The following is a 57,671-nucleotide window of genomic DNA, read 5'->3' on the forward strand; positions in this document are numbered from 1 at the left end:
GGGCACCAGTGCCGCGCCGGCGCCCGCGGCGGCGAGCGCCGGCACGACGACCGTGGAGCCCGTCCGCTCGCTGCCGCCCGGCGCCACGCTGCGCAGCGCGGGAACGGGCGGCTACATCGTCTCGATGCCCACCGACACCTCCGACGAGCGGATCCTCCGCTGGATCCCGTACGCGGGCGGCACGCACCGCGACGACCACCGTTCCTTCGAGTGGCACACCCGTCCGTCCGGCGACCTGGTGGCCGCGACCCTGGAGGGGTACGACGGCGCGCTGACGGACCTGGCGACCGGGGAGTCCTTCCGCATGGAGGGCGTGCCCGGCTGGACGGACGCCGAGTTCGCGGGCACCGCGGGGCGGGCGATCGGCGTGCGGGCCTTCGGCCGGGTGTACCTGGACACGAAGGACGCGGCGCCCCGCGCGATCACGGGGCTGCCCGAGGGGAGCACGTACGGGGACCTGCGTCCGGGCACCGCCGCGGTCGGGCTGCTCGACCACAGGACCGCGACGGGCGAGCGGCGCGTGGGGCTCGTCGACCTGGCCACCGCCACCGTCACCGAGTCGTACGCGCGCGTGGAGGCCGTCTCGGCGACCCGGGTGGCCTGGACCGAACCGTCCGTCGGCACCACCCCGCGCCGGGTGGTGGTCCACGACCGGGCCTCCGGGGCACAGACCGAGGTCCCGGTGAGTTCCACGGTCTCCCCGCTCCCGATGGGCCTGCTCGGCGACTGGCTGCTGTACGGCACCTCGGCCACGCACCTGGGGACCGGCGAGACGGTCACGCTCTTCGACCGCGTCGAGACCCTGGTGCCCGCCCCGGACGGGACGGCGAGCGTCGTCCAGGGCAGCTCGGCCCGGGACGGCGCGGGCCTGCACCGCGTCGCGCTCGGCACGGACGGCAGGCCCACCACCCGGCTGCTGGCCCGGCAGGGCACCGCTTCCTCCTTCGTCCACGACATCGACGCCGACGGCTTCCCCGACCTCCTCGGCCGGGACTCCGCGGGCGCGCTGTGGCGGGACAGCGCCGGGGACGGCCGGAGCCGGGTCTCCGTAGGCACCGGCTGGAAGGGCTACGACAAGATCGAGGTCGTCGGCGAGGTGGAGAAGCACGCCCCCTCCCACGCCTTCACCGCCGACGTCGTCGCGCGCGACGCCTTCGGCGTCCTCTGGCTGCACCAGGGCGACGGCGCCGGCGGCTTCCGCCCCCGGGTGAAGATCGGCGGCGGCTGGCAGACCTACGACCGGATCACCGGCGGCTCCGACCTCACCGGCGACGGCACCGCCGACCTCGTCGCCGCCGACACCACCGGCGCCCTCTACCTCTACGCGGGCACCGGCACCAGCACCCGCCCCTACGCGCCCCGCGAGAAGATCGGCACCGGCTGGGGCGTCTACAACCAGCTCACCTCCGTCGGCGACATCGCCGGCGCCGCCGGCGGCGACCTCGTCGCCCGCGACAAGGACGGCGTCCTCTGGCTCTACCTCGGCAAGGGCGACGGCACCTACACCGCCCGGACGAGGATCGGCGGCGGCTGGCAGATCTACGGCCAGATCACCGGCGCCGGGGACGTGGACCACGACGGCAGGGCCGACCTCCTCGCCCACCACCCCAGCACCAAGAAGGTGTACCTCTACAGCGGCACCGGCGACCGGCTGAAGCCCTTCCGCGTCCGGGCCCTGTCGGACGTCCAGGCGGGATACACGTACAACCACCTCGCCTGACCGGGGGCCGGTGAACGGAGCGACACTGAACGAAAGTTCGGATCGTCCGTACAACCAGTCGATCTCCTCGTGAGTCTGACCGGGCACGGCACGCCCGTGCCCGGTCTTCCCGTGGGAGTTCACCTTGCAGTACCGCACCGCCGGCGCCCGCCTGGCCTCCGCCGTCACCGCCGTCCTCGCCGTCACGGCCCTCGGCGCGGGCACCCTCGCGACGGCGCCGGCGGCCTTCGCGGCGACCTCCGGAACCACCGCCGCCGGTGCCGCCGCCGCGCAGGAGGACGCCCTGCCCGCCTTCCCCGCGGGCGCCACGGTCGCGGGGGCGGGCGCCACCGGCTTCCTCACCTACGACTCCTACGCCTCCGAGAACTCCCCCGAGCTGCTCTGGACGCCGTACGGGGGCGGCGCGCCGACCCCGCTGACCCGCCCGGAGGGCGGCGCCTGGGCGACCTCGGGCGGCGACGTGGTCGCCCTGGGCGACGCCGGCTTCATCTCCGAGTTCCGCAAGCTCACCCTGCGGAACATGGCCGTGCCCGGCGCCCCCGGCGTGGACCTCGACCTCGGCTCCCTCGGCGGCAACTACGTGGCCGTCCTGGGCCCGTCGAGCGTGCTCGCCCAGATCACCGAGGCCGACGGCACGGCCGAGCTGCACGTCGTCACCCAGGGCGGGAGCGCCGCGCCGACGACGCGCAAGGTACCGGGGCTGCCCGCCGACGCCACCGACTTCTTCACCAGCGCGCCCGTCAAGGACGGCCTCGTCCTCGTCGGCTACGAGACGGGCCCCTCGGGCGCGCGCAAGGGCGGCCGCGCCCTGATCGACCTCACGCAGAACAAGGTCCTGGAGACCTACGCCTCCGCCGAGTCCGGCTACGGCTTCAGCCACCTCATGTTCTCGGACACCCACGTGGCCTGGCTCGACTGGGCCAGCGGCACCGGGCTGTACGTGACCTCCGTCGACCGTGCGACCCGCGCGACGAAGCAGACCGTGCTGGGCTCGCGCGGCGACGAGTGGTTCGTCGAGCTGACGGGTGACTGGCTGGTCCACGGGGCCAACGGCGAGGCCGTCACCGCCGTCTCCCTGACCGACGGCACGAAGCGCGCCGTCGCCGACAGCGTGACCGGCAGCGACAGCGCGGCCGACGGCAGCATGGTGCTGACCGGCAGCCGCGGCGCGGACGGCGACGGCCTGTTCCGGGTCACGGCCGCCGGAGGCGGCGACCCGACCGTCACCAAGACGGCGGACATGGTCGCGCCGAACCCGCCGGCCTTCGTGAAGGACGACGTCCCCGCGACGACGAACCTCGACGCGACCGGCGGCGAGGTGCGGCTCGGCTGGACGCTGTCCCACGCCGACGCCTACATGTTCGTCACGCTCACCCACCTGGCCACCGGCAGGCAGTACCAGCAGTACGTGCACTCCCCCACCGACGACGAGAACTTCTCCTTCGTCTGGGACGGGCACGTCGACGACGACGACGCGCCGAACGGCACGTACCGGGTGGACGCCGAGGCGCATGCGCTCAACGGGCTCGGCGAGCCCGCGCGCCGGACCGACCAGCTGGTCCTCACCCGCACCCCCAACCCCCACGACTACTCGAACAACGGCTCCACCGACGTCCTCGCGCGGGACGCCGCCGGCGTGCTGTGGCGCGACGAGCTGAGGGACCGGCCGCAGAACGGCGTGGTCGTGACGGCGGGCCGGACCAAGGTCGGCGCCGGGTGGAACACGTACAAGCAGATCGAGGCCGTCGGCAGCATCGCCGGCGCCGCGCACGGCGACCTGGTCGCGCTCGACGGGGCCGGCGTGCTGTGGCACTACCTCGGCAAGGGCGACGGCACCTTCACCGCCCGCACCAAGGTCGGCGGCGGCTGGCAGAACTACACCCGGCTGACCGGCGGTTCGGACCTCGACGCCGACGGGCGCTCCGACCTCCTGGCCACGGACGCGGCCGGCGCGCTCTGGTTCTACAAGGGCACCGGCTCCGCCACCAAGCCGTTCGCGACCCGCGTGAAGGTCGGCGGCGGCTGGCAGGTCTACAACCAGCTCACCGCCGTCGGGAACATCGCGGGCACCGCCGCCGGCGACCTCGTCGCCCGCGACAAGGACGGCGTCCTCTGGCTCTACCAGGGCAACGGCCGCGGCGGCTTCGGCGGGCGCGTCCAGATCGGCGGCGGCTGGGGGGCCTTCTCGCACCTCGTCGGCGCCGGCGACGTCGACAACGACGGCCGCCCCGACCTCGTCGCCCACGGCCGCAACGGCACCTACGTCTACAAGTCGACCGGCACGGCCAACCGGCCCTTCACCCGTCTGACCACCGACCTGTACGCGGGCGAGGGCAGCACGTTCGGCCAGGTCGTCTGATCCCCTCCGTCCTCCGAGGAGTCTCGTGAACCACCGCGTTTCCGGGCGCCGGCTCGCCGCCGCCCTCCTCACCCTCACCACGGTCACCGCCGTGACCGGCACCCTCGTCACGGCGCCGGCCGCCGTGGCCGCCGCCACCGCCGACGGGCGGTGCGTGCCGGCCGCCGCCGGGCTGCTGCCCGTCGGGGCGGAGATCGCCGCCACGGGCGCGTTCGGCTACGTGACGACCTGCACGGACGAGAACGGCGAGACGCGTGTCGAGCGGCACGCGCCGGACGGCACGGTCTCGGCCCTGAACGCGTCGGCGGTCCACGACTCGTCGTCCGACTGGCTGGTGACGAACGACAACGGCACCGTCACCGCCTGGAACCCGACGACCGGGACGTACACCCACCACACGCTGCGCGGCGACCTCGTCGGCGTCGCGTACAACGTCGCGTACGAGAGCCTGCCCGCGGAGTCCGGCGAGGGCCGCGAGCTGTGGCAGCTGCGCAACGACAACGGCGCCGTCAGCCGGACGAAGCTCACCGACTCCGTCGGCAACGCCTTCAACGACTACACCGAGACCGCGCACAAGGTCGTCGCCGCGGGCCGGGACGCCGACGGCCGGCCCACCGTGCTGATCCTCGGCAAGGGCTACCGCACGGTCCTGAACGACCGGCGTCCGTACACCTTCCAGGCCCGGCTCCCGATCCCCACCGGCGGGCCGATCACCCAGGGATCGCTGGGCGGCGGCGGTGACTGGAACGAGGCGACGACCGGGGCGGTCACCCCGAAGTACCGGGCGTCGATCACGGACACGGCGGACGGCGGTCACACCCTCAACCACCTGGCCGTCGGCAGCACTTCGGACCACGACATCCCGCTCACCGACATCGCCGGACAGCCGGTCCTGGCCGGGATCATCGGCGACACGGCCCTGTACGCGGCCCGGCGCGACCCGGGCGCCGGCCCCGAGGTGCTGACCCCGCTGTTCGCGCGGAACCTGGCGACGGGCGGAGCCCCGTACAAGGTCCTGGAGAACTTCTCGTCCGTCGCGCACGCGGCGGACGGCAGCCTGCTGGTGCGCGGGGCGAGCGCCGAGGCCGACGGGCTGTTCGCCCTTGGCCGGGACGGGACGGTGACGCCCGTCCTCGTCGCCGGCACCGGCCGGGTCGTGGCGCTCAGGGTGACCGGCTCGACCGTGCCGGCGTCGGTGAGCCTGGAGAAGCCCGGGACGAGCGTCCCGCTCTCCGTCCGGCTCTCGCGCGCGGACGCGACCGTGGACCTGACCCTCACCCACACCGCCACCGGCCGGAAGCTGACCAAGCGGCTCGTCCGGTCCGGCGACGAGCCCCTGTTCACCGGGGCCTGGGACGGCGTCCTGGGCGGGATCAGCGCCCCCAACGGCGGCTACACCTGGCAGGCCGCCGCCACCTCGCTGGACGGCGCCGCCCACGACACCGCCTCCGGCACCCTCGCCGTGACCCGTGCCGCCAACCCGCACGATCTCAACGCCAACGGCTCCACGGACCTCCTGGCCCGGGACGCGGCCGGGACGCTGTGGCGGGACGACCTCTTCGACTGGCCGGTCGGCGGGCAGGTGAGGCCGGCCGAGCGGACGAGGATCGGCACGGGCTGGAACACGTACCGGCAGATCGAGGCGGCCGGGAACATCGGCGGCGCGGGCCACGGCGACCTCGTCGCCGTCGACGGGTCGGGCTACCTCTGGCACTACCTCGGCAAGGGCGACGGCACCTTCACCGCCCGCACCAAGGTCGGCGGCGGCTGGCAGGGCTACACCCGGCTGGCCGGCGGCTCGGACCTCGCGGCGGACGGCAGGGCGGACCTCTTCGCCGTCGACACGGCCGGCTCCCTCTGGTTCTACCCGGGCACGGGCAGCGCCTCGCGGCCGTACGGGACGCGCGTCAGGATCGGCGGCGGCTGGCAGGGCTACACCCAGCTGACGGCGGTCGGCAACATCGTCGGCGACGCGGGCGGCGACCTCGTCGCCCGCGACAAGGACGGCGTGCTGTGGCTGTACGAGGGCAACGGCTACGGCTTCAAGGGCCGGGTCCGCGTCGGCGGCGGCTGGAACGCCTTCCGCGAGCTGGTGGGCGCGGGCGACGTGACCGGCGACGGCCGGCCGGACCTGATCGGGTACGGGGCGGGCGGCACGTACGTCTACCGCTCCAACGGCACGGTCCAGTCGCCCTTCACCCGCCAGTCGACCCCGCTCTACGTGGGCGAGGGCAGCACGTTCACCAGCGTCTCCTGACGGCGCCGGCGCGGCACCGGAGGCGGGAACGGGCGCGGGAACGAAGAACGTGTCTCGTGCCGTACAACCATATATACGGATCAAGAGTCCCCTAGGGCGGTACGCACCCGTGTGCGTACCGCCCGGTCTCGTTCCAGGCAGTACCTCCAGGGGGAACACCTTGACTTCCGTACGCTCCGCGCGAAGCCGCCGTCTCGGCGCGGCCGTCGCCACCGTCCTCGCCGCGACCCTCGGCGCCGGCGCCCTCACCACCGGCCCCGCGGCCGCCGCCGTGAGCGCCGCCCCGCAGGCCGCCCCCACCGCCGACGGACTCGGAGTGGTGCCCGCCTTCCACAAGCTGCTCGGCGGCGGGAAGCACGGCGCCTTCACGATGGACGGCAACCGGTACGACCACCAGGACCCCACCTACGGGCGGCTGACCTACACGCGGTACACCGACGGCACCACGATCGAACTCGACATGATCAGCGCGGAGGACCGCGTCGTGGCCACCGGCGACACCGGGGCCGTGATCAACCCGTTCGAGACGTCCGTCACCGTCTTCGACGGGGCGCGGGGAGGCTCCTACACCCTGCCGGTCGACGAGGACACCTACGACCTCCGGGAGATCGGGCTCGCGGGCGGCGGGCTGCTCGCCGTCTCCACCACCGGCCCGCAGCCCGTCCTGAAGCTGCACACCGTCGCGGAGGGCAGCCGGGTGATCGACGGCATGCCCGGCAAGGACGCGACCCCGACCCTGGCGTCCGCCACCGACGCGCACGCCCTGCTCCTCACCAAGGACGCGGGAGGCGCGGCCGTCTGGGCCGTCGTCGACCTGGCCACGGCGAAGGTCGTGGAGACCTACGCCGTCCCGGCCGCGGCGGACCCGTCCTCCGTCACCTTCTCCGACCGGCGGATCGCCTGGGTCGAGTACCCGGCGGACGCCGCCCCCCGGGCGGTCGTCCGCGACCGGACCGGCGGCGCGGACAGCACGGTGCCGCTCCCCCAGGCGCCCGACCGGGACTACGACCTCGGCCTGGTCGGCGACTGGCTGACGTACAGCCGGCCCGGCGGACTCACCGCCACCACGCCCTCCCCGGCACGCCCCCTGACGGCCCGCCACCTGACCGGCGGCGAGTCGTTCGAGCTGCTGGACCACACCGTCCGCTCCACCGACAGCCCCGCGGGCGGCCAGACCGTGTGGGGCGGCAGCGTCGCCGGCGGAGCGGACGGCGAGGGCGTCCACCAGATCACCGCCGGCCCGGACGGCGTGCCCCGGGCCGTGCAGGAGGCGACCACCGGCGAGTCCACCGCGCTGCGGCCCGCCTCCTCGGAACTCCCGCACGACGGGAAGTGGTTCCGGCCGGTGAACGGCGTCCTGGCCCCCCTCCGCTTCGACTTCGCCCTGAACCGGGGCAACGTGCGGGTCGACGCCGTCTTCCGGCACCAGGACGGCAGGAAGCTCACCCGCACCTGGACCGCCACGGACCGGAACGTGCGGTTCGACTGGAACCACTACATCGGCACCACGGAGAACGGCGAGCCCCGGTACTCCGGCGCACCCAGCGGCAGCTACCAGGTCTCCTTCACCTTCACCCCGCTGAACGGAATCGGCGAAGCGGTGCGGGTGGAGGGCCAGCTCGCCCTCGAACTCGGCATCCGGCCGCACGGCTTCGACTTCGACACCACCCCCGACCTCCTCGCCCGCGACGCCGACGGCGTCCTGTGGACCGACACCACGGTCCTGACCCCGGAGGGGGAGCTGGACGGGCGGCGGGCACGGGTCGGCGGCGGCTGGCAGGCGTACGACCGGATCGAGACCACCGGGGACATCGCCCTCGCCAACAGGTCCGACATCGTCGCCCGCGACCGGTCCGGCGTCCTGTGGTTCTACGAGAGCAACGGCTACGGGCGCTTCTTCGACCGGTCCCGCGTCGGCGGCGGCTGGCAGGTGTACGACCAGCTGTCCGGCGGCTCCGACTACACCGGCGACGGCCGCCCCGACCTCCTCGCCACCGACAAGACCGGCGTCCTGTGGCTCTACCGGTCCACCGGGAACGTCGACGCCCCCTTCGCCGCCCGCAAGAAGATCGGCTCCGGCTGGGGCGTCTACAACCAGCTCGTCGGCACCGGCAACATCGCCGGAGCCGCCGCGGGCGACCTCCTCGCCCGCGACAAGGACGGCGTCCTCTGGATGTACCTCGGCAAGGGCGACGGCACCTTCACCGGCCGCACCCGCATCGGCGGAGGCTGGAACGCCTACACGGAGCTGATCGGCGGCGGCGACGCCGACAACGACGGGAAGCCCGACCTGTTCGCGTACAGCGCCGCCGAGCGGAAGACGTACTTCTACGGCGGCACCGGCGACCGCACCAAGCCCCTCAAGGTCCGCCGGGCGAACACGGTCTTCGCCGGCGGCGCGTACAACCACGTCGCCTGACCACCGGTCCACGAGGGCGGCGCGCCCACCGGGCGCGCCGCCCGTCCCAGACAGGGGAACACCTCATGCCCGATCGCTCCGCCGGACGCCGCCCCGGCGCGTCCGTCGCCACCGTCCTCGCCGCGACCCTCGGCGCCGCCGCCCTCGCCGCCCCGCCGGCGGGTGCCGCCGACGCCCCCGCCCCCCTCCGGATCGAGCCGCAGGCGGCGGTCGTCGCCGCCGGGTCGACGGGCTTCCTCCTCGCGACGAACCGCTACCGCGGGGACGATCAGTACTGGGTGCGGTACGACACCGGGGAGCGCACCCCGATCGACGGAAACCAGTACATGTACCCGGGGGAGAACCTCGTCGTCGGCGACCACGTCCTGCTGTGCGGGTCCGGCACTCCCACGGTGCGGAACATGACCACGGGCACCACCGTCCTGACCATGCCCGAGGGGAGCGGCGAGCGGTGCGCCGGGCTCGCCGGCGGCGCGATCTTCCTCACGTTCTGGAACGGGACCGGCAAGCTGCGGATGTACGACGCCGAGCACGGCAGCCGCACCGTCACCGGCATCCCGGAGGGCTCCACGCGCGTGGAGGTGCGACAGGGCACCGCCACCCACGCGCTGCTCCGCTACCAGGGCGCCGACGGCGTCGCGCACCGGGGCACCATCGACCTCGCCGACGCCGCCGTGGCGGAGGACTACGCGGCGCCGCTCGCCTCCGAGTGGCACTTCGAAGCGGCCCTCTCCGACACCAGGATCGCGTGGAACGAGTACGACCCCGCGACCAAGAAGTCCACCGTCGTCGTGCACACCCGGGGCAAGGCCGAGAAGCAGGTCGTCGAGGCGGCCAAGGACGCCCACGTCGCCTTCCTCGGCGACCGGCTCGTCCACTCCGCCCCGGACGGCACCCAGGCACTCGCCCCGTCGCCGCTGAACCGGCTGAACGTCGTCGACCTGAAGACCGGCACCACGACCCGGCTGCTCGACCACGTGCGGACCGTCGCCGCCGCCCCCGACGGCGACCTGCTGGTCAGCGGCGGCCAGATCGGCACGGGCGACGGCATCTTCCGCGTCTCGGTCGGTGCGGACGGCACGCCCACCGCCGCGTTCCTCGCCGACGGCGGCTACCCGGCCGGGTTCGCGGAGGTCAGCGACCCCCACCTGCCGCCCGCGACGGTCGACTTCGACACGACCTACAGCGCCCCCTTCGAGCAGTTCTTCAACCACAAGGGCGTGAGGTTCCGCTACACCCTCACGCACGTGCGGACCGGCAAGACCTACTCGCGCGTCCAGAACGGCTACGTCAGCGCCGGGGACGACGCCTACTACCCCGACGGCATCCCCCTGGGCGGGGAATGGACAGGCACCCTCCGCGGGAACGCCGCCGGGCCGGACGAGGAGATGGCCGCCTACAACGGCGCCTACACCTGGAAGTCGGTCGCCGAGTCCGGCGGCGGCTTCGGCCCGCCGATCGGGCGGTCCGGCTCCTTCACCGTCACCCGCGCGCAGAAGCCGCACGACTTCGACGACAACGGCTCGCCGGACCTGCTCGGCCGCGACGCCTCCGGCGTGCTGCGGACGCACGACTCCGGGTACATCGGCGGCGGCTGGCAGATCTACGACCGGATCGAGGCCACCGGGAACATCGCCGGCACCGGCGTCGCCGACATCGTCGCCCGCGACAAGGCGGGCGTCCTCTGGCTGTACCAGGGCGACGGCCGCAACGGCTTCGCCGGCCGGGTGAAGGTCGGCGGCGGCTGGCAGACCTACGACCAGATCGCCGGCGGTTCGGACTTCACCGGCGACGGCCGCCCCGACCTGGTCGCCTCCGACAAGACCGGCGTCCTGTGGATGTACAAGTCCACCGGCGACACCACCAAGCCCTTCGACACCCGCAAGAGGATCGGCTCCGGCTGGGGCGTCTACAACCAGCTCGTCGGCACCGGCAACATCGCCGGAGCCGCCCACGGCGACCTCCTCGCCCGCGACAAGGACGGCGTCCTCTGGATGTACCTCGGCAAGGGCGACGGCACCTTCACCGGCCGCACCCGCATCGGCGGCGGCTTCGGCCGTTACAGCGAACTCGTCGGCGCCGGCGACTACAACCGTGACCGCTACCGGAGGAACGACCTGCTCGCGGTCGACCCGGTCACCAGGACCACCTACGTGTTCCGCGGCACGGGGCAGCGGTACACCCCGTTCGACCTGATCCGCTCGACCACGCCCCTCTTCCAGGGCCGTTCGTACAACCTTCTCGGCTGACCGGTTGTCCTACAGGCAGGTTCGCGCGGTTGTACGAACCTGCCTGTCTGCACCTGGAGGGGTCTTGCTTCCCGTACGCGTCACGCGACGCCGCACCGCCGCGGCCGTCGCCACCGTCCTCGCCGTCACCCTCGGCGCCGGAGCCCTGACCGTCCCGGCCGCCGTGGCGGCCCCCGTCACCGCCGCCGCGGCGACGGGGGCGCAGGAGACGGTGGCCCAGATGCCGCTGCACACCGTCGTCGACGCTCCCGGCGGCAGCGCCGGCTTCTTCGTCGACAACTGGTTCCGGGGCGACTCGGTCGCCTGGACCAGCTACAAGGACGGCAAGACCGTCCCGCTGGGCGACTACTCGGAGATCTACGGCGGCGACCTGTACGTCGACTACAAGGGCAACGTCGTCGACATGGCGACCGGAGCCCGCTACGAGCTGCCCGCGGAGAACGCGAACGCGGTGGGCGTCGCCGGCCCGTACGTCTTCACCGCCTTCACCTTCGACAACACCTCCGGCACCGGCGTCACCACCCTCTGGGCCCACACCGCCGAGGGCCAACGTCAGATCACCGGTCTGCCGGCCGGCGCCCAGGAGTTCTTCGTCCGCGGCGGCACCGGGAAGGTCGGCCTCGTCCGCTTCAAGGGCGCCAACGGCGACCGCTACGAGGGCCTCGTCGACCTGGCGACGGGGAAGGTCACCGAGATCTACGAGGTGCCGGGCAACGGCGCGTTCACCGCCTCGGACACCCGGGTCGCCTGGGTCGAGACCAACGCGTCCGGCGCGCGGCGGGCGGTCGTCGTCGACCGGAACACCGAGACGCGGAAGACCGTCGACCTCGGCCCGGTGAACGCGTCCCCCCGCATCGCCCTGATCGGCGACTGGCTGCTGGCCGGCGCGTACCCCGGGGCGTACGGGATCGACCCCGCGCTCGACTACCGGCTGCGCGCCTGGAACCTCGCCGACGCCTCCGCCGCACCGGTCAAGCTGCTCGACCGCGTCCAGTCGATCCAGCCGGACGCCGGGAACGGCCTGCTGATCAGCGGCGGTCTGGTCGGGACGGGCGACGGCACCTACCGCATCGACCTCGACGCGGACGGCAGGCCCGCCGCCACCTTCGTGGCGGCGAACGGCTCGCCGACCGAGACCGCGGAGCTGTCGCCCGCGAAGGTGCCGTCGGGCACGGTGGACCTGAACGGCAGCGACGACCTCTCCTTCCGGTGGAACCTGAACCACTCGGACACGCGGGTCACGGTGGAGCTCAAGCACGTCCGCACCGGCGTCACCTACCGCGCGGTCGAAGAGGGCTACGACGAGGCCGGCGGCTGGGACAGCAACTACGACGAGGGCTTCCCCATGGGCCCCAGCTGGTGGGGCCAGTTCACGAACGTCGACGGCACGAAGGCGCTCCGCTCCCCGTCCAACGGCGACTACACCTGGGAGATGACCGCCGAGTCGCTCGTCGGCGCCGGTCCCGCCCTGAAGAGGTCCGGCTCCTTCACCGTGACCCGCACGCCGAGGACGCACGACTTCGACGACAACGGCTCCGTCGACCTGCTCGCCCGCGACGCCTCCGGCGTCCTCCGCTCGGACAGCTCGCTGCGCCAGGGCCGCTACGGCGAGGCCGAGGTCCCGGAGACGACGATCGGCGGCGGCTGGCAGATCTACGACCGGATCGAGACCGTCGGCAACGTCGCCGGCTCCGTCCACGCCGACGTCATCGCCCGCGACAAGGCCGGCGTCCTCTGGCTCTACCAGGGCAACGGCAACGGCGGCTTCGCCGGACGCGTCCAGGTCGGCGGCGGCTGGCAGACCTACGACCAGATCAGCGGCGGCTCCGACTACACCGGCGACGGCCGCCCCGACCTGGTCGCCTCCGACAAGACCGGCGTCCTGTGGATGTACAAGTCCACCGGGAACGCCACCAAGCCCTTCGACACCCGCAAGAAGATCGGCTCCGGCTGGGGCGTCTACAACCAGCTCGTCGGCACCGGCAACATCGCCGGAGCCGCCCACGGCGACCTCCTCGCCCGCGACAAGGACGGCGTCCTCTGGATGTACCTCGGCAAGGGCGACGGCACCTTCACCGGCCGCACCCGCATCGGCGGCGGCTTCGGCCGCTACGGCGAACTGGTCGGCGCCGGCGACTACGACCGCGACGGCAAGAACGACCTCCTCGCGGTCGACCCGGCCGCCAAGAAGACGTACTACTTCGAGGGCACCGGCGAGCGGTACACCCCGTTCGACCTGGCCCGCGTGAGCACCACCCTTCACGCGAACGGTTCGTACAACCTTTTCTCCTGATCGATTGTCATACGGGTCGGTCCGCATGCTTTTGCGGACCGGCCCGTCTTCGTCTGGAGAGCCCGTGCTTCCTGTGCGTCTCACCCGCCGCGCCGCGGCGGCCGCTGCCACCGTCCTCGCCGTCACCCTCGGCGCCGGAGCCCTGACCGCGCCGGCCACCGCGGCGGACGCGGCGACCGGCGCGGCGACGCAGGAGGGCGTCACCCGGATGTCCCTGAACTACGTGGTCGACGAGGCCGGCAGCACCGGGTTCTTCGACAGCCTCTGGTTCAACGAGGGCGTCCGCGCGTGGACGAGCTACACGGACGGCCGGTCCTACAGCCTGAGCCGCTACGCGAAGTCGGTCTCGGTGGTGGGCGGCGACCAGTTCGTCGACAGCGAGACCGACACCGTGATCAACATGGCGACGGGTGCCCGCTACCAGCTCCCCACCAGCAACAACTGGGAGATCGGCATCGCCGGTCCGTACGTCTTCACCACGCTCTCCCCGGCCTCGGGCGTGACGCTGTGGGCCCACACCGCCCAGGGCAGCCGGCAGATCACCGGCCTGCCCGCCGGCGCCAAGAGCGTCTCGGTCCGTCCCGGCACCGCGCGGTACGCCGTCATCGCCTTCACCGACGCGGACGGCGGACGGCACCAGGGCCTGGTGGACCTCGCGGCGGGGAAGGTCACCGAGGTCTACGCGGTCCCGGCGTCGGCCTCCTCGTTCACCTTCTCGGACACCCGGGTCGCCTGGGCGGAGCGCGACGACGCGTCCGGCACGGCGCGGGCGGTCGTCCTCACCCGGGGGACGGACGAGCGGAAGACCGTCGACCTCGGCACCATGCCCCGCACCGCCGAGGTGCAGCTGGTGGGAGACTGGCTCCTCGACGGACTGCCCCTGCGGGAGGGCCGGGACCTGACGCCCGGCTACGGCCTGCGCGCCCGGAACCTCGCCGACGGCTCCGCGCCGGTCAAGCTGCTCGACTACTTCCAGACGATGACCCGCGACACCGGCGGCGGCGTCCTGGCCAGCGGCGGCCGGCTCGGGAAGGGCGAGGGCGTCCACCGGATCGAGCGCGGCGCGGACGGCCGGCCCACCGTCACCCTCGTCGCGAGCAACGGCTCGCCGGCCGAGACCGCGGAGATGCGGGAACCCCTGATGCGGAACCCGGTCGACCTGGACCGGGAATCGAGCGTCTCGTTCCACTGGTACGTGAACCACTGGGACACCAAGGCCACCGTGCGGCTGCGGCACGTCCGTACCGGCAAGACCTACGACTGGGCCTCGGACGGCTACGGCGGGGGCCGTCGCATGGACGGGAACAACAACGACTACGGCGACGGCTTCTCCATGGGCCCCGGCGACTGGGTGGGGACGTTCGGCACCCAGGACGAGAGCGCGCCCGGCACCACCATCGCCTACAACGGCGCCTACACCTGGGAGTTCACCGCGGAGTCCCTGGCCGGTCTCGGCCCCGCCGTGAAGAGGTCCGGCACCTTCACCGTCGTCCGCAGCCCCAAGCAGCACGACTTCGACGACAATGGCTCGCCCGACATCCTCGCGCGCGACGCCTCCGGCGTCCTGCGGTCGGACACCTCGGTCCGCTCCCGCCGATGGAGCGCCCTGACCGAGTTCGAGGTCCCGGAGACGACGATCGGCGGCGGCTGGCAGATCTACGACCGGATCGAGACCGTCGGGAACGTCGCCGGCTCCGTCCACGCCGACGTCATCGCCCGCGACAAGGCCGGCGTCCTCTGGCTCTACCAGGGCGACGGCAACGGCGGCTTCGCCGGCCGCGTCCAGGTCGGCGGCGGCTGGCAGACCTACGACAGGATCACCGGCGGCTCCGACTTCACCGGCGACGGCCGCGCCGACGTCGTGGCCGTCGACAAGGCGGGCGACCTGTGGCTGTACAAGGCCACCGGCAGTGCCACCAAGCCCTTCGACACCCGCAAGAAGGTCTCCTCCGGCTGGGGCGGCTACGACCAGCTCACCGCCACCGGGAACATCGCGGGCGCCGCCCACGGCGACCTCGTCACCCGTGACGCGAACGGCGTCATGTGGATGTTCCTCGGCAAGGGCGACGGCACCTTCACCGAGCCCACCCGCCTGCGCGAGGGCTTCGGCCGGTACAGCAAGTTCATCGGCGCGGGCGACTACGACGACGACGGCAGGAACGACCTGCTCGCCGTCGAGGCCGCCACCGGCAAGACGTACCTCTTCCAGGGCACGGGCGCCCGCACCACCCCGTTCGAGCGGGCCCGCATCGGCACCGCCCTCTTCTCCTCGGGGTCGTACGACCTGTTCGGCTGACAGCACCGTCCCTCCCTCCGAAAGGGCGAAGCAGATGAACCAGCGCCACTCCCCCCGCCGCCTGGCGACCCTGGTCCTCGCCCTCTCTGCCGTGACGGCGGTGACGGGGACCCTCGTCACCGCCGTCCCGGCGGCCGGGTCCACCGGGGCCGGGGCCCGCCCGGCCGCCGCCGACGCGGCGACCCTGCCCGTGGACGCCGAGGTCGTCGGCTCCGGGGCGACCGGATACCTGACCACCCGTGAGGACGCCGCCGGGAAGCCGGTGCTGGAGTGGCGGACCTTCGCGGACGGAGCGGTCACGGTCCTGCCCGGGGCGACCGTCGGATACGACAGCCGCTCCGACCACGCCGTGGTCAGCGGCCCGGACGGCGTGACCGTCCGGGACATGCGGCCGGGCGCCACCTGGTCGGCGACCTACGACCTGGCGGAGGAGTTCCGACCGGGCTCGCGGATGGCCGGCGCGGTCGGATCGCACCTGTTCGTCAACGTGCCGACGGACTCGGGCTTCTGGGACCTGTACGAGCTGTACGAGACGCCCGGCGGCGAGGTGCGCAAGACGCGGCTGACCTCGCGCCCGCGCGGGCTGGGCTCCACCGTGGCGGCCGCCTCCGGTGACAAGGCGCTGATCCTGGGCCTGAACCAGGTGACCGAGAACCTGCGCCCGGTGGCCCACTGGCGGGCCGTCGCGACCCTCGGCGGCGGCGCGGTCGTGGACGGGGAGGGCGCGCACGACCTGGGCGGGACGGGCACCTGGCCGTCCCCGGTGACGGGCGCGCTCACCCCCGCGTACCAGGCGTGGACCTGGTCCGAGGCGGGCGGCACCGGCATCGTCGTGGCCTCGGCGGACGGCGAGCGCCGGCTGCCGCCCTGGGTCTCGGGACCCCCGTACCTCGCGGGGATCGTCGGGGACACCGTCCTGTACGGCCCGGTGCGCACCGTCGAGTCGTCGCCGGACGACGAGTTCCCGCTGTACGGACGGGACCTGCGCGACGAGGAGAGCGCGCCCTACCGGCTCCTCGGGGAGTTCACGAGCGTGGCGCACGCGCCCGACGGGAGCCTGCTCGTGCGGGGCAGGTCCGCCGAGCACGACGGGCTGTTCCGGATCTCGGCGGGCGCCGGGCGTCCGGTGGCCTCGCTGGTGGCGGACACCGGGCGGGACGTGGCCCTGCGGATCGTCGCCTCGCACGTGCCGGCCGTGGTCGACATGCAGAAGCGGAACGGGCCCTACCGGATGGACTGGGTGCTCAACCAGGCGTGGGCCTACGTCGAGGTGACGCTCACCCATACAGCCACCGGCGCCACCCTGCGGACGTACGCGACCCGGACCGGCTACGCGGACTCCGACCCGTACGTCTTCGACTGGGACGGGCTCCTGGACGGGGCCGCCGCGCCGAACGGCGCCTACCGGTGGGAGGTGACGGCCCGGTCCTCCGACGGGATCGCCGCCCCGGCGACCGCCTCGGGCTCGTTCACGGTCCGCCGGGACCGCAACCCGCACGACTTCAACGACAACGGCTCGACGGACCTGCTGGCCCGGGACGCCTCGGGCGTGCTGTGGCGGGACGACCTCCTGGACTGGCCGCTGAACGGCCGGTTCGCCGCGGCCCGGCGGACGAAGGTGGGCGCCGGGTGGAACACGTACAAGCAGATCGAGGCCGTCGGGAACATCGCGGGCGCCGCGCACGGCGATCTGGTGGGGGTCGACGGGGCCGGCCTGCTGTGGCACTACCTCGGCAAGGGCGACGGCACCTTCACCGCCCGCCGCAAGGTCGGCGGCGGCTGGCAGGTCTACGACAAGATCACCGGCGGCTCGGACCTGAACGGCGACGGCCGCCCGGACCTCGTCGCGGCGGACCGGTCCGGCGGGCTGTGGTTCTACAAGGGCACCGGCGACGCGGCCCGGCCGTTCGCCGCCCGGGTGCGGGTCGGCGGCGGCTGGCAGGTCTACGACCAGCTCACCGCCGTCGGGAACATCGCGGGCACCGCCCCCGGAGACCTCGTCGCCCGCGACAAGGACGGCGTCCTCTGGCTCTACCAGGGCAACGGCCGCGGCGGCTTCGCCGGACGGGTCCGGGTCGGCGGCGGCTGGCAGGCGTTCTCGCACCTCGTCGGCGCGGGCGACATCAGCAACGACGGCCGCCCCGACCTCATCGCCTACGGCAGGAACGGCACCGCGCTGTACGAGGCGACCGGTTCGGTCACCCAGCCCTTCTGGCCCAGCGCCGTCGAGCTGTACCCGGGCGAGGGCGGCACGTTCGACCCGGTCCTCTGACCCCCGCCCGTCCCCTCATCCGTTCACCCCGGGGGTCCCGCGGGTGCCGCGCTCCCCGCGTCACCCGCACCCCCGGCCCCACACCCAGGAGGCCCCTTCCGTGTCGTCCGCCCGCATCCGCCGGCCCCGGCTGTCCGCCGCCGTCGCCGTCGCCCTCGCCGTCACGGGGACCCTCCTGGCCGCCCCGGCGGCCCTCGCCGCACCGGCCGCGCCGGTGAGCGCCGTCGGGGCGGCCGTCCAGGGCGTCGCCCCCTTCCCGGAGAACGGCACGGTGCTCAGCGCCGGCGAAACCGGCTTCCTCGCGAAGGCCGGCACCTCCCTCGCCCCGTACTTCTGGACGTCGTACGACGGCACCGTCACCGCCCTGCCCGGCGCCCGCCACCTCGGCGCCGACGGGTCCGACACGGTCGTGCAGGACTCCGGCGACGGCACGTACACCCTGCGGGACATGGGGTCGGACGCCGCGCCCGTCGTCATCACCACGCCCGGCAGGCTGGTCGCCGTCGTGGGCACGACGCTCGTGACGCAGGACGCGCAGGGATTCCACCTGGTGAGCCGGGACGGGGACCGGGTCGAGCGCCGCACCGTGACCGGCCTGCCGGGCGGCGAGGCGCGCCTGGGCAGCGCGGTGCCGGGGGCGCTGACGGTGCTGACGGACGGCGGCGCGGACCGCCTCTCCCTGGTGGACACCACGACGGCCTCCGTCGTCACGACCGTCACGGCCCGCAACAGCGTCCTGGGCTTCGAGAACGTCGCCGGGTCGCCGACGCACCTCACCTGGTACGACTACACACCGGCGGACGACGGCGGGTCGTTCCACCTCTACGACCGCGCGACCGGCCGCACCCAGGTCCTGGACCACGTGGGCGGCGGCCAGTCGGTGGCCCTCTCGGAGGACTGGCTGGCGGTCGCGGGCGGCGGGACGCTCGGGCAGGTGGGATGGCCGCTCCTGCTCCGGTCCCTGGCCGACGGCCGGGAGAAGGAGGTCCTCGACCGCGTCGACAACCTGCGGATCGGGGCCGACGGCGCGTTCCTCGTCCAGGGCGTCGACGCGCGCGAGAAGGGCGTCTACCGGATCACGGTCGGCGCGGACGGCGAACCCGCCGCGCGGCTCGTCGCGAGCTCCGGACGCCTGCCGGACCTCACCATGACGCTGGAGGACGTGCCGAAGGTCGTCGACTTCGACGACGAGGACGCCCGCGTGTACCTGTCCTGGGACTTCAACCTCAGCGTGGCGCCCAAGCTCACGCTGACCCACACCGCCACCGGGCGGCAGCGGACCCTCTCGTACGGCATCCACTCCCCCGGACCCAGGTACCGCTTCGTCTGGAACGGCGACGGTCCGTTCACCGGCACGGGTGACTACAGCGGCGAGTACACCTGGAAGATGACGGCCACGGAGACGTCCGACGTCGGCCCGAGCGTCGAGCGGACCGGCACCCTCACGCTCAACCGCCCCGCGACGCCGCGCGACTTCGACGCCAACGGCTTCCCGGACGTCCTCGCCAGGGACGCCTCCGGCGGGCTGTCCGCCTACGAGGCCAAGCAGTTGGGCGACAGGTACGCGGACACGCTGTCCCCGACGCCGCTGGGCACCGGCTGGAACACGTACACGCTGACGGCCTCGCCGTCGGACCGCACGCTCGTCGGCCGGGACCGCGACGGCGTGCTGTGGATGCACCGGAGCGAGGGTCAGAAGCTGCTGCCCCGCACGAAGGTCGGCGGCGGCTGGCAGGTCTACAACAAGATCGTCGGAGGCTCCGACCTCAACGGCGACGGCCGCGGCGACCTCCTCGCCACCGACACCTCCGGCGTCCTGTGGCTCTACACCTCCACCGGCAACACCGCCCGCCCCTTCCACACCCGGAAGAAGGTCGGCGGCGGCTGGCAGGTCTACAACCTCCTCACCGCGCCCGGGAACGTCGCCGGAGCCTCCGGCGGCGACCTCCTCGCCCGCGACAAGGACGGCGTCCTCTGGCTCTACCTCGGCAAGGGCGACGGCACCTTCACCGCCCGCCGCCAGATCGGCGGCGGCTGGCAGAAGTACACCCACCTCGTCCCGGTCGGGACGAACGACGCCGGCGCGGCCGACGTGTACGCGGTCGGCCCGACCGGCCTCGTCGCCTACACCGGCCTCAACAGCACGACCCGCCCCTTCGGCCCGGGCCGCACGCTCACCGCGGACCTCGACCCCACCCGCTTCACGGCCTTCTTCTGACGGGTGCGGGGCACCCGGCGGACGTCACCGACCTGACGTACTCCCCACGGTTTCCGAATAACCACAAACATCCCTACAACCCCACATACCGCTCATGAGTCGGACGGGGAGAGCGGCGTCTCCGCGCCGCTCTCCCCGTCCGACTCACGTGAAGGGCCTGCCCGTTGATGCGTACTTCCCGATCCCGGCGGCGGCTCGTGACGGCCGTCGCCGTCGCGTTCGCCGTGACCGCCGGCGCCGCCGCGGCCCCCGCCCTCGCCACCCCCGCGTCCGCTCCCGCCCTCGCCGTCGCGGCGCCCGCGGCAGCCGGAGAAGCGGAGCAGGACGCGATAGGCATCCGCGCGAGCCTCCTGCGCGGCAGCGGGCCGTCCGGTTTCCTGACCCGGTCGAAGACGACGGTCGACCAGTTCTTCTGGACGCGGTACGCGGACGGCGTCACCGTCACGCTGCCCCGCGGCGAGTACCACGGCTCCGCGCGGAGCGACGTGGTCGTGCGGCGGGCGGAGACGGACCGCTACGCGGTGTACGACATGTCCACGGGAGGCGCGCCCGTCGAGATCGACACCGCGTTCCTCGGCTCGTCCGCGCAGTTCCTCGGGCCCTCCGGGAGGACCCTCGTCTTCCGCACCTCGGACGCCTCGGGCAACGCCACCCTGCACCTGGTCTCCCAGGAGGAGGGCGCCGAGCCCGTCGACCGCACGGTCACCGGACTGCCCGCCGACACCAGGGTCGTCCGCCACAGCCTGTCCTCGCCCGGCGTCCTCGCCCTCCTCCACACCGGTTCGGTCGACGGGGTGTCCCAGACCCGTCTGGGCGTCGTCGACCTGACGTCCGGGAAGCTCGCGGACAGCCGCGTGGTGCCCGCCGGCACCGGCTCCATCAGCGCCTCCGACACCCACGTGGCCTGGGTGGACGGGGCGTACGTGGTGACGGCCCGCCGGGGCGCCACCACCACCGTCCGGACGTCCGTCGGCTGGGGGACCGGACTCCGCGTCGACCTGATGGGCGACTGGGTCACGTACAGCCTGCCCGGCGGGTCGACCGCCACCACGCCGTCCGACCTCCACGCCCTGACGGCCCGCTCCCTCACCGCCGGGAACGCGACCACCGTCAAGCTCCTGGACACCACGCTGACCGCGTACGCGGAGGCGGGCGGCAGCCTGCTGGTCCAGGGCGGGACCGTCGCCCAGGGCGAGGGCGTCTACCGAATCGCCCCGGGCGCCGACGGCAGGCCGGCGGCCACGCTCGTGGCGGACACCGGCGAGTCCACGGCACTGGCGGTGACGGACGAGAAGCTCCCCGGAACCATCGACCTCCGCCTCGACAACGGCGAGCCGCACCTGTCCTGGGGCCTCAACCAGCAGAAGGCGCAGGTGACCCTCAAGATCACCGAGACCGCGACCGGCGCCCACGGCCGGGTCCCGGTCAAGGACGACGACGGGGACGGGACCTACACCGTCTTCTGGAACGGCGAGCTGGACGGCGCGGGCGCCACCAACGGCGCGTACACGTGGACGATGACCGCCCAGCCCGCCAACCGCATCGGGCCCGACCTGATCCGGTCCGGCTCCTTCACCCTGGACAGCGGCCACGGCCCACACGCCTACTCCAACAGCTTCTCCCCCGACCTGCTGACGCGCACCGGCTCGGGCCGGCTCGTCTCCTACGACGTCCGCCGACTCACCGACAACGGCCATTCCGCGCCGGCGAAGGACCACGGCGGCGGCTGGCAGATCTACGACCGGGTGATCGCCACCGGCAACGTGGCGGGGACCACCCACGCCGACGTCCTGGGCCGCGACCGCGCCGGCGTCCTCTGGTTCTACCAGGGCACGGACACCGGCCTCGCCCGCCGGACCCAGGTCGGGGGCGGCTGGCAGGTGTACGACAAGCTCGCCGGAGGCACCGACGTGACGGGCGACGGCCGCGCCGACCTCCTCGCCGCCGACAGGTCCGGCGTCCTCTGGCTCTACCCGGCCACCGGCAACACCGCGCGCCCCTTCGCCACCCGGAAGAAGATCGGCGGCGGCTGGCAGGTCTACGACAAGCTCGTCAGCCTGAACAACGTCGGCGGCGACGGCGCCTCCAGGCTCTTCGCCCGGGACAAGAACGGCGTCCTCTGGGACTACTGGAGCCCGGGCGACGGCACGTTCAAGCCGCGTCGGCAGATCGGCGGCGGCTGGCAGCGGTACAAGGAGATCGTCGGCACCGGCAACGCGGACAGCGACGACCGCTTCGACCTGATCGGCCACGACCCGTCCCACCTCGGCCGGACCCTGCACTTCTACGGCAGCGCCAACGCCTCGCCCACCATGTTCCTCGGCGGCCGGAAGCAGTTGTCCACCCCGCCCGCCCTCGACGACCGGAACACCCTGGTCTTCTGAGCGCCCGGCCGACCCCCCGAACCTGACGCACTCCGGGGATCTTCGCAACGGCGTACAACCCTCCGGGCCCCTCGTGAGTCATGCGGGCGTGGCGTGTCGCGCCACGCCCGCACTCCTGGGGAGAAACGTTCCGTTGAAGCGCCCGCTCACTCTCACCGCCGCCCTTGTCCTCGCCGTGACCGCCGGCGGCCTCACCGCACCGGCGTTCGCCGCCGGGGCGGCACCCGCCTCCGCCGCGGCGGCGGAGGCGGACCAGGAACAGCTCCTTCCGTTGCCCGCCGGCGAGATCGTCGGCGCGGGCGCTACCGGTTACCTCGTCCGCGACGTCACGACGGACACGTACCGCTGGGTGCGGTTCGACACCGGGGCGGTCGTCGAGCTGGACGGCGCGTACGTCCCGTACGTCCAGGGCTCGGACAGCGTCGTCGGCGAGTCGCACTACGGCCCGACCACGGTCCGGGACATGACGACCGGCACGGTCGTCCTCACCGTGGAGAACACCAGGCTGTACCGAGCCCGGGCCTTGGGCGCGGTCGGCTCCACCCTGCTCGTCACCGTCCCCGACGACACGACGGGCCACGAGAGCCTGCACCTCTTCCGCTCGGGTGCGAACGGCACCGCCGTCCGGTCGGTCGCGACCGGGCTGCCCACCGACGCGACCGCGGTCTGGAGCGGGGCGGTGACCGGCACGTCCGTGACCCTCGGCTACGCGTCCGGGGGCAAGCGGTACAGCGCCTCCCTCGACCTCGCCTCGGGCACGGTGACCGGCGCGCGGGTGGTGACGATCCCCGCCGACGCCCTGTACAAGCAGCCCGGGGACGCGTCGGAGACCCTGAAGGCGTGGCTGACGCAGGACGCGTCGGCCAAGGTCCGCCTGGTGCTGCAGGACCGGAAGACCTCCGAGAGCCGCTCCCACGTCCTGGACGACGCGTACGATCCGTCGGTCCACGTCGTCGGCGACTGGGCGCTGTACGCCGACAGCCTGGTGCCCGTGAAACCGTCCGCGCTCCAGGCGCTCCGCGCCCGCTCCTTCTCCGGGACCGAATTCAAGCTGCTCGACACCTTCGCGGCGGCCGTCCGGCAGCCGGACGGCACCCTCCTCGTGCAGGGCGGGACGCTGGAGCGGGGCCAGGGCCTGTTCCGGATCACGACCGCGGCCGACGGGAAGCCCGTCGCGACCATGATCGCCTCCAACGGCGTGCCGGTGAAGCTCGTCCTGACGTCCACGGCGATCCCCTCCGTCATCGACCTCGACAAGAACGGCGGCACGGCGAACCTGGACTGGAAGCTGTCCCGGATCAACGTGGACGTCAAGGTCACCCTGCGCCACCGGCGCACGGGCCGGACCACGACCGCGTTGCTCTCCCCGGCCTACAACGACCACGTCGACCGCAACACCGTCCGCTTCCGCTGGGACGGCTCCTACGGATCCGAGCGCGCCTTCAACGGCGCCTACGACTGGCAGTTCACCGCCACCCCGCTGGACGGGCTCGGCCCCGCGGTCAGCTCCTCCGGCTCCTTCACGGTCACCCGCAAGGTCAACCCGCGCGACCTCAACGACAACGGCTCGCCCGACCTGCTGGTGCGGGACCGCGCGGGCACTCTCACCCGCCTCGACACCTTCCACTTCCCCGCCGAACCGCGGACCTCCGGCAACACCCCCCACACCGTCGGCGGCGGCTGGCAGGTGTACGACCGGATCGAGACGACCGGCAACCTCGGCGGCTCGGCCGTCGGCGACCTCGTCGCCCGCGACCGCACCGGTGTCCTCTGGCTCTACCAGGGCAACGGCCGCGGCGGCTTCCTCGGCCGCGTCCGGGTCGGCGCGGGCTGGCAGGCGTACGACAAGCTCGCCGGCGGCTCCGACCTGACCGGCGACGGCCGCAACGACCTCCTCGCCACCGACAGGTCCGGCGTCCTGTGGCTCTACCCCGGCACCGGCAGCACCACCCGCCCCTTCGCCACCCGCAAGAGGATCGGCGGCGGCTGGGGCGCCTACGACCGCCTCGCCGCCACCGGGAACCTGGCGGGCGGCACGGCCGGCGATCTGGTCGCCCGCGACCGTTCCGGTGTCCTGTGGCTCTACCTCGGCAAGGGCGACGGCACCTTCGCCCCGCGCACGAGGATCGGCGGCGGGTGGAACGCGTACACCGACATCACCGGCGCGGCCGACACGAACGCCGACGGCCGCAACGACCTCGTCGGCATCACCGGCCACGGCGACACCGTCGTCCACAAGGGCACCGGAGCGTGGAAGACCCCCTTCCAGCCGGGCTACGAGGCCAACTACGGCTCCGCGTACGAGCACGACCTCATGTCCTGACCCGACCCCGATGAGGCCCGGATGCACACCGAGCGGTACGGGATCATGCGCGCACAGGCGCTCACGCCCCGGGAGTCCCTGGAGCGCCCGGAGAAATCGCTGGGAGAGCTGTGAGCACCGCGCATCTGGCCTGGCTCAAGAGCAGCTACAGCAGCGGCGAGGGCGTGGAGGTCGCCGTCGCGTTCGTCGGGGTCACCGGGCGGGCGTAGGGCCCTGGTCACGTTTCCGCAGAGCCTCCCTGAGCTTCGGCCAGGGGGGCTCTCCGTCGTTCAGGACGGGGATCACGACGACCGCTCCGGGGGCGAGGGGGTCTCCAGGGCGCCGTGCCAGGGTCGGGCCCGGCGGTGAGGGCGGGAAGAACTCCGGACGACCGCGGGGGCCTTCACACAACCTTCAACCACAGCACTGTAACGACGGCTTGACGGCCGTTCAGATGCTGATCGCACTGGGCTACCCTGTGGCCCATGCAGGGGGAATTGGAAAACGACTCTAATTTGACCGGGAGCGGGGCGATCCCGCTCGACGCGGACGACCCGCGCCGCATCGGCGCCTTCCGCCTGCTCGGCGTGCTCGGCTCCGGCGGCATGGGGCGGGTGTACCTGGGCGCGGTCCCGGGGACGTACGCCGCCGTGAAGCGGGTGCTGCCGGCGCTCGCCGAGGACAAGGACTTCCTGAGCCACTTCGGCCACGAGCTGGACAATCTGGCGCGGCTGCCCGCCGGGGCCAGTACGCGCCTGCTCGCGAGCGACCGGCTCGCGAAGCCGCCGTGGTTCGCCACCGCCTTCATCCCCGGCGTGACGCTCAACGACGCGCTGCGGCTCAACGGCGGGCCGCTGCCCGTGGACGCCCTGTGGCGGCTGCTGCGGGAGGCGGCGGCGGGGCTGCGGACCGTGCACGCCGCCGAGATGGTGCACCGCGACCTCAAGCCGTCCAACGTGATGCTCACCGGCGACGGGCTCTCCCTCATCGACTTCGGGGTGGCGCGGGCCGCCGACCAGAGCCGGCTGACCAAGACCGGCATGATCATCGGCACCCCCGCCTACATGGCGCCCGAACAGGCCGTCGCCGACAAGGTGCTGACCGGCGCCGCGGACGTCTTCGCCCTCGGCAGCCTCGTCCTCTACGCGGCCAATGGACGGCCGCCGTTCGGCGACGGCTCCGGACACGACCTGCTGTACCGGGTGGTGCACGGCGAGCCGGACTTCGGCCGCCTCACGGACGTCGACCCCGACCTCGCCGACCTCGTCCGGACCTGCCTCGCCAAGGACCCCGACGACCGGCCCACCGCCACCGAACTCGTCGGGCACGCGGACGCGCGCGCGGCGGGCGTGGACTGGCCGGAACCGGTCGCCGCGCGGATCGCCGAGCGGACCGCCTTCGCCGCCGGGGCGCCGACGGCCGAGGCGCTGGCGGAGCTGGAGGCCGCCGACCCGTCGGAGGACGTGGCCACGGCGCCGCTGACCCCGCAGACGCCGGCGACCGACCCCGCGTACGTGCTCGCCGGGAAGCCGGCGGGCGGCAGGGAGCGCAAGCGGCGCAACCGGCTCGTCCTGATGGCCGTGCCCGTCGTCGTCACCACCGGTACGACGCTGACGCTGACCCTGGGACCGTACGAGATCGGCAAGGCGGGCGCGGACGGCCGGCCGTCCTCCTCCCCCACCGCCGTGCTCTCCCCGTCGGCGCGGCCGACCTCGGCGGTGCCCGCGGGGAAGCCGTCCACCTCCGCGAAGCCGTCCGCGTACGCCTCGGCGTCCGCGAGCCCCGCGCCGCCCGGGACCCCGCCGCCGGGCGCGCCGCAACCGCCCGCGGGCGGGGGCGGGGGCGGGGGCGGGGCCGCCTCCGGGGGTGGCTCGGTCACCGGCGGCGGAGGCGGCACGTCGACCTCCGGGGGAGGCGGCACGTCCACCTCCGGCGGCTCCTCCAGCACGTCCGGCGGCTCCTCGGGCGGCTCCTCCAGCACGTCGGGCGGCTCCTCCGGGGGCACCACCTCCCGTCCGACGACCACCGCCCCCCGCCCCACCACGACCGCGCCCAAGCCTCCGCCGACCTCCGGCGGGGGCGGTTCCGGCCCCTCGGGGACGTACGCGCTGGAGGAGGGGACGAGCGGGAACTGCCTCGCGGAGTACAAGCAGCCGTACGGGGTCACCACGATCAACGCGGTGGCGTGCGGCAGCCAGCCCGAACTCGCCGGCTACTCCTGGACCTACCGGGCCAACGCGGACGGCTCCTTCCGGCTGGTCAGCCGGAAGTCCGGCCAGTGCCTCCAGCCGAGCAGCGGCGTCGCCGCCACGGTCGCCACCTGCACCGGGGCCGCCACCCAGTCCTGGAAGTTCGCGTCCTCCACGTCCGCCGGGCGCATGCTCAAGAACGTGGGCAGCGACGCCTGCCTGACGTCCAACCCCGGCGGCGTGCTCCTCTTCGCCTGCGGCGGTTCGTTCAGCGCGGGTCAGTACTGGCGCAACATCGGCGCGCTCTAGGCGTCGGCCGTGCGGCCCGGCGCCGTGAACACCGGCACCGCGACGCCGTCGTCGCCGGTGCGGAAGACGACCTCCAGGGCCATGTCCGCCCGGAGGTCGTCCTCCGGCACGTCCACGACCTGCGTCATCATGCGCGGCCCCTCCGCCAGGTCGACGACGGCCGCCACGTACGGCACCCGCTCCCCGAAGGGCGGCAGGTCGTTGCGGTGGACGACGGACCACGTGTAGAGCGTGGCGCGGCCGCTCGCCGGCTCCCAGTCGACGTCCTCGCTCCAGCAGTGCGGGCAGAACTCGCGGGGGTAGTGGTGCGGCCGCGCGCAGGCCCGGCAGCGGCGGAGCAGCAGGCGGCCCTCGGCGGCGGCGTCCCAGTAGGGGCGGGTGAAGGCGTCGATGTCGGGGGTGGCGGTCACAGGAAGAGTCCGATCGCGGAGTCCAGGGACCAGGTCTGCCAGGACAGGGCGAAGAGGGCGACGAGGGAGATCAGCGCCATCATCGCGTTCTGCCCCTGCTCGGCCCAGTCGTGGATCATCAGGACGAGGTAGAGGAGGTTGAGGAGGAGGCCGCCCACGAGGGCGATCGGGGTGAGGAAGCCGCTGACCAGGCCGAGGCCGAGGGCGAGTTCGGCGTAGACGACGACGTGGGCCATCAGCCGGGGGCGGGGGGCGACGACGGCGTCGAAGCCCTTCTTGACCTGCGGCCACCGGTGCTTGCCGGCGACGTCGGCGGCCCAGGCGATGCCCGTGCCGCGCTCGAACCAGCCCTTCTTGTCCTTGTGGCGCCAGCTCTCCAGCCACCACAGGCCGAGGCCGATGCGGAGGACGGCGAGCCATTCGGCGCCGGTGAGCCAGACGGTCTGCATGCGTGGTCCTCCTCGATGGACCTCGATATCTGACGGTACGTCAGTTCAGCGCAGTGCCCCCGCCCTCCGCAAGGGGTCGGGGCACGTGACCGTTTCGCAACCGAAATCCCTTCTCGACCGAGACCCACTGCGTGTACACGTCATTACGCTCAGCAGTCATGGTCACCACCACCCCCCAAGAGCCGGTGTACGTCATCGGCGCCGGCCCCGGCGGGCTCGCGGTCGCCGCCACCCTGCGCGCCCGGGGCGTCCGCGCCGTCGTCCTGGAGAAGTCCGGGTCCGTCGGCACCTCCTGGCGCGGCCACTACGACCGGCTCCGGCTGCACACCACCCGGCGCCTCTCCGCCCTGCCCGGCCTGCGGATACCCCGCGCGTACGGCCGCTGGGTCGCCCGCGCCGACGTGGTCCGCTACCTGGAGGCGTACGCCGAGAAGCACGAGCTGGACGTCGTCACCGGCGTCGAGGTGCACCGGATCGAGCGCGCGCAGGACGGGACCGGGGGCTGGGTGCTGCACGCGACCGGCGGACGGCGGCTGACCGGCCGGGCCGTGGTCGTCGCCACCGGCTTCAACCACACCCCCAGGCTGCCGGACTGGCCGGGCCTCGACACGTACGAGGGGGACCTCGTCCACGCGCGGGAGTACCGGAACCCGGAGGCGTACGCGGGCAGGGACGTCCTCGTCGTCGGCGTCGGCAACACCGGCGCCGAGATCGCCGCCGACCTCGCCGAGGGCGGCGCCGCGCGGGTCCGGATCGCCGTCAGGACCGTCCCGCACATCGTCCGCCGCACCACGGCCGGCTGGCCCGCGCAGCGCACCGGCGTCCTGATCCGGCGCCTCCCGCCCGCCCTGGTCGACCTCCTCGGCACCGGCATGAACCGGCTCGCCGTCCCCGACCTCGCCGCCCACGGCCTGCCCCGCCCCGACACCGGCCTCGCCACGCGCGCGCGTGCCGGGGCGATCCCGGTCCAGGACGTCGGCCTGATCGACGCGGTCCGCACCGGCAAGGTGGAGGTCGTCGCGGCCGTCGAGGCGCTGGAGGGACGCGAGGTGGTCCTCGCCGACGGCACCCGGATCGCCCCGGACGCGGTGATCGCCGCCACCGGCTACCGCCGCGCCCTCGAACCCCTCGTCGGCCACCTCGACGTGCTCGACACCCACGGCCGCCCCCGGGTCAGCGGCCCCCGCTGCCCCCGCCAGGCCCCCGGCCTCTATTTCACGGGCTTCGTCAACCCCATAAGCGGCATGCTGCGCGAACTGTCCCGCGACGCCCACCGCATCTCCCGCCGGATCGCCCGCACGACTCCGGCCCGGGAACGGAAGCGGGGATAGCCCCGGCTCGCGGCAGCCACCCCGCCGGCCCCGCACCCTCGTGCGGGCCCGGCACGCTTCGTCGCGGGCCGTCGCGCCTCTTGCGGGGTCGGCACACTTCCCCGCGGGGCCATCGCGCTTCCCTGCGGGACCGTCGCGCTTCCCTTCGGGCGGCGTGCCCCCGCGCCGACCGGACGCCCCTCCCGGCCGCTCCCACCCCCCCTCCCGCACGGCCGCACCCGCATCACGCCCGACCGCCTCCACCCCCTCCGACCCCGTCGCCCCCGCCCCCTCCCGCCCCGCCGTCCCCACCCCCTCCGAACCGACCGTTCACGCTTCCCCCTCCCCGCCCCATTCCTGACTGAGCGTCAGTTCTGTAATCTGACTAGGCGTCAGGTCACTTGTCCGGGACGCGTCCTGCACGGAAGGGCGGAGCGGAACGATGCTTGGATCGACTCACGGCACCTTCACCACCGGTCTGCGCGCCCGCGTGGACGCCTGCGGGGAATCCCCCCGCACCGCCGTCCACGGGCACGCCGCCGCGCCCGGCGACCGGGACGTCAGCGGGCGGGAGCTGTACGCCGAGGTCCCCGACCTCGACCGGTTCTTCCGGCCCCGGTCCGTCGCCGTCGTCGGGGCTTCCGACGCCGATGGGCGGCCCAACACCGGCATCACGCGGCAGCTGCTCGCCTGGGCCGAGCGGGTCGGCGCGCAGCTCGTACCCGTCCACCCGACCCGCGCCAGCGTCTTCGGCCTCCCCTGCGTGCGGTCGGTCAAGGACCTGGCGGAGCCGGTGGACCTCGCCGTCCTCCTGGTCGCCGACCCCCTGCCGGTCGTCGAGGAGCTGGGCGAGGCCAAGGTGCGGTTCGCCGTCGCCTTCGCGTCCGGCTTCGCCGAGACCGGCGCCGACGGGGCCGCCGCGCAGGAACGGCTCGCCGAGGCCGTGCGCCGCACCGGCATCCGCCTCCTCGGCCCCAACACCAACCTCAACGCCTTCGAGCGCTTCCGCGACGACCTCGAAGGCCCCGCCGTCGCCCTCATCACCCAGTCCGGCCACCAGGGCCGGCCGGTCTTCACGCTCCAGGAGCTGGGCGTCCGGCTCTCCCACTGGGCGCCGACCGGCAACGAGGCGGACCTGGAGACCGCCGACTTCATCTCCTACTTCGCCTCCCTCCCGGAGGTCGGCGCGATCGCCGCGTACGTCGAGGGGCTCAAGGACGGCCGGTCCTTCCTCCTCGCCGCCGACCGCGCCGCCCGCGAGGGCGTGCCCGTGGTCGCCGTGAAGGTCGGCAGGACCGAGACCGGCGCCCGCACCGCCGCCTCCCACACCGGGAAGCTGACCGGCGCGGACCGGGTCGTGGACGCGGCGATGCGGCAGTTCGGGGTGATCCGGGTCGACGGACTCGACCAGCTCCAGGACACCGCGACCCTGCTCGCCCGCGCCCGCAGGCCGCTCGCGGACGGCGTCGTCGTCTACTCGATCTCCGGCGGCACCGGCGCCCACTTCGCCGACCTCGCGACGGCCGCGGGGCTGACCCTGCCCACGCTCCCGCGGGCCAAGCAGGACGAGCTGCACGAGTGGATCCCGGAGTACCTGAACGTCGCCAACCCCGTCGACAACGGCGGCCACCCGGTCGGCGACTGGCGCGGCCGGAAGATCATCGACGCGATCCTCGCCGACCCCTCCGTCGGCGTCCTCATCTGTCCCATCACCGGCCCCTTCCCGCCCATGAGCGACAAGCTCGCCCAGGACCTGGTGGACGCGGCCGAGGCCACCGACAAGCTGGTGTGCGTGGTGTGGGGCTCCCCCGTCGGCACCGAGGACGCCTACCGCACCACCCTCCTCGGCTCCTCGCGCGTCGCCACCTTCCGGACCTTCGCCAACTGCATCGGCGCCGTGAAGGCGTACCTCGACCACCACCGCTTCACCGCCGACTACCGCTCCCCCTTCGACGAGGCCCCCCGCACCCCCTCCCCGTCCTTCCGCAAGGCCCAGGCCCTGATGCGGCCCGGGCAGCGGCTCAGCGAGCACGCCGCCAAGCAGCTGCTGCGCGCGTACGGCATCCGCGTCCCGCGCGAGCAGCTGGTGACGAGCGCGGCGGCGGCCGTCCGGGCCGCCGGGCTCGTCGGCTACCCCGTGGTGATGAAGGCGTCCGGCGGACAGCTCGCCCACAAGACCGAGCTGGGCCTGGTCAAGGTCGGGCTCACCTCGGCGAGCCAGGTCCGCGACGCGTACCGCGACCTCACCGACATCGCCCGCTACGAACAGATCGACCTCGACGGGATCCTGGTCTGCCAGATGGTGGGCAGGGGCGTCGAGATGGTCGTCGGCGTGACCCGCGACGAGCTCTTCGGCCCCACGGTCACGGTGGGCCTCGGCGGGGTCCTGGTGGAGGTCCTGAACGACACCGCCGTACGCGTCCCGCCCTTCGGCGAACGCGAGGCCCGCTCGATGCTGGACGAACTCCGCGGCCGGGCCCTCCTCGACGGGGTGCGCGGCGCGCCGCCGGCCGACGTCGACGCGCTCGTCGAGGTCGTGCTCCGGGTCCAGCGGATGGCCCTCGAACTCGACGGCGACCTCGCCGAACTCGACATCAACCCGCTGATGGTGCTGCCCCGCGGCCAGGGCGCGGTGGCCCTCGACGCGCTGGCCGTCTGCCGATAGGAGCCCGTGCCGTGCCCGACGTCCTCCACGCCCTCGACAACGGCGTCTCGTGGATCACGCTCAACCGTCCCGAGGCGATGAACGCCGTCACCTGGGACCAGCGGGAGCGGATCATCGCCCTGCTGGCCGAGGCGTCCGCGGACCCCGCCGTGCGGGCCGTGGTCGTCACCGCCACCGGGCGCGGCTTCTGCGCGGGCGCGGACCTGCGGGGCTCGCCCCCGGTGGGGGACAGGGTCGCGGGAGACGTGGCGCGCATGATCCGCCAGGGTGCCCAGCGCTTCATCGCCGCCGTCATGGACTGCGAGAAGCCGGTGATCGCGGCGGTGAACGGCACGGCGGCGGGCATCGGCGCGCACCTGGCCTTCGCCTGCGACCTGGTGCTCGCAGCCGAGTCCGCCCGCTTCGTCGAGGTCTTCGCCCGCCGCGGCCTGGTCCCCGACGGAGGCGGCGCGTACCTCCTCCCCCGCCTCATCGGCCCGCAGCGCACGAAGGAGCTGATGTACTTCGGCGACGCCCTCCCGGCGGCGGAGGCGCACGCCATGGGGCTGGTCAACCGGGTCGTCCCGGCCGAGGACCTGCCGAAGACCGCCCGCGCGTGGGCCGAACGCCTCGCCCAGGGCCCCACCCGCGCCCTCGCCCTCACCAAACAGCTGGTCAACGCCTCCCTGGACGCCGACCGCACCACCGCCTTCGCGGCCGAGGCGACGGCCCAGGAGCTGAACATGACGACGAGGGACGCCCAGGAGGGCGTCGCGAGCTTCGTGGAGCGCCGGGAGGCGCGGTACGAGGGGCGGTAAGGGAGGGTGTCACGGCCATTCCCATCTGATGGTCCGTCAGTTTCAATGGCGGACATGATGGGACACGCGGGGATGGCGGCCACCGCCGTCCGACACCTGAGAGCGGCCGGGGCGCCCACGGCCGTCGAACACCTTCCCCGGCCCGCGCTGCGGGCCGTGCGCGAGGACGAGCGGGCGCCGGTGGATCCGGCGGAGTTCCGGCGGGTGCTGGGTCACTTCGCGAGCGGCGTCACCCTCGTGACGACGGTCGACGGGGCCGGCCCCACCGGCTTCGCCTGCCAGTCCTTCGCCTCCCTCTCCCTCGACCCGCCCCTGGTGGCCTTCATGGTCGCCAGGACGTCGACCACCTGGCCCCGCATCGCCGCCGCGGGCACCTTCTGCGTCAACATCCTGGGCGCCGACCAGGGCCCGCTCTGCCGTGCCTTCGCGGTCAGCGGCGCCGACAAGTTCGCGGGCGTGGAGTGGTCCCCCGCTCCCGTCACCGGCGCCCCCCGGCTCCCCGGCAGCCCCGCCTGGATCGACTGCGCGATCACCGCCGTCCACACCGGCGGCGACCACCTGGTCGTCGTCGGCCGCGTCGAGGCCCTGGGCGCGGACGACGGCGACGCGGAGCCGCTGCTGTTCCACCGGGGGCGGTTCGGGCGGTTCAGCGGAGCGTGAGCCCGTCGGTCCTGCCCGGGCGGCGGATCACGAGGGCCATCAGGGCCGCGGCGGCGCAGAGGGCGCCGGAGGCGTACCAGACGGTGTCGTAGGAGCCGAAGACGTCGCGGGCGACCCCGCCGGCGAAGGCGACGACGGCGGCGCCGACCTGGTGGGAGGCGAGGACCCAGCCGAAGACGATGGCGGAGTCCTCGCCGTAGTGCTCGCGGCAGAGGGCGATCGTGGGCGGGACGGTCGCGACCCAGTCCAGGCCGTAGAAGACGATGAAGAAGATCATCGGCGGGTGGACCGCGGGCGCGAGGAGCAGGGGGAGGAAGAGGAGGGAGACGCCGCGCAGGGCGTAGTAGACGGCCAGCAGGCGGCGGGCCTCGAAGCGGTCGGTGAACCAGCCGGAGGCGATCGTGCCGACGACGTCGAAGACGCCGATGACGGCGAGGAGCCCGGCGGCGGCCGTGACCGGCATGCCGTGGTCGTGCGCGGCGGGCACGAAGTGGGTCTTGACCAGGCCGTTCGTGGAGGCGCCGCAGATCGCGAAGGTGCCGGCGAGGAGCCAGAAGGGTCCGGTGCGGGCGGCCTTGAGGAGGACGGTGACCGCGCGGCGGGCCGCGCCCGTGACGGGGGCGGGCTTCTCGGCGTACTCGCCGCCGTAGGGGGCGAGGCCGACGTCCGCCGGGTGGTCGCGGAGCAGCAGCCAGACGAACGGGACGACGGCGATCGCGGCGAGGGAGACCGTCACCGCGGCCGGGCGCCAGCCGTGGTGCTCGACCAGCCAGGACAGGAGCGGCAGGAAGACCAGCTGGCCGGAGGCGCCGGCGGCCGTGAGGATGCCGGTGACGAGCCCGCGGCGGGCGGTGAACCAGCGGTTGGTGACGGTCGCGGCGAAGGCGAGCGCCATGGAGCCGCTGCCGAGGCCGACGAGGATCCCCCAGAAGAGGACGAGCTGCCAGGCCGCCGTCATCCAGACCGTGAGCACGGAGCCGAGCGCGATGACCGTCAGGGCGACGGCGACGACCCGGCGGATGCCGAAGCGGTCCATGAGGGCGGCGGCGAAGGGGGCGGTGAGGCCGTAGAGGGCGAGGTTCACGGAGACCGCGAAGCCGATCGTGCCGCGCGACCAGTCGAACTCGGTGTGGAGCGGTTCGATGAGCAGGCCCGGCAGGGAGGCGAAGGCGGCCGCGCCGATGATCGTGACGAAGGTGACCGCGGCGACGGACCAGGCGCGGTGGACGCGCGGCGTGCGGGGGGTGCGGGCGGGGGCGGGGGGACGGTGCTCCGTTGTCTGGGCCATGCCATCGAGGATCCCGGCCGGACCCCGCCCCCCACCATTGGCCCGACTGCCAGCTTTCCCATGGATCGGGCCAAAGCGGCGGCCGCGCCCGCGCGGCTACCCGACCCGCGGCAGGTTCCTGATCGGCCGGACCGCGAGCAGCGCCGCCACCACCAGGACCGCGATGCCCGCCCCGGTGAGCAGCACCGCCTCCGTGCCCACCAGGCCCGCGACCGGCCCGGACAGCGCCCGCCCGACGCCCATCATCAGCAGCGATCCGGCCACGTCGTAGGCGTGCATGCGGTTCAGGGCCTCCTGCGGGACGTGCGTCTGGACGGACGTCGACCACATGACGAGCCAGTACGCGAAGGCCGTGCCCGCCACGAACTGCCCGGCCGCCAGCACCGGGACCGGCGCGCCGAGGCCGAGGAGCACCAGGTTGACCGGCAGGCCGAGGAGGGCGACGGCGCCGGAGGCGAGGGGGCGGCGGGGGCGGATCCGGAGGGCGAGGAGCCCGCCGAGTGCGCTGCCCGCGCCGTTGACGGCCATCAGCGTGCCGTACACCGCCGAGCCGTGCGCCCCGGTGACCAGGCTCGCGGTGAGCGGCACCATCGGACCGGCGACGGTCAGGCCGTACACGGTCCAGATGGAGATGACCCCCCACAGCCAGCTCCGCGAGCGGAACTCCCGCCAACCGAGGGCCAGTTCGGAGCCGAAGGAGCCGCGCTCCCGGCCGCCGGGGGGCGCGGCCGGGATCCGCATCAGCAGGAAGCAGACGGCGCTGACGGCGAAGGTCGCGGCGTTGGCGGCGAAGGCCGCGCCCGCGTTCCAGGCGGCGACGAGGAGGCCCGCGAGCGCCGGGCCCGCCATCGTCATCAGCGCCTCCACCACCCGCAGGACGGCGTTGGCGCGCTGCACGTCGGGGGCGATGCGCGGGATGGTCGAGGCGACGCCCGGCTGGAAGAGCGCGGCGCCGACGCCGGCGACGACGGAGAGCGAGTAGACGGCCCACAGCGGCGGGCTGCCGACCGCGAAGGCGACGGCGAGCAGCGCGGCGCCGGGCAGTCGCAGCAGGTCGGCGGTGATCATCATGCGGCGGGCGGTGAAGCGGTCGGCGAGGACGCCGCCGAAGAGGACGAAGACGGCGAAGGCGGCGGTCCACAGACCGAGCGCGTAGCCGACGGAGGAGCCGGGCCGGCCGGCGCCGAGGAGGCCCGCGGCGAAGGCGACGGGGACCATCCCCTCGCCCAGGACGGCGGCGGCCCGGGCGGTGAAGAAGAGCCGGAACTCGCGGTTCCAGAGGGCGGGAGGCGCGAGCGGCACGGGAATCAGCGCGTCGGCCTCAGACTTGTACGTGTTGTCCGTCACGGACAGCCAGTGGTACCACCAGGTGGTCTGGACCACCAGTCATTTTCGCTCCGTCCCGACGGGGCTCCGCCTCGACGGGAGGAACACCGTGCCGCACCGGCCGCACCGGGTCGTCGTCCTCGCCCTGCCCGGGCTGCTCCCCTTCGAGCTGGGCATCCCGCACCGGATCTTCGGCCGCGCCAAGGACCCCGGGGGGAGGCCGCTGTACGAGATCGTGACGTGCGCGGTGACCGCCGGCCCCGTGCCGACCGACGCCGACTTCGCCGTGCACGTCGAGCACGGCCCGGAGGCGCTGGCCACGGCGGACACGGTCGTGGTCCCCGCCTCGTACGAACTGGGGCCGGTCTACGAGGAGGGCAGGCTCCCCGGCGAACTGGCCGCCGCCCTCGCGCACATCAGGCCCGGCACCCGGCTGGTCGCGATCTGCACGGGCGGCTACGTCCTCGCCGCCGCCGGCCATCTCGACGGCCGCCCGGCCACCACGCACTGGGCGTCGGCCGACCACTTCCAGCGGCTCTTCCCGAGCGTCCGGGTCGACGCTGACGTCCTCTTCGTCGACGACGGCGACGTGCTCACCTCGGCGGGCGTCGCCGCCGGCATCGACCTCTGCCTGCACATCGTGCGCCGCGACCACGGCACGGCCGTCGCCAACGACGTGGCCCGCCGCACGGTCGTCCCGCCGCACCGGGACGGCGGTCAGGCGCAGTACATCGCCCGTCCCGTCCCGGACGCCTCCGCCCGTGCCACGACCGCCGCCCGCGCCTGGGCGCTCGCCCACCTGCACGAGCCGATCCAGCTGCGGGACCTCGCCGAGCGGGAGGCGATGAGCGTCCGCACCTTCACCCGCCGCTTCCGCGAGGAGGTCGGCATCAGCCCCGGCCAGTGGCTCACCCAGCAGCGCGTGGAGCGGGCCCGCCACCTCCTGGAGACCAGCGACCTGCCCGTCGACCGGGTCGCCCAGGACTGCGGCTTCGGCACCGCCCAGTCGCTGCGCGTCCACCTGATGACCGCGATCGGCGTCACCCCGACCGCCTACCGGCGCACCTTCCGCTTGGGCTTCCCCTTGACGTGACCGTCGTCATCGTCGTCGTCCGAGCCGGTCGGGGAGACCGTCCCGGTCGTGCCGTCGCCGACGGAGTCGGGGTCGATCCGCCAGGCCACCATGCCGCTCGCCCCGGCCGCCCCGGTGATCTCCACGGGCAGTTCCGCCGGGGCGCTCCCGACCCGGTGCCGCAGGGGCGTCCCGTCGCACGTCGCGCTCAGCGGGGCCGTCTCGCCGACGACGACCTTCACCGATCCCGTCCCGACGCAGGCCACGGCGAGCTCGTAGGGCTCCCCGGGCTCCAGCACCGCGCGCACGTGCGCGCCGTCCGCGACCCGTTCGAGCCCGGACTCGACGAACTCCTCGTCGCCGTCGAGGTCCAGGGCCTCCTGGGCCCGCTCGCCCTGCTCGGTCTCCCGCGCGTCCCCGGTCGGGGTCGCCGTCGCGGTCGCCGTCGGCCTCGGCTTCGGCGCGGGGTCGGGCGCCGGCGGCTCCCCGCCGCACCCGGCCAGCAGCAGGGGCACGAGCGCCAGGGGCACGGCCACGGTCACGCGTCGGCGACGGCTCATCAGGGCTTCCTTCACCTCAGGGCGGGGTCCTCGTTCTCCTTCCTCGGACGTGGCGCCCGGGCCTCCCGGTTCCGTACGAGGCTCCGCTCGCCGAGGGCCGCGACGGTGACGAGCAGCAGCGTCAGGCCCACCCCGCACAGGATCGCCGTCGAGGGGGCGACGACCTTCAGCAGCCCGCCCGCGAGGGTGCCGCTCGCGGCGTAACCGGCGCCGACGGCCGCGTACATCATCGAGTACCCGGCGGCCAGCGCCGACGGCGGCAGCACCCGCCGCAGCGCCAGGTTCCGGGTGAGCATGGCGGGCGCCTGGAGCAGACCGGCCGCGACGAGCGCGGCACCGAGCCCGAGGGCGCCCGGCACCACCGCCACCAGCGCCACCCCCGCGGTCACCCCGAGGACGAGCAGGAGCGACTGCGCGGGCAGCGGCCCGGGCCAGTCGGAGCGGAGCCCGTACAGGAAGGATCCGGCGACGGAGCCGATCGAGAATCCGGCGAGCAGCGGGCCCGCCCAGCCGATCGCGATCCCGCGCTGTTCGAGCAGGGCGGGCAGGACCAGCTCGGCGAGCGCGAGGAGCGTCAGGGACGCCGCCCCGAGCACGTACACGGGCCAGGCCGCGAGCAGCGCCCGCCGGTCCGCCCCGTCCTTCTCCTGCTTCTCCGCCGCCCACCCGGTGGGCAGCAGCCACAGTCCGGCGAGCCCGAGCGCCATCAGCGCGCCCTGGAGGAGCAGCGGCACGCCGGGCCCCGCGCCGAGCGCGAGCCCGGTGGTGAGCGCGGGCGCGGCGGCCCAGATCCCGAAGGTCAGCATGGACTCCAGGCTCAGCGCCTGGGTCACGGCCCGCTCGGGCACCATGGCGGTGAGCAGGGCCCGCAGCCCGGCCGAGACGGCGACGGGCCCGGCCCCCGCCAGGACCGCCAGCACCCCCAGGACCACGGGGTGGGCGCCCTGCGCGAGGCCGAGCCCGGTGAACCCGGCGGCCCCCACGCCCAGTCCGGCGGCCATCTGCGGCCGCGCCCGCTCGGCCCGCATCCGCAGTCCGAGGACCGGCGCGGCGACGATCTCCCCGAGCACGTACACGGCGGCGAGCACCGCCCCGAGGCTGTACCCGCCCGGCCGTTCCCGCACCAGGAACACCAGCGCCAGCGGTGCCATCGCGACGGGCAGCCGCGCGACCGTGGTGACGGCGCACCAGGTGAGGACGGGTCGGGTGAGCAGTTCGCGGTACGCCATGCGGGTGACCGTACTGGCGGACCGCCCGGGGAGACGATCGGGTTTCCGGAGGCGGCGGACCGCCCTCGGAGACGACCGGGTTCCCGGAAGCGGGGGACCGCCCCCGAAGCCCGCACGACCGAAGCCACGGCCGCCCCGGAGCCCGCCCGGCCGGAGCCTGAACCCGCCCGCCGGAGCCCGGGCCCGCCCCGAAGACCGCGGCCGCCCCGGAGCCCGCCCGGCCGGAGCCTGAGCCCGCCCCGGAGCCCGACCGGCCGCCCCCTAGAAGACCAGCACCCCCCGGGCCACCTTCCCCGCCTCGGCGTCCTCGCGCGCCCGGGCGAACTCCTCGACCGGGTAGGAGGCGGTGACGAGTTCGTCGAGGAGGAGGGCGCCGGTGCGGTACAGCTCGGCGTAGAGCGGGATGTCCTTCTGCGGGCGGGAGGATCCGTACCGGCAGCCGAGGATGGACTTGTCGAGGAACATCGCGGCGGGCGGGAAGCTCGCCTCCGCCTTGGGCGCGGTCATCCCGAGGAGGACGGCCTGCCCGTGCCGGTCGAGGAGGTCGATCGCGGTCCGCACGAGCCCGGTGTGCCCGACGCACTCGAAGACGTGGTCGGCGCCGGTCGGCAGCACGTCCTTCACGCCGTCCGCGGAGGGCAGGAAGTGGGTGGCCCCGAAGAGCCGGGCCGTCTCCTCCTTGGCCGGGTTGGTGTCCACGGCGACGATCGTGAGCGCGCCGGCGATCCGGGCCCCCTGGATGACGTTGAGGCCGATGCCGCCGGTGCCGATGACGACGACGGTGTCGCCGCGCGCCACCTTCGCCCGGTTCAGTACGGCTCCGACGCCGGTGAGCACGCCGCAGCCGAGGAGCGCGGCGGACGGGAACGGCACGTCCTCGGGGATCTTCACGGCCTGCACGGCCCGGACGACCGTCCGCTCCGCGAAGGAGGAGTTGGAGGCGAACTGGAAGAGCGGCAGGCCCTGCCGCGAGAACGGCCGCCCGGGCATCCCGATGGCCTTGCGGCACATGGTGGGCCGGCCGGCGTCGCAGTCGCCGCAGGCGCCGCAGTTGGCGAGCGTGGAGAGCGCCACGTGGTCGCCGACGGCGACGTGCGTGACCCCCTCCCCCACCCCCTCGACGACCCCGGCGCCCTCGTGCCCGAGCACGACGGGCGGCGGGAACGGGATGGTCCCGTCGATGACGGACAGGTCGCTGTGGCAGAGCCCCGCGGCCCGGATCCCGACCAGCACCTCCCCGGGCCCGGGGTCCCGCACCTCCAGATCCCCGACGACCTCGACGCTCTTCCCGTCGAACACCACACCGCGCATGACGACCCCTCCCTCTCCTGAAAGTCTGAAAGCCCGGCCCGCCGGACTACCGGTTCGGGCGGTCCCCCGCGGCGGCCGCGCGGGCCATCTCCTCCAGCCGGGCCAGCATCGGCATCGGGTCCGTCCCCACCGTCCCCGGCAGGAAGTCCGCGATCCGCTCCGGCGTCCACGCGCCGCCCTCGGCGTATCCGGCCCGCAGCTCGCGCGGCTGCGCCCAGACCGCGATCTTGGGGCCGGCGATCGTGTAGACCTGCCCGGTGATGGACTCGGCGCGGGCCCGCTCGCTGAGCAGGTAGACGACGAGCGCGGCGACGTCCTCCGGTTCGCCGATCTCCTTGAGCTCCATGGGCACGTTGGCGGACATCCGGGTCCGGGCGACGGGCGCGACGGCGTTCGCGGTGACCCCGTACTTGTGCAGGCCGAGGGCCGCGCTGCGCACGAGCGAGATGATCCCGCCCTTGGCCGCCGAGTAGTTGGCCTGGGCCACGGACCCCTGGTGGTTGCCGCTGGTGAAGCCGATGAGCGCTCCGGTCCCCTGCTTGCGCATCACCGCCGAGGCGGCGCGGAAGACGGTGAAGGTGCCCTTGAGGTGGGTGGCGACGACCGGGTCCCACTCCTCCTCGGTCATGTTGAAGAGCATCCGCTCGCGCAGGATGCCCGCCACGCACACGACCCCGTCGATCCGCCCGTACGTCTCCACCGCCACGTCGACGAGCCGCTGCCCGCCGGCCATGGTGGAGATGTCGTCGGCGACGGCCACGGCGGTGCCGCCGGCGGCCTCGATCTCCTTCACGACCTCGGCGGCGATCTCCGAGGTCGGCTCGCCGCCCTCGATGGAGACGCCGTAGTCGTTGACGACGACCTTCGCCCCCTCGGCGGCGCACGCGAGGGCGACGGCGCGGCCGATGCCGCGTCCCGCCCCGGTCACGGCGACGACCTTGCCCGCCAAGAAGTTCCCCATCTCCGGCCCCTTCCCGCAGTTTCTGACGGTCCGTTAGATTCTATGGGTCGTCAGATACCGGAAAACAAGACCCCGGAGGCTCCGATGTCCCTCCCCGCCGCATTCCACGAGATCGCCAAACGCGTGAACAACTGGGGCCGTTGGGGCCAGGACGACGAGATCGGCACGCTCAACCTGATCTCCGGCGAGGTGGTCCGCGAGGCCGCCGCCACCGTCCGCACCGGCCGCCGCGTGCCGCTCGCCGTGGACCTGCGGCAGGACGGCGTGCAGACCGGCATGATCCCGGGCCGGGTCAATCCGCTGCACGTCATGGTCCAGGTCAACCAGGAGCTGTTCGGCCCCGGCACGGTCGCCACCAGCGACGACGCCGTGACCCTGGGCCTGCAGGCCGGCACCCACTGGGACGCGCTCACGCACGCCTCGCACTCGGGCCGCATCTACAACGGCCGCCCGGCCGACACCATCACTCCGCACGGCCGCGCCGCCTTCAGCGGCATCCACACGGCCCGGCACGTGGTGAGCCGGGGGGTGCTGCTGGACGTGGCGGCGGCGAAGGGCGTGGACCGGCTGCCCGGCGACCACGCGGTGACCCCGGAGGACCTGGACGAGGCGGCGGAGTTCGGGCGGGTGACGGTCCGGGCCGGCGACGTCGTCCTCGTACGGACCGGGCAGATCCAGCTGTACCTGGCCGGGGACCGGCACGGGTACGCGTTCCCCTCGCCGGGGCTGTCGATCCGCACGCCCGAGTGGTTCCACGCACGGGACGTGGCGGCCGTCGCCAACGACACCCTCACCTTCGAGATCTTCCCGCCGGAGATCGAGGACCTGTGGCTGGGCGTGCACGCGCTCGACCTGGTCGAGATGGGGATGCTTCAGGGCCAGAACTGGAATCTGGAGGAGTTGTCCACAGCCTGTGCACAAGAAGAGCGCTACGCCTTCCTGCTCTCCGCGATGCCGGAACCCTTCGTCGGCGGCACGGGCACACCGGTGGCACCGGTCGCGATCTTCTGATCAGCCCCACGGGCACGACCGGCCAAGCGGGTTCGGAGGCCACGCGGACTCACGAGCGCGGAGACCCATGGACCCGACAGGCCACGGCGGGCACCTCGGCACAGACACAGGCACAGGCGCCTCAGGGCTCACGGGCGGCGGCGCGCCCGCGCGCGCCCCGAGCACGGCACGGAGCGCCGCCACCCGGCCACGACCCGCACCTGCCGAGGGCACACGGCCCTCGGCTCCCCTCACCACGAATCGCTCACCCCAGGGTGGGCAAAACGGAACGAAGCGTCAACAGTGCACCCGTCCGGGTGAGCCGACACCCTCCCCCGGCGCTGACGCCCCGGGCGTGCGGTCGACCTCGCACCAGATGCTCTTCCCCGCCCCTTCGGGCTGCCAGCCCCACCGGTCGGCGAGGCCGTCCACCAGCTCCAGGCCGCGCCCGTTGGTGTCCTCGCCGGCGGCGTGCCGGGGCCGGGGCGGCCGGTCGCTGCTGTCGGCGACCTCGACGCGCACCCCGCCCTCCGCAGCGAAGAGCATCCGCAGCACGGCCGGGCACCCGGTGTGCACCACCGCGTTGGTCACGAGCTCGGAGATGAGCAGCACCAGCGTCTCCGCCAGCGGCTCGTCGTCCCCTATCCCGGATCCGGCCAGCCGTTTCCGGGCCCACCTGCGCGCACGCCCCACCTCCGCCGGGTCCGGCCCGACCTCCAACTGAACCTGAAGCACCTGCACCGTTCACACCATCCGAACCGGCGGACACACCTTTACGGAACGTGATTCCCTTGTGAGACAGCATGGTTGACGTACAGTCACCGCAACAAGCGCTTCGGGCATATTCCAGCGCGAAGGAGTACGCGTGGTCCATACTGTGCGACGCACGCGGCGGGGAGTCGAACGCGGGGCGCGACCCGGGCTCACAAGCACTCGCATCCCACGGAGAGTACCGGAGCGGAAGGCCGACTCCGGCCCGTGACGACCCCCCGAAGGACACAACCCGATATCGACATTCCGCCCCGCCCCGCCGGGAATTCGAACACGCTCCGTCACCAGTTCGGGGCCGGGGTCCCGGGTTCAGAGCGCGGCGGCCACCTCCTCCGCCGCCCGCCCCGCCGGCAGCACCAGCGCGGCCCGCACCCACGCCCGTTTCAGGTGGAGATGGACGTCCGCCTCCCAGGTGAAGCCCATCCCGCCGTGCACCTGGAGGCAGTCCCGCGCGTTCGCCACGGCCGCCTCGTCGGCGAGCAGCTTCGCCCCCGCGGTCTCGACGGCGTCGCCGGTGACGGCGGCGGCCCACACCGCGGCCCGCGCCAGCTCGGTCCGCACCAGCATCCCCGCGCAGAGGTGCTTCACCGCCTGGAAGCCCCCGATCACCTGCCCGAACTGCTCCCGCTGCCGCGCGTACGCCACGGCGGCGTCGGTGCACCAGGCGGCGGTCCCGACCTGCTCGGCGGCGGTCAGCAGCACCGTCACGGACTCCGCCGCTCCCCCGGCGCCGGGGACCCGGTGCAGGGGCGTGAGCGGATCGACCGACCGCACGGGTACGGCTCCGGCCGCGTCGCCCCGCACCACGTCGGCCGCGTCCCGCCAGGGGAGCAGCCCCTCGGGCGAGACCTCCGTGACGACCGCCGTCCCCTCCGCGGCGCCCGGCACGGCCCCCGCCGCCACGTGGGTGGCGACCAGCGGCCCCGGCAGCAGCGCCCGGCCCGCCTCCTCGAAGACGAGCACCGCCTCGGGCAGCCCGAGCCCCACCCCGCCCTCGTCCTCCGGGAGGCGCAGCGCGAAGAACCCGGCCTCGCCGAGCTCCTTCCAGAGCCCCCGGTCCAGTCCCCCGCCGCCGTCCACGGCCGCCCGCAGGGCCTCCCGCCCGAACCGTCCGGCGAGCAGCTCCCGTACGCCCCGCCTGAGGTCCGTCTGGTCCCGACTCAACCGGAAGTCCACGCCCGGCTCACCGCCCCTTCGGCAGGCCGAGGATGCGCTCGGCGACGATGTTGCGCTGGATCTGGCTGGTGCCCGCGGCGATCGTGTACGAGAGGGAGGAGAGCCGGTCGAGGTTCCACTCCCGGCCGAGGTCGAGGGCGTCGGGGCCGAGGACCTCGGCGGCGGTGTCGTACAGCTCCTGGCGGGCGTGCGAGTAGTGCAGCTTGAAGACGGAGCCGCCGGCGCCGGGGACGCCGCCGGTGGCCTGCGCCTCGCTGACGTTGCGCTGGGTGAGCCGCCAGAGGGCCTGGAAGGCGGCGGCGAGCCCGCCGAGGCGGCGGCGCAGCGCCGGGTCGTCCCAGCGGCCGTTCTCCCGGGCCGCGCGGGCGAGTTCGCCGAGCAGCCGGCGGCAGGCGACGACCTCGCCGACGAAGGCGGTGCCGCGCTCGAAGGAGAGGGTCACCATCGTGACCCGCCAGCCGTCGTTCTCGTCACCGACCCGGTTATCGACGGGCACCCGCACCTCGTCGAGGAACAGCTCGGCGAACTCGGTGGAGCCCGCGAGGGTCCGCAGCGGCCGGACGCTGACGCCCGGGGCGTCCATGGGGAGCGCGAGCCAGCTGATCCCCCGGTGCCGGGGCCCCTCCGTGTCGGTCCGCACGAGCAGTTCGCACCAGTCGGCGACCTCGGCGTGCGAGGTCCAGATCTTCTGCCCGGTGACGACGTACGCGTCCCCGTCCCGGACGGCCCTGGTGCGCAGCGAGGCGAGGTCGGAGCCGGCGTCGGGCTCGCTGAAGCCCTGGCACCAGACCTCGTCGCCGCGGAGGACCGGCTCCAGCCAGCGGGCGCGCTGGGCGGGCGTGCCCTCGGCGGCGATGGTGGGGCCGGCGTGGAGGAGGCCGACGAAGTTGGCGCCGACGTAGGGGGCGCCGGCCCGCTCGGTCTCCTCCAGGAAGATCAGCCGCTGGGTGGGCGAGGCGTCCCAGTGGACGTGGCCGTACCCGGCGTCGTAGAGCCGTCGCTGCCAGCCGCAGTCGTAGGCCCTGCGGCCCGGCCAGTCGAGCGGGTCGGGCCGGTCCGGCAGCCGGGGCAGCTCGGCGGCGAGCCAGTCGCGCAGCCCGGCCCGGAACTCCTCCTCCTCGTCCGTGTAGGAGAGGTCCATCAGACGATGCCCAGGTCGAGCATGCGGATGGCGTTGCCGCGCATCAGTTTGTAGACGGTCTCGTCGTCGAGGCCCCGGACGTGGTCGAGGGCGACCTCCTTGGTGTGCGGGAAGGTCGAGTCGACGTGCGGGTAGTCGGTCTCGAAGGTGGCGTTGTCCCGGCCGACGACGTCGAGCGAGGCGATGCCGTGCTTGTCGCGGAAGAAGCAGCAGAAGATCTGCCGGTAGTAGTAGGTGGACGGCGGCTCGGGGATCAGGTCGCGGACCCCGCCCCAGGCGCGGTGCTCCTCCCACACGTCGTCGGCGCGCTCCAGGGCGTACGGGATCCACCCCATCTGGCCCTCGCTGTAGGCGAGCTTGAGGCGGGGGAACTTCACCAGGACGCCGCTGAAGAGGAAGTCCATCATCGAGGCCATCGCGTTGTTGAAGCTGAGGCTGGCCTGGACGGCGGGCGGGGCGTCGGGGGAGGCGGCGGGCATCTGGCTGCTGGAGCCGATGTGCATGTTCACGACCGTGCCTGTCTCCTGGCAGACGGCGAAGAACGGGTCCCAGTGGCCGGAGTGGATCGAGGGCAGTCCGAGGTGGGTGGGGATCTCGGAGAAGGTCACCGCCTTGACCCCGCGGGCGGCGTTGCGGCGGATCTCGGCGACGGCGAGGTCGATGTCCCAGAGCGGGATGATGCACAGCGGGATGAGCCGGCCGCCGCTGTCGCCGCACCACTCCTCGACCATCCAGTCGTTGTACGCGCGCACGCACGCGAGGGCGACCTCCTTGTCGTGCGCCTCGGCGAAGGTCTGCCCGCAGAAGCGCGGGAAGGTCGGGAAGCAGAGGGACGCCTCGACGTGGTTGAGGTCCATGTCGGCGAGTCGCGCCTTGGGGTCCCAGCAGCCGCGCCGCATCTCCTCCCGGGTGATCCCCTCCAGGGTCATCTCGTCCCGGTCGAAGCCCACGGCCGCGATGTTCCGCTTGTACGGGAACCGCAGGTCCTCGTAGATCCACCAGTCGGTGGGGGGACCGTCGGGGTCCATGGTGATCTGGTACTTGCCCCCGACGTAGGCGAGCTCCCCGATCCCGGCCGTGAGCGCCTTGGGGCCCCGCTCCCGGTACTTCGCCGGCAGCCAGGTCTCGAAGAGGTGCGCGGGCTCGATCACGTGATCGTCGACGCTGATGATGCGGGGCAGTTCGGTCATGACCCCTCCACGTTTCTGATGGATCGTCAGATCCTGATGAGGTCAGGCTAACCCCGGGGGTCTGGACCGACAAGGACCGGACCTCTACGCTCTCCGCACGATCTGACGGTGCATCAGGTACGTGTGCCGGTGACGACAGTCAGGAATGGAGGCTCCGGTGACCGAGACCGCGACCGCACAGGCCCTGGCGCTGGGCGAGTCCCGCACCCTCTGGGAACTCGTCGAACGCCGCGCCGACCTCACCCCCGACCGGCCCGTGCTCCTCCAGGAGGACCGCGTCCTCACCTTCGGCGGACTGCGCGACCGCGCCGAGCGCTGCGCCGCCGGGCTGTACGCGCGCGGCGTCCGGCCCGGCACGGTCGTCGCCTGGCAGCTGCCCACCCGCATCGAGACCGCGGTGCTCTCCTTCGCGCTCGCCCGCCTCGGAGCCGTACAGACCCCCGTCATCCCCTTCTACCGGGACAAGGAGGTCGGCTTCGCCCTGCGCGAGTCCCGGGCCGAACACTTCGCCGTGCCCGGCGTCTGGCGCGGCTACGACCACACGGAGCTGGCCCGGCGGCTCGGCGCGCCCGGCGTCTTCCGGGCGTACGACCCCGAGGACCTGCCCGACGGCGACCCCGCCGTCCTGCCCCCGCCGCCCGCCTCCGGCACCGACGTCCGCTGGATCTACTGGACCTCCGGCACCACCTCGGACCCCAAGGGCGTCCTGCACACCGACCGCTCCCTGCTCGCCGGCGGCGCCTGCCTCGCCCACGCGCTGCGCCTCACCCCCGAGGACGTCGGCTCGATGGCCTTCCCGTACGCGCACATCGCCGGACCCGACTACACGGTGATGCTGCTGCTGTACGGCTTCCCGGCCGTGATGCTCGAACAGTTCGCGCTGCCCGGCTCGCTGGCCGAGTACCGGCGGCACGGCGTCACCGTCGCCGGCGGCTCCACCGCCTTCTACTCGATGTTCCTCGCCGAGCAGCGCAAGAACCCCGGCGAGCCCGTCATCCCCACCCTGCGGCTGCTCGCCGGCGGCGGCGCCCCCAAGCCGCCCGAGGTCTACCACGCGGTCCGCAAGGAGCTGGGCTGCCAGCTCACCCACGGCTACGGCATGACCGAGGTCCCCATGATCACCATGGGCGACCCCGAGGACACCCCCGAGAACCTCGCCACCACCGAGGGCCGGCCGCCCGCCGGCATGGAGATCCGCGTCACCGCCTCCGGCGAGATCCGGCTGCGCGGCGAAGCCGTCTGCCGGGGCTACCTCGACCCCGCGCAGACCGCCGCCGCCTTCGACGAGGACGGCTTCCTCATCACCGGCGACCTCGGCCGGCTCACCCCCGGCGGCCACCTCGTCCTCACCGGCCGGGCGAAGGACATCATCATCCGCAAGGGCGAGAACATCTCGGCCAAGGAGATCGAGGACCTCCTCCACGAACACCCGGCCGTCGGCGACGCCGCCGTCATCGGCCTCCCCGACGCCGAACGCGGCGAACGGGTCTGCGCGGTCGTCGAACAGCCCGAGGGCGCCCCGCCGCTCACCCTGGAGGAGCTGGGCGCCTTCCTGCGCGCGGCCGGACTCTCCGTCCACAAGCTGCCGGAACAGCTGGAGGTGGTGGACGCCCTGCCGCGCAACGAGACGCTGCGGAAGGTCCTCAAGTACCGGCTCAGGGAGCGGTTCGGGGCAGCGGAGCGATCGGCGGCGGCGGAACCGGCAGGCTGACCGGCGGCCCGAGCGGCGCCTCCCGGTTCCCGGCGGGCCCCTCGCCCGCCAGGGCCTCCGGCACGTCCGCGTACACCTCGAAGAGACGCGTCACGCCGAGCGCGGCGAAGACCCGGGTCACATGGCCCTGGCCCTCCGCCGCCGCCGGCAGCACCAGCCGCAGCCGCCCGCCGCAGGAGCGCAGCAGCCGACGGGCCGCGACCAGCACGCCGATGCCGCTGGAATCGCAGAACAGCACCCCGGACAGGTCGACGACCAGGTCGTGGCGGCCCGCGGCGACGGCGTCGTGGACCCGCCGCCGTATCTCCGGGGAGGTCACCAGGTCCAGCTCGCCGCGCAGGCGCAGCACCGTCCATCCCCCGCGGTCGTCCTCGTCGGCCTCGATCGTCGTCACACCCGGCCGCCTGCCCCCGGGGGCCTGGCCGAAACCATCTGAGCCGGGTATGACGCTTTCCTTACCATCCACTCCTGTGTGAAGGCCGCACTTGCGGCAAACAGGCGTGCGTTGTCGGCCGCTCGCACTAGTTTGGGTGAAGGACGGGCCAGGACGGGAACGACGGCGGGCGGGACACGACGGCAGCGGCGGAAGCCGGGACGAAGGCGAAAGGTGGAGGGCTCGGATGGCGAACGACACACCACCGCGCTGGGACCGCAGGATGCAGCAGCGGCTCGCCCGTGGTGAGGCCGCCGCCCTCGGCGAGCTCTACGACCGCTTCGCCTCCCTGGTGCACAGCCTCGCCCACCGCGTCCTCGACGACGACCAGGCCGCCGACCAGATCACCCGCGAGGTCTTCGGCTACATCTGGGAGAACCCCGACGCGTACGACCCCCGGCAGGGCAACCTCCGCTCCTGGGTGGCCCGGCTGACCCAGCGCCAGGCCGTCCACCGGCTGCGCCAGACCGAGGCGACGGCGTACGCGGAGACCGGCGTCGGCACCGCGGAGGAGCTGGAGGCCAAGGTGCGCCGGGCCACCGTCGCCGCCCGCGCCGACTACATCGTCACCTCCATGCCGGCCCCGCTCCGCAAGGCACTCGAACTGGCGTACTTCCAGCGGCGGGACTACCGCCAGACCGCCGCCGACCTCTCCATCAGCCACGAGGAGGCCAGGCGCCGGCTCCGGCTCGGCCTCCAGCTCCTCTCCACGGCCAACACCCGCCCCCTCGACGGGCCGCCGGGCGGCTACGGGCGGACGCTGTGACGGGGGCGAACGGCGAGGGCGACGACCTCGCACGCGCCCCCTGGATACCGGGCCCGCGCGAACCCGCCGACGACCACGCCGACCTGTCGGACCCGGCCGCGCCCCTGGTCCTCTCCCACACGGTGCTCAAGTCCCTGCTCGGGGCCTGGGCACTGTCGGCGTGTTCGGCCGCCGAGACCCGGGCCGTCGAGGACCACCTGACCGCGTGCGCGCCGTGCGCGGACGAGGCGCTGCGGCTCCGGGACGCGGTCACGCTGCTGCACGAGGACCGGGACCTCGACCTCGACCCGCTGCTGCGCTCACGGGTCCTGGAGAACTGCCTGGGCCGCCGCCCGGCCCGGATCCCGGTCCCCGCGTGGGCGGCGCCGTACGACGCGGAGACCGCCCGCCTCGACGCGCTGCTCCGCGACATCGGCGAGTCGGAGTGGCACGCGCCGGTCCGCCTCAAGTGGTACGAGGACGACCACCTGGTGCGGCGGAAGTCGACCGTCGCCGGGGTCATCGGCCACCTTCTCGCCGTCGACGGCCTGGTCTCCGGCGCGCTCGGGCTCGACGACCCGCTCGGTCCCGACGTGCCCGAGCTGTCGCCGACGGAGCGGACGGAGGCGTTCTGGGAGGCCCTCGACCGGCCGCCGCGCCGGCCTCGCGGCACCGCCCCGCCACCTCGTCGCGGCGGGCGCGCCCGGGCGGTCCCTCCACCTGGAGGTCGAGGGCGCGGGCGGCGGCCACTGGTACATCGCGCTCGACTCGCCCGCCGCGCTGGGCTCCCCCGACCACACGGTCGCGCAGGTCGCCATGGACGGCGTCGAGTTCTGCCAGCTGGTCGCCGGCCACATCTCCCCGCAGGAAGCCGCCGCCGGCCAGGACGGCGACCGAGAAGCCATCCAGGACGTCCTCTCGGCCGCCGCCTCCCTGAGCCGCCTGTAGGCCCCTGGCGCGGGCCGCACCCGCGTCCCCTGGCGCGGGCTACGCCCGCTGTCGGACCTGCGGGCTGTGCCCGCGCCCCTGGTGCCGGGCTGCGCCCGCCGCCGCCCCGCCCCTCCCTGTGGGCAGGCGTCCCGCAGGGCGGGACGGGTGGGCACAGGGACGGCGCCCCCTGCCGGGCCAAGGCTTTCCGCGCCTGAACCCGCACCCCGTGCGATGACGCCGTACCGGTGCGGGTCCAGGCACGGAAGCGGAGGCACCCGCAGAAGGGTGCCGCTCCGTCGTGCCCACCCTCCCCCAAGCTCTCGGCTTCGCTCGAGCAGGGGGACCCCCATCGCCCCAGCGGAACGACTGCCCACAACGGAACGGCGGAGCCGGAGCCCCGGTCGGGCGCAGCTCACAACGGAGCGGCGGCGGCGCCGGAGGGTGTCAGGTGAAGACGACGGTGCGGCGGCCGTTGAGGAGGATGCGGCGCTCGGCGTGCCACTTGACGGCCCGCGCCAGCGCCTGGCACTCCACGTCGCGACCGATCGCGACGAGCGCGTCGGGCGTCACCTCGTGCCCCACCCGCTCGACCTCCTGCTCGATGATCGGCCCCTCGTCGAGGTCCGCCGTCACGTAGTGCGCCGTCGCCCCGATGAGCTTCACGCCGCGCGCGTGCGCCTGGTGGTAGGGCTTGGCGCCCTTGAAGCTCGGCAGGAAGGAGTGGTGGATGTTGATGATCCGCCCGGAGAGCCGCTTGCAGAGGTCGTCGGACAGGACCTGCATGTAGCGGGCGAGGACGACGAGCTCGACGTCCTGCTCCTCGACGAGCGCCAGCAGCTCCGCCTCGGCCGCCGGCTTGTTCTCCTTGGTGACCGGGATGTGCCGGAACGGCAGGTCGTAGGAGGCGACGAGTTCCGCGAAGTCGGTGTGGTTGGAGACGACGGCGACGATCTCGACGGGCAGCGCCCCGATGGAGGACCGGAAGAGCAGGTCGTTCAGGCAGTGGCCGAACTTCGAGACCATGAGCACGACCCGCATGCGCTCCTCGGCGCGGTGGATCTGCCAGTCCATCTGGAAGGAGTCGCCCACCGCCGCGAAGCTCGCCCGCAGCTTGTCCACGGTCACCGGCGCCTCGGCGGAGAAGTGGACCCGCATGAAGAAGAGACCGCTGTCACGGTCTCCGAACTGCTGACTGTCCTCGATGTTGCATCCGGTGATGAAGAGGTAGCTCGACACGGCGTGCACGATGCCCTGCTTGTCCGGGCACGAGATGGTGAGGACATACTGGTCGGTCATCCCGACAGCGTGCCACACCGCACCGCCCGCCCCGTACCGCCGTCCGCCCTCCGGAACGGCCCCGTGGTACGGCGTCACGCCGGGTCCGCCCCGGCGCGCGCTCACGCCCGGGTGAGGATCCGCAGGACGTCCAGGGAGCGCGGCGGCACCTCCGGGTCGTCCCCGTCGGCCGTCGCGAGCCGGACGTGCGCCTCGCGCGCCGCGCGGACGGCCTCGGGCCAGCCCGGGTGCTCCTGGTAGGCGGAGAAGGGCGCGTCGGGGCCGACCTGGTGCAGGATGCGCAGCACCCGCAGCACGGCGACGTCGACGAGCTGCGCCTCCGCGGAGTCGCGGAAGATCGCGCCGACGTACTTCTCGGCGGACCAGCTGTCGAGCCAGGTGTCCTCGACGAGCCGGTAGACGGCGTCGGTGACGTCCCCGTACCCCTCCTGGCCGGCGAGCCAGACGGACCGGTGGAACCCGGGATCGGAGAGCATGTGCAGCGCCGAGCGCACATTGGTGCGCCAGCGCCACCACGGCATGTCGTTGAGCGGCATGCCGCCCATGGTGGAGGAGCGACGGCCGCGACGGGAAGAGTTAACCGAACCGGGGACGGTACTGGACATCGCTCGATCGTACGGTTCACCACCGACAACCGGACCCACACCCTCCCCTTAGGCGTCCCGACCCCCGCAATTCACCTCCATGTCACCGACCGTTGAACGGTGCACACTCCCGCGTTACCCCGGGGGCGGAAAGGTGCATGCCCATGACCGGTAGGCGACTGTCCACTCTCCTCGCGTCCGTCACCGCCGCGGCGGCCGGCGCGTCGCTTCTCACCGGGTGTGGCGTGCTCCCTGGTGCCACGGGGGGCTCCAGGGAGCCCGTCACGGTGATGACCTGGGCCCCCGACCAGACCCGCGCGACCAACATGCCCGGCATGCCCGCCATGGCCCAGGCGTACGCCCGCTGGGTGAACGCCCAGGGCGGCATCGACGGCCACGAACTGCGCGTCCTCACCTGCAACGAACAGAACACCCCGACGGGCGCCGCCGCGTGCGCCCGCCGCGCGGTCCGCGAGCACGCGGTCGCGGTCGTCGGCTCGTACAGCCAGAACGGCCGCGCCTTCATGGCCCCGCTCGAAGCGGCCGGCATCCCGTACATCGGCGGCTACGGCGTCACCGAGGACGAGTTCACCAGTCCCCTGTCGTACCCCGTCAACGGCGGTCTCGCCGCACTCATCGCCGGACACGGCATGCAGCTCGCCGAGTCCTGCCGCAAGGTCTCCCTGGTCCGACCCGACACCCTCGCCGGCGACCGGCTGCCCAAGCTCCTCGACGCCGGTCTGAAGAACTCCAGCAAGCGCGGCGCCGTCGACATCCGGGCCGTCGAGGACGCCACCGAGTACACCGCCCAGGCCGCCACGGCCCGCGACAAGGCGGGCACCGAGTCCGGCTGCGTCACCGCCGTGCTCGGCGAACGGACCCAGACCTTCTTCGACTCCTTCCGCCGGCTCCCCCGGTCCACCGGCGGCGCCCGGGCGGACGGCGGGGAGAAGAAGGACTCCGTACGGATCTCCTCGGTCCTCGGCAGCGTCGGCCAGCCCGTCATCGACCGCACCGGCGGCGCCCGCAGCCCCTTCGAGGGCGCCTTCGTCACCGGCTGGTACCCGGAGGCGGACGACAAGAGCTGGGAGCCCATGCGCAAGGTCATCCGGGAGCACGCCTTCGCCGACAACCGGGTCGACCCGAACGACGCCGGCGTCCAGACCACCTGGATCGCCTACACCGTCCTCAAGGAGGTGATCGAGTCCCTCGACACCGACACGATCACCGGCTCGCGCATCTCCGAGGCCCTCGACCAAGGCGCCCGCGTGGACACCGGCGGCCTCACCCCGCCGCTGCGCTGGATGTACGAGGACCTGCTCGGCGCCCCCGACTTCCCCAGGATCGTCAACCACGCGGTGACGTTCCAGGTGGTGCGGAAGGGCCGGCTCGTCGCCCAGCGGCCCGGCTTCGTCGACGTCGGCCCCACCGTCACCAACCGGGGCTGAACCGCCCCGGTCCCTCCGGTCCGCCCCCTACAGCTGGGTGGCGGACCGCTTCGACAGTCCGTACTTCTCGGCGGTCGGGTTCCACAGCCCGGCCGCCTCCTTCTTGGCCTTGGTCGCCTCGGCGCTCTTGTCGTTGGCCGCCTTGAACCGGTTGGTCGACTTGGCCTGGCCGCCCTTGCAGGCGTTCTTGGCCTTCATCTGGTCCGCCCAGCCCGCGTAGTGGTCGTCGGCCGCCGCGGACGCCTGCCACGCGCGCGTGAGGGCCGCCGTCAGCGCGCCGTTGTCCGGGACCTTGTCGACGGCGAGCGACTGGAGCTTGGTGACCAGGCTCCGCCGCTGCTCGGCCGCGCCCCGCAGGTCGGCGGCCGACTGGTCGAGGTTCTTGCACTGCTTGATCGCCTCGACCGAGCGGATCACCGCGTCCCGGCTGTCGTTGCTGGTGGCCAGGAGCTTGTCCAGCTCCTTCGCCTGCGGCTCCGCCGGGTCGTCCTTCTTCTCCGGCGCCTCGGAGGCACCGTCGCTCGGGGCCGGGGCCTGCGAGCTGGGCGCGACGCTCTGCCCGGCCTTCGGGTCCTTCTCCTCGTCGCCGCCGCTGAGCAGGGCGCCCACGCCGAGACCGACGACCGCGCAGCCCACCACCACGGCCGCGATCAGCGCGACCGGCGACTTCCGGCGCGGCGGCTCCGGCTCGTCGTCGTAGTAGTACGCCTCCTGCTGACCGCCGGGCGCCTGGTAGCCACCGCCCCCGCCCTGGTAGCCGTACGGCTGCTGCTGCGGCGGCGCCTGGTGCTGCGGGGGGTGCTGCTGGTAAGGAGCCGGCGCCGGCTGCTGGTACGCCGGGGGCGCGGGCTGTGCGGGCGCCGAGTCCCGGAAGAGGCTGTCGAACTCCGCGGGCGGCTGCGTCGGCCCGGGGCCGCCCGGCACCGGACCACCGGACATCGGACCGCCCGGCACCGGCGCGATGTACTGGGTCGCGTCCGAGGCCCCGGCCGGACCGGACGGCTGCGTCAGCCCGCCGGTCCCCAGGAACTGCGTCTGCGAGCCGTCGCCGGGTCCGCCCTGCGGCGGCACCGGCGCGATGTGCTGGGTCGCCTGCAGGTCCGCGACCGGCGGCGGATATCCGTATCCGGCCGGCGGACCGACCGGCGGCGCGCCCCCGGGCACCGGCGCGAGGTGCTGGGTGGCCTGCATGTCGCCGTGGGCGGCGACCGGCGGCGGGTAGCCGTACCCGGCCGGCGGACCGGTCGGCGGCATCGCCCCCGGGGCGCCCTGCGGCTGCGGCGGGACCGGGGCTATGTACTGCGTGGCCTGGAGATCACCGGCGGCCGGCGCCTCGGGGGGCAGCGGCTGCGCGGGGGGCAGCGGCTGCCCGCCCGGCTGCGGCGGGCCGCCGGCGGGGCCCCAGCCACCGCCCCACGCCTGCGCGCCCCCCTGCTCCGGACCCTGTCCGTTCTGCGTCACCGGGACTCCTACTGATGGACCTACGGAATCGTCGGCTCACGCTACCGGGTGCGTCCGCCGCTCCGCACACACGTGTGAGACCGGTAACACCCTTCGCACGGAACCCGACCGGTCCGAGGACCGTCCGCTCACGCCGCGTGCACCTCCAGGCGCGCCTCGAACTCCCGGACCACCGCCTCTCCCGCGAAGGGCTCCAGGCGGTCCCTCAGCTCCTCCAGGTACTCCGCCCCGCGCGACGACCGCAGCGTGCCGAGGAGTTCGAGCGCGCGGGTGCCCGTGCGGCACGCCTCCTCCACCTCCCGCTGCTGCACGCGCGCGTGCGCCAGCAGCGCCAGCCCGATCGCCCGCCGCCGCGCCCGCCCCTCCGGGTGCCCTGCCAGCGACTCCTCCGCCGCCCGGGCCGCCTGCTCCGCCCGCCCCAGGTCCCGGTAGCAGTGCGCCAGTTCGTCCGCCAGGTACGCCCCGTCGAAGTGGGCGATCCACACCGGGTCGTCGCCGGACTCGGGATCGGCCCGCTCCAGCGCGCGCGTGGCCCGCCCCGCCGCCGACTCGAAGGCGCGGGCGTCCCCGAGCAGCGCGTGCCCGCGCGCCTCCGCCGCCAGGAACATCGCCTCGGCCCGCGGCGGCACCCCGCCCCGGGTCCCCTCCTGCGCGGCGCGCGCCAGCTGGGCGATCTCCCGGGGGTTCCCGAGCTCCGCCGCCAGGTGGCTCATCGACGCGGCCAGCACGTAGCCGCCGTAGGCCCGGTCCCCGGCCGCCTGCGCGAGCCGCAGCGCCTGGATGTAGTACCGCTGGGCCAGGCCCGGTTCGCCCGTGTCCACGGCCATGTACCCGGCCAGCTCGGTCAGTCGGGCCACCGCGCCGAACAGCTCCCGGCCCACCGCCTCCCGGTAGGAGCCGGACAGCATCCCGGACACCACGCTGTCGAGGTAGTGGACGACCACCGGGCGGACGTGCCCGCTGCCGAAGCGGCGGTCCAGGTCGACGAGCGCCGCCGTCGTCTCCCGCACCGCCGCCACGTCGGACCGGCCGACCCGGGCGCCGGCCGCGCGCGCCACCTGCGCGTCCGCGCCGGTGATCAGCCAGTCCCTGCTGGGCTCGACGAGCGCGGAGGCGGCGACCGCGGAACCGGTCAGGAAATCGCGGCGGCCCACGTCGCTGCGGTACAGCTCGCAGACCTGCTCGATGGCGCCGAGCACGGTCGGCGCGAACTGGAGGCCGACGCCCGCCGCGAGGTTCCGGCCGTTGGCCATCCCCACCTCGTCGATCGTCACCGTCCGCCCGATCTTGCGGCCGATCGCCTCCGCGATGACGCCGGGCGCCCGGCCGCGCGGCTGCTGCCCGCGCAGCCAGCGCGCCACCGAGGTCTTGTCGTAGCGCAGGTCGAGGCCGCGCTCCGCGCCGACCATGTTGACCCTGCGGGCGAGACCGGCGTTGGAACACGCGGCCTCCTGGATGAGCGCCTGGAGCCGTTCGTTGGGCTGTCGTGGCACGAGTGGCCTGGCTGCCATGAGTGGAACCCCCAGACGGGACAGGTACGGACACGGACTGATCACTGCCCTGCGGATATCTGGTCAATGCCGATGTGAACACGCGAAACCGGACACGTCGTTCACCGGCCGCCGGCACCCCTCCGGCCCCCCGCCCCGTGTCCGGCCCCGCCCTCCTTGGTACCCCTCCCGGGCTCCCCGGTCCCCCGCGCGCCCCCGCGCGTGCACCCATGCGCCCCGCATGCAGGATCGATGCCTCACTCCCGGCGCCGCCGCGCCCGTAACCCCAGGTGACGGGCGCAGTTGTCTTCGACGTGGATGAGACCATCGGAGTCACGACGGAAGCCGCGCAGATCCCCAAGCAGCGTGGGGAGCAGCTGCTCGACAGCGCCGTGCGGTATGCGGAAGAGCGGCACTGGGACGTGTTCCCGGGGACCTGGCTGGAAGCCGTCGACGGCCGGGAGCGCTGCTCCTGCGGGACCGCCGACTGCCCGCTGCCGGGCGGTCACGCCGTGAAGCCCGACTGGGCGACGCTGGCGACGGGGAGCGGGGTCGGTGCCCGGCGCATGTGGTCGAAGCAGCCGAAGTCCTCGATCCTGCTGCCGACCGGCCGCACCTTCGACGCGATCGAGGTGCCCGAGGCGGCCGGTTTCCTCGCGCTCGCCCGCATGGAGCGGATGGAGCTGACGCTGGGTCCCGTGACCTGCACCCCGGACCGCCGGATGTTCTTCTTCGTGCTGCCCGGCGCCTCGGCGAAGGTGCCGGACCTGATCCGCAAGCTCGGCTGGACCCCGGCCTCGCTCGACCTCACCACGCGCGGGGAGGGGCATTACGTGGCGGCGCCGCCGACGCGGATCGGCGGCCGGGGCGCGGTGCAGTGGGCGCGGCGTCCCACGCCGGCCAACCGCTGGCTGCCGGACGCGGAGGAGCTGATCAGCGCGCTCGCGTACGCGTGCGGGCGTGAGGCGGCGGAGTCGCGGGCCCGCCGTCAGTGACCTGG

At 73.8% G+C, this 57,671-nt stretch carries 40 protein-coding genes and 2 pseudogenes; 25 read left to right on the forward strand and 17 right to left on the reverse strand.

Annotation, left to right across the window (positions count from 1 at the left end):
- The 14 genes and pseudogenes from IE321_RS16810 to IE321_RS16870 form a co-directional block, all read left to right on the forward strand.
- A partial coding sequence (locus IE321_RS16810; protein ID WP_229916424.1) for an FG-GAP repeat domain-containing protein occupies positions 1-1,720 on the forward strand: 1,720 nt, incomplete at its 5' end.
- A gap of 124 nt (positions 1,721-1,844) precedes the next feature.
- The gene (locus IE321_RS16815) at positions 1,845-4,079 is read left to right on the forward strand and encodes an FG-GAP repeat domain-containing protein (RefSeq protein ID WP_190223491.1); all 2,235 of its coding nucleotides are present in this window, start codon (positions 1,845-1,847) and stop codon (positions 4,077-4,079) included.
- A gap of 25 nt (positions 4,080-4,104) precedes the next feature.
- Positions 4,105-6,336 (forward strand): hypothetical protein, encoded by a 2,232-nt coding sequence (locus tag IE321_RS16820; protein WP_190223492.1) that lies wholly within the window; start codon positions 4,105-4,107, stop codon positions 6,334-6,336.
- 160 nt (positions 6,337-6,496) lie between these two features.
- Positions 6,497-8,755 (forward strand): FG-GAP repeat domain-containing protein, encoded by a 2,259-nt coding sequence (locus IE321_RS16825; protein WP_190223493.1) that lies wholly within the window; start codon positions 6,497-6,499, stop codon positions 8,753-8,755.
- 65 nt (positions 8,756-8,820) lie between these two features.
- A complete protein-coding gene (locus tag IE321_RS16830; protein ID WP_190223494.1) occupies positions 8,821-11,004 on the forward strand; it encodes an FG-GAP repeat domain-containing protein in 2,184 nt (727 codons plus the stop codon).
- 64 nt (positions 11,005-11,068) lie between these two features.
- A complete protein-coding gene (locus IE321_RS16835; protein WP_190223495.1) occupies positions 11,069-13,297 on the forward strand; it encodes an FG-GAP repeat domain-containing protein in 2,229 nt (742 codons plus the stop codon).
- 64 nt (positions 13,298-13,361) lie between these two features.
- Entirely contained in the window at positions 13,362-15,593 is a 2,232-nt protein-coding gene (locus IE321_RS16840; protein WP_190223496.1) for an FG-GAP repeat domain-containing protein, read from the forward strand.
- A gap of 34 nt (positions 15,594-15,627) precedes the next feature.
- Positions 15,628-17,865, forward strand: a complete 2,238-nt coding sequence (locus IE321_RS16845; protein ID WP_190223497.1) for an FG-GAP repeat domain-containing protein — start codon at positions 15,628-15,630, stop codon at positions 17,863-17,865.
- A gap of 100 nt (positions 17,866-17,965) precedes the next feature.
- Complete coding sequence (locus IE321_RS16850) at positions 17,966-20,083, forward strand: hypothetical protein (protein ID WP_190223498.1); 2,118 nt, start codon at positions 17,966-17,968, stop codon at positions 20,081-20,083.
- Between the two features lie 167 nt (positions 20,084-20,250).
- Complete coding sequence (locus IE321_RS16855; RefSeq protein WP_190223499.1) at positions 20,251-22,467, forward strand: hypothetical protein; 2,217 nt, start codon at positions 20,251-20,253, stop codon at positions 22,465-22,467.
- Positions 22,468-22,600: 133 nt separating this feature from the next.
- Positions 22,601-24,790 carry an FG-GAP repeat domain-containing protein gene (locus IE321_RS16860; protein WP_190223500.1) on the forward strand — a complete coding sequence of 730 codons (2,190 nt, stop codon included), beginning with the start codon at positions 22,601-22,603 and terminating at the stop codon, positions 24,788-24,790.
- Between the two features lie 3 nt (positions 24,791-24,793).
- Positions 24,794-24,904 (forward strand): annotated as a pseudogene (locus IE321_RS41985) (transcriptional regulator); the annotation flags it as partial.
- On the forward strand, positions 24,901-24,999 hold the full coding sequence (locus IE321_RS43200) for a DUF397 domain-containing protein (protein ID WP_190223501.1): 99 nt from the start codon (positions 24,901-24,903) through the stop codon (positions 24,997-24,999). The pseudogene IE321_RS41985 and the gene IE321_RS43200, both read left to right, overlap by 4 nt.
- 285 nt (positions 25,000-25,284) lie before the next feature.
- On the forward strand, positions 25,285-27,267 hold the full coding sequence (locus IE321_RS16870; protein ID WP_229916426.1) for a serine/threonine-protein kinase: 1,983 nt from the start codon (positions 25,285-25,287) through the stop codon (positions 27,265-27,267).
- Here the strand turns inward: IE321_RS16870 and IE321_RS16875 are convergent.
- Together IE321_RS16875 and IE321_RS16880 are read right to left on the reverse strand one after the other, a co-directional pair.
- A complete protein-coding gene (locus tag IE321_RS16875) occupies positions 27,264-27,677 on the reverse strand; it encodes a Zn-ribbon domain-containing OB-fold protein (RefSeq protein WP_043227812.1) in 414 nt (137 codons plus the stop codon). The two genes, IE321_RS16870 and IE321_RS16875, sit on opposite strands and share 4 nt — an antisense overlap.
- Positions 27,674-28,126: a DoxX family membrane protein gene (locus IE321_RS16880; protein ID WP_043227814.1), complete on the reverse strand. Its 453-nt coding sequence runs from the start codon at positions 28,124-28,126 to the stop codon at positions 27,674-27,676. Before IE321_RS16880 ends, IE321_RS16875 begins: the two co-directional genes overlap by 4 nt.
- A gap of 158 nt (positions 28,127-28,284) precedes the next feature.
- Between IE321_RS16880 and IE321_RS16885 the strand changes: the two genes are divergently transcribed.
- The 4 genes from IE321_RS16885 to IE321_RS16900 all read left to right on the forward strand — a co-directional run bounded on the left by IE321_RS16885 (position 28,285) and on the right by IE321_RS16900 (position 33,558).
- Complete coding sequence (locus IE321_RS16885) at positions 28,285-29,457, forward strand: flavin-containing monooxygenase (protein WP_190223502.1); 1,173 nt, start codon at positions 28,285-28,287, stop codon at positions 29,455-29,457.
- 421 nt (positions 29,458-29,878) lie between these two features.
- Complete coding sequence (locus IE321_RS16890; protein ID WP_190223503.1) at positions 29,879-32,101, forward strand: acetate--CoA ligase family protein; 2,223 nt, start codon at positions 29,879-29,881, stop codon at positions 32,099-32,101.
- A gap of 77 nt (positions 32,102-32,178) precedes the next feature.
- Entirely contained in the window at positions 32,179-32,898 is a 720-nt protein-coding gene (locus IE321_RS16895) for an enoyl-CoA hydratase/isomerase family protein (RefSeq protein ID WP_229916428.1), read from the forward strand.
- Positions 32,899-32,952: 54 nt separating this feature from the next.
- Complete coding sequence (locus IE321_RS16900) at positions 32,953-33,558, forward strand: flavin reductase family protein (protein WP_190223504.1); 606 nt, start codon at positions 32,953-32,955, stop codon at positions 33,556-33,558.
- On the opposite strand, the gene IE321_RS16905 is transcribed toward IE321_RS16900, so the two are convergent.
- Positions 33,545-34,846 (reverse strand): MFS transporter, encoded by a 1,302-nt coding sequence (locus IE321_RS16905; protein ID WP_043230312.1) that lies wholly within the window; start codon positions 34,844-34,846, stop codon positions 33,545-33,547. The two genes, IE321_RS16900 and IE321_RS16905, sit on opposite strands and share 14 nt — an antisense overlap.
- A gap of 96 nt (positions 34,847-34,942) precedes the next feature.
- Positions 34,943-36,157, reverse strand: coding sequence for an MFS transporter (locus IE321_RS16910; RefSeq protein WP_226651464.1), 1,215 nt, complete (start codon positions 36,155-36,157; stop codon positions 34,943-34,945).
- 124 nt (positions 36,158-36,281) lie between these two features.
- Here IE321_RS16910 and IE321_RS16915 point away from each other — a divergent pair, with 124 nt between their 5' ends.
- On the forward strand, positions 36,282-37,265 hold the full coding sequence (locus IE321_RS16915) for a GlxA family transcriptional regulator (RefSeq protein WP_043230313.1): 984 nt from the start codon (positions 36,282-36,284) through the stop codon (positions 37,263-37,265).
- On the opposite strand, the gene IE321_RS16920 is transcribed toward IE321_RS16915, so the two are convergent.
- The 4 genes from IE321_RS16920 to IE321_RS16935 all read right to left on the reverse strand — a co-directional run bounded on the left by IE321_RS16920 (position 37,226) and on the right by IE321_RS16935 (position 41,305).
- Positions 37,226-37,804: a DUF6023 family protein gene (locus IE321_RS16920; protein WP_190223505.1), complete on the reverse strand. Its 579-nt coding sequence runs from the start codon at positions 37,802-37,804 to the stop codon at positions 37,226-37,228. The genes IE321_RS16915 and IE321_RS16920 overlap by 40 nt on opposite strands.
- Positions 37,805-37,815: 11 nt before the next feature.
- The gene (locus IE321_RS16925; protein WP_226651271.1) at positions 37,816-39,033 is read right to left on the reverse strand and encodes an MFS transporter; all 1,218 of its coding nucleotides are present in this window, start codon (positions 39,031-39,033) and stop codon (positions 37,816-37,818) included.
- 261 nt (positions 39,034-39,294) lie between these two features.
- Positions 39,295-40,344 (reverse strand): alcohol dehydrogenase catalytic domain-containing protein, encoded by a 1,050-nt coding sequence (locus IE321_RS16930; RefSeq protein WP_190223506.1) that lies wholly within the window; start codon positions 40,342-40,344, stop codon positions 39,295-39,297.
- A gap of 46 nt (positions 40,345-40,390) precedes the next feature.
- Positions 40,391-41,305, reverse strand: coding sequence for an SDR family oxidoreductase (locus IE321_RS16935; protein ID WP_043230315.1), 915 nt, complete (start codon positions 41,303-41,305; stop codon positions 40,391-40,393).
- An 84-nt stretch (positions 41,306-41,389) separates the two neighbouring features.
- On the opposite strand from IE321_RS16935, the gene IE321_RS16940 reads away from it, so the two are divergent.
- Positions 41,390-42,316 (forward strand): cyclase family protein, encoded by a 927-nt coding sequence (locus IE321_RS16940; RefSeq protein ID WP_190223507.1) that lies wholly within the window; start codon positions 41,390-41,392, stop codon positions 42,314-42,316.
- 276 nt (positions 42,317-42,592) lie between these two features.
- Here IE321_RS16940 and IE321_RS16945 read toward each other — a convergent pair whose 3' ends face one another.
- The 4 genes from IE321_RS16945 to IE321_RS16960 form a co-directional block, all read right to left on the reverse strand.
- Entirely contained in the window at positions 42,593-43,036 is a 444-nt protein-coding gene (locus tag IE321_RS16945) for an ATP-binding protein (RefSeq protein ID WP_190223508.1), read from the reverse strand.
- Between the two features lie 339 nt (positions 43,037-43,375).
- Complete coding sequence (locus tag IE321_RS16950; RefSeq protein WP_190223509.1) at positions 43,376-44,242, reverse strand: acyl-CoA dehydrogenase family protein; 867 nt, start codon at positions 44,240-44,242, stop codon at positions 43,376-43,378.
- Between the two features lie 7 nt (positions 44,243-44,249).
- On the reverse strand, positions 44,250-45,383 hold the full coding sequence (locus IE321_RS16955) for an acyl-CoA dehydrogenase family protein (protein WP_190223510.1): 1,134 nt from the start codon (positions 45,381-45,383) through the stop codon (positions 44,250-44,252).
- Positions 45,383-46,573: an amidohydrolase family protein gene (locus IE321_RS16960; protein WP_043230321.1), complete on the reverse strand. Its 1,191-nt coding sequence runs from the start codon at positions 46,571-46,573 to the stop codon at positions 45,383-45,385. The genes IE321_RS16955 and IE321_RS16960 overlap by 1 nt, the downstream gene beginning before the upstream one ends.
- Before the next feature lie 157 nt (positions 46,574-46,730).
- Here IE321_RS16960 and IE321_RS16965 point away from each other — a divergent pair, with 157 nt between their 5' ends.
- Positions 46,731-48,284: a class I adenylate-forming enzyme family protein gene (locus IE321_RS16965; protein WP_226651270.1), complete on the forward strand. Its 1,554-nt coding sequence runs from the start codon at positions 46,731-46,733 to the stop codon at positions 48,282-48,284.
- On the opposite strand, the gene IE321_RS16970 is transcribed toward IE321_RS16965, so the two are convergent.
- Entirely contained in the window at positions 48,229-48,678 is a 450-nt protein-coding gene (locus IE321_RS16970; RefSeq protein WP_079022442.1) for an STAS domain-containing protein, read from the reverse strand. The genes IE321_RS16965 and IE321_RS16970 overlap by 56 nt on opposite strands.
- A gap of 226 nt (positions 48,679-48,904) precedes the next feature.
- On the opposite strand from IE321_RS16970, the gene IE321_RS16975 reads away from it, so the two are divergent.
- Both IE321_RS16975 and IE321_RS16980 read left to right on the forward strand, forming a co-directional pair.
- Positions 48,905-49,483 carry a sigma-70 family RNA polymerase sigma factor gene (locus IE321_RS16975; protein WP_043230324.1) on the forward strand — a complete coding sequence of 193 codons (579 nt, stop codon included), beginning with the start codon at positions 48,905-48,907 and terminating at the stop codon, positions 49,481-49,483.
- A pseudogene (locus IE321_RS16980) lies at positions 49,480-50,410 on the forward strand (zf-HC2 domain-containing protein). The gene IE321_RS16975 and the pseudogene IE321_RS16980 overlap by 4 nt, the downstream one beginning before the upstream one ends.
- A gap of 426 nt (positions 50,411-50,836) precedes the next feature.
- Here IE321_RS16980 and purU read toward each other — a convergent pair.
- Positions 50,837-51,688, reverse strand: coding sequence for a formyltetrahydrofolate deformylase (gene purU / locus IE321_RS16985; RefSeq protein WP_043230384.1), 852 nt, complete (start codon positions 51,686-51,688; stop codon positions 50,837-50,839).
- 101 nt (positions 51,689-51,789) lie between these two features.
- Positions 51,790-52,293: an SCO4402 family protein gene (locus IE321_RS16990; RefSeq protein WP_079022443.1), complete on the reverse strand. Its 504-nt coding sequence runs from the start codon at positions 52,291-52,293 to the stop codon at positions 51,790-51,792.
- Positions 52,294-52,436: 143 nt separating this feature from the next.
- Here IE321_RS16990 and IE321_RS16995 point away from each other — a divergent pair, with 143 nt between their 5' ends.
- Positions 52,437-53,720: an ABC transporter substrate-binding protein gene (locus tag IE321_RS16995; protein ID WP_190223512.1), complete on the forward strand. Its 1,284-nt coding sequence runs from the start codon at positions 52,437-52,439 to the stop codon at positions 53,718-53,720.
- Between the two features lie 27 nt (positions 53,721-53,747).
- On the opposite strand, the gene IE321_RS42840 is transcribed toward IE321_RS16995, so the two are convergent.
- Entirely contained in the window at positions 53,748-55,181 is a 1,434-nt protein-coding gene (locus IE321_RS42840; protein WP_190223513.1) for a hypothetical protein, read from the reverse strand.
- Between the two features lie 128 nt (positions 55,182-55,309).
- Positions 55,310-56,692, reverse strand: coding sequence for an NsdA family TPR-like regulatory protein (locus IE321_RS17005; protein ID WP_190223514.1), 1,383 nt, complete (start codon positions 56,690-56,692; stop codon positions 55,310-55,312).
- A gap of 293 nt (positions 56,693-56,985) precedes the next feature.
- Here IE321_RS17005 and IE321_RS17010 point away from each other — a divergent pair, with 293 nt between their 5' ends.
- Complete coding sequence (locus IE321_RS17010; protein WP_043230331.1) at positions 56,986-57,666, forward strand: bifunctional DNA primase/polymerase; 681 nt, start codon at positions 56,986-56,988, stop codon at positions 57,664-57,666.
- Positions 57,667-57,671: the final 5 nt, after the last annotated feature.

The sequence above is a fragment of the Streptomyces hydrogenans genome, assembly GCF_014656075.1.
In the GTDB taxonomy this organism is placed as follows: domain Bacteria; phylum Actinomycetota; class Actinomycetes; order Streptomycetales; family Streptomycetaceae; genus Streptomyces; species Streptomyces hydrogenans.

Coding starts and splice junctions, on each gene's coding strand:
- IE321_RS16830 (WP_190223494.1), top strand. CDS start 8,821: ATGCCCGATCGCTCCGCCGGACGCCGCCCCGGCGCGTCCGTCGCCACC.
- IE321_RS16920 (WP_190223505.1), bottom strand. CDS start 37,804: ATGAGCCGTCGCCGACGCGTGACCGTGGCCGTGCCCCTGGCGCTCGTG.
- IE321_RS16960 (WP_043230321.1), bottom strand. CDS start 46,573: ATGACCGAACTGCCCCGCATCATCAGCGTCGACGATCACGTGATCGAG.
- IE321_RS16895 (WP_229916428.1), top strand. CDS start 32,179: ATGAACGCCGTCACCTGGGACCAGCGGGAGCGGATCATCGCCCTGCTG.
- IE321_RS16935 (WP_043230315.1), bottom strand. CDS start 41,305: ATGGGGAACTTCTTGGCGGGCAAGGTCGTCGCCGTGACCGGGGCGGGA.
- IE321_RS16900 (WP_190223504.1), top strand. CDS start 32,953: ATGATGGGACACGCGGGGATGGCGGCCACCGCCGTCCGACACCTGAGA.
- IE321_RS17005 (WP_190223514.1), bottom strand. CDS start 56,692: ATGGCAGCCAGGCCACTCGTGCCACGACAGCCCAACGAACGGCTCCAG.
- IE321_RS16880 (WP_043227814.1), bottom strand. CDS start 28,126: ATGCAGACCGTCTGGCTCACCGGCGCCGAATGGCTCGCCGTCCTCCGC.
- purU (WP_043230384.1), bottom strand. CDS start 51,688: ATGACCGACCAGTATGTCCTCACCATCTCGTGCCCGGACAAGCAGGGC.
- IE321_RS16990 (WP_079022443.1), bottom strand. CDS start 52,293: ATGTCCAGTACCGTCCCCGGTTCGGTTAACTCTTCCCGTCGCGGCCGT.
- IE321_RS16995 (WP_190223512.1), top strand. CDS start 52,437: ATGACCGGTAGGCGACTGTCCACTCTCCTCGCGTCCGTCACCGCCGCG.
- IE321_RS16955 (WP_190223510.1), bottom strand. CDS start 45,383: ATGGACCTCTCCTACACGGACGAGGAGGAGGAGTTCCGGGCCGGGCTG.
- IE321_RS16905 (WP_043230312.1), bottom strand. CDS start 34,846: ATGGCCCAGACAACGGAGCACCGTCCCCCCGCCCCCGCCCGCACCCCC.
- IE321_RS16930 (WP_190223506.1), bottom strand. CDS start 40,344: ATGCGCGGTGTGGTGTTCGACGGGAAGAGCGTCGAGGTCGTCGGGGAT.
- IE321_RS16855 (WP_190223499.1), top strand. CDS start 20,251: ATGCGTACTTCCCGATCCCGGCGGCGGCTCGTGACGGCCGTCGCCGTC.
- IE321_RS16940 (WP_190223507.1), top strand. CDS start 41,390: ATGTCCCTCCCCGCCGCATTCCACGAGATCGCCAAACGCGTGAACAAC.
- IE321_RS16975 (WP_043230324.1), top strand. CDS start 48,905: ATGGCGAACGACACACCACCGCGCTGGGACCGCAGGATGCAGCAGCGG.
- IE321_RS16885 (WP_190223502.1), top strand. CDS start 28,285: ATGGTCACCACCACCCCCCAAGAGCCGGTGTACGTCATCGGCGCCGGC.
- IE321_RS16845 (WP_190223497.1), top strand. CDS start 15,628: ATGAACCAGCGCCACTCCCCCCGCCGCCTGGCGACCCTGGTCCTCGCC.
- IE321_RS16925 (WP_226651271.1), bottom strand. CDS start 39,033: ATGGCGTACCGCGAACTGCTCACCCGACCCGTCCTCACCTGGTGCGCC.
- IE321_RS16890 (WP_190223503.1), top strand. CDS start 29,879: ATGCTTGGATCGACTCACGGCACCTTCACCACCGGTCTGCGCGCCCGC.